The 55110-nt window shown below is 74.1% G+C and carries 60 protein-coding genes (2 of these 60 only partly in view); 18 read left to right on the top strand and 42 right to left on the bottom strand.

Annotation, left to right across the window (positions count from 1 at the left end):
- The 6 genes from ftsR to clsA form a co-directional block, all read right to left on the bottom strand.
- Positions 1-117, bottom strand: the 5' portion of a protein-coding gene (gene ftsR, locus HLI28_RS02020; protein ID WP_343035566.1) for a transcriptional regulator FtsR. 621 nt of this gene lie to the left of the window's left edge; 117 of the gene's 738 nt are visible here — the first part of the coding sequence; its start codon is at positions 115-117; the stop codon falls past the left edge of the window.
- A complete protein-coding gene (locus tag HLI28_RS02025; protein WP_171245814.1) occupies positions 114-590 on the bottom strand; it encodes an FHA domain-containing protein in 477 nt (158 codons plus the stop codon). The genes ftsR and HLI28_RS02025 overlap by 4 nt, the downstream gene beginning before the upstream one ends.
- 105 nt (positions 591-695) lie before the next feature.
- The gene (locus HLI28_RS15375) at positions 696-1976 is read right to left on the bottom strand and encodes a DUF881 domain-containing protein (RefSeq protein ID WP_246246261.1); all 1281 of its coding nucleotides are present in this window, start codon (positions 1974-1976) and stop codon (positions 696-698) included.
- A complete protein-coding gene (locus tag HLI28_RS02035) occupies positions 1973-2305 on the bottom strand; it encodes a small basic family protein (protein ID WP_171245815.1) in 333 nt (110 codons plus the stop codon). Before HLI28_RS02035 ends, HLI28_RS15375 begins: the two co-directional genes overlap by 4 nt.
- Positions 2302-3168 (bottom strand): DUF881 domain-containing protein, encoded by an 867-nt coding sequence (locus tag HLI28_RS02040; protein WP_171245816.1) that lies wholly within the window; start codon positions 3166-3168, stop codon positions 2302-2304. Before HLI28_RS02040 ends, HLI28_RS02035 begins: the two co-directional genes overlap by 4 nt.
- A complete protein-coding gene (clsA, locus tag HLI28_RS02045) occupies positions 3165-3767 on the bottom strand; it encodes a cardiolipin synthase ClsA (RefSeq protein ID WP_343035586.1) in 603 nt (200 codons plus the stop codon). Before clsA ends, HLI28_RS02040 begins: the two co-directional genes overlap by 4 nt.
- A gap of 272 nt (positions 3768-4039) precedes the next feature.
- Between clsA and HLI28_RS02050 the strand changes: the two genes are divergently transcribed.
- The gene (locus tag HLI28_RS02050; protein ID WP_171245818.1) at positions 4040-5851 is read left to right on the top strand and encodes a DEAD/DEAH box helicase; all 1812 of its coding nucleotides are present in this window, start codon (positions 4040-4042) and stop codon (positions 5849-5851) included.
- Between the two features lie 17 nt (positions 5852-5868).
- Here HLI28_RS02050 and HLI28_RS02055 read toward each other — a convergent pair whose 3' ends face one another.
- The 4 genes from HLI28_RS02055 to rpe form a co-directional block, all read right to left on the bottom strand.
- Entirely contained in the window at positions 5869-6327 is a 459-nt protein-coding gene (locus HLI28_RS02055; protein WP_171245819.1) for a PH domain-containing protein, read from the bottom strand.
- Positions 6328-6330: 3 nt separating this feature from the next.
- Positions 6331-7179, bottom strand: a complete 849-nt coding sequence (gene hisG / locus HLI28_RS02060) for an ATP phosphoribosyltransferase (RefSeq protein WP_171245820.1) — start codon at positions 7177-7179, stop codon at positions 6331-6333.
- A gap of 69 nt (positions 7180-7248) precedes the next feature.
- On the bottom strand, positions 7249-7512 hold the full coding sequence (locus HLI28_RS02065; protein WP_171245821.1) for a phosphoribosyl-ATP diphosphatase: 264 nt from the start codon (positions 7510-7512) through the stop codon (positions 7249-7251).
- Positions 7513-7664: 152 nt separating this feature from the next.
- On the bottom strand, positions 7665-8327 hold the full coding sequence (gene rpe, locus HLI28_RS02070) for a ribulose-phosphate 3-epimerase (RefSeq protein WP_171245822.1): 663 nt from the start codon (positions 8325-8327) through the stop codon (positions 7665-7667).
- Positions 8328-8365: 38 nt separating this feature from the next.
- Between rpe and HLI28_RS02075 the strand changes: the two genes are divergently transcribed.
- On the top strand, positions 8366-8914 hold the full coding sequence (locus HLI28_RS02075) for a GNAT family N-acetyltransferase (RefSeq protein ID WP_171245823.1): 549 nt from the start codon (positions 8366-8368) through the stop codon (positions 8912-8914).
- Between the two features lie 4 nt (positions 8915-8918).
- Here the strand turns inward: HLI28_RS02075 and HLI28_RS02080 are convergent, their stop codons facing one another.
- The 4 genes from HLI28_RS02080 to fmt form a co-directional block, all read right to left on the bottom strand.
- Positions 8919-10199 (bottom strand): HipA domain-containing protein, encoded by a 1281-nt coding sequence (locus HLI28_RS02080; RefSeq protein ID WP_171245824.1) that lies wholly within the window; start codon positions 10197-10199, stop codon positions 8919-8921.
- On the bottom strand, positions 10186-10434 hold the full coding sequence (locus HLI28_RS02085) for a helix-turn-helix domain-containing protein (RefSeq protein ID WP_171245825.1): 249 nt from the start codon (positions 10432-10434) through the stop codon (positions 10186-10188). Before HLI28_RS02085 ends, HLI28_RS02080 begins: the two co-directional genes overlap by 14 nt.
- Positions 10435-10542: 108 nt before the next feature.
- Positions 10543-12069: an RsmB/NOP family class I SAM-dependent RNA methyltransferase gene (locus HLI28_RS02090; RefSeq protein ID WP_171245826.1), complete on the bottom strand. Its 1527-nt coding sequence runs from the start codon at positions 12067-12069 to the stop codon at positions 10543-10545.
- The gene (fmt, locus tag HLI28_RS02095) at positions 12066-13028 is read right to left on the bottom strand and encodes a methionyl-tRNA formyltransferase (RefSeq protein WP_171245827.1); all 963 of its coding nucleotides are present in this window, start codon (positions 13026-13028) and stop codon (positions 12066-12068) included. The genes HLI28_RS02090 and fmt overlap by 4 nt, the downstream gene beginning before the upstream one ends.
- A 176-nt stretch (positions 13029-13204) precedes the next feature.
- Here fmt and HLI28_RS02100 point away from each other — a divergent pair, with 176 nt between their 5' ends.
- The gene (locus HLI28_RS02100) at positions 13205-14047 is read left to right on the top strand and encodes an RIO1 family regulatory kinase/ATPase domain-containing protein (protein WP_171245828.1); all 843 of its coding nucleotides are present in this window, start codon (positions 13205-13207) and stop codon (positions 14045-14047) included.
- A gap of 106 nt (positions 14048-14153) precedes the next feature.
- Here HLI28_RS02100 and thpD read toward each other — a convergent pair whose 3' ends face one another.
- Together thpD and HLI28_RS02110 are read right to left on the bottom strand one after the other, a co-directional pair.
- The gene (thpD, locus tag HLI28_RS02105; RefSeq protein ID WP_171245829.1) at positions 14154-15053 is read right to left on the bottom strand and encodes an ectoine hydroxylase; all 900 of its coding nucleotides are present in this window, start codon (positions 15051-15053) and stop codon (positions 14154-14156) included.
- A gap of 158 nt (positions 15054-15211) precedes the next feature.
- Positions 15212-15916, bottom strand: a complete 705-nt coding sequence (locus tag HLI28_RS02110; RefSeq protein ID WP_171245830.1) for a hypothetical protein — start codon at positions 15914-15916, stop codon at positions 15212-15214.
- Positions 15917-15980: 64 nt separating this feature from the next.
- Here HLI28_RS02110 and HLI28_RS02115 point away from each other — a divergent pair, with 64 nt between their 5' ends.
- The gene (locus HLI28_RS02115; RefSeq protein ID WP_171245831.1) at positions 15981-16379 is read left to right on the top strand and encodes a hypothetical protein; all 399 of its coding nucleotides are present in this window, start codon (positions 15981-15983) and stop codon (positions 16377-16379) included.
- 29 nt (positions 16380-16408) lie between these two features.
- On the opposite strand, the gene HLI28_RS02120 is transcribed toward HLI28_RS02115, so the two are convergent.
- The 3 genes from HLI28_RS02120 to HLI28_RS02130 are packed head-to-tail and all read right to left on the bottom strand — an operon-like array spanning position 16409 to position 22414.
- Entirely contained in the window at positions 16409-19963 is a 3555-nt protein-coding gene (locus HLI28_RS02120) for an error-prone DNA polymerase (protein ID WP_171245832.1), read from the bottom strand.
- Positions 19956-21608, bottom strand: a complete 1653-nt coding sequence (locus tag HLI28_RS02125; protein WP_171245833.1) for a Y-family DNA polymerase — start codon at positions 21606-21608, stop codon at positions 19956-19958. Before HLI28_RS02125 ends, HLI28_RS02120 begins: the two co-directional genes overlap by 8 nt.
- On the bottom strand, positions 21605-22414 hold the full coding sequence (locus HLI28_RS02130) for a hypothetical protein (RefSeq protein WP_216077236.1): 810 nt from the start codon (positions 22412-22414) through the stop codon (positions 21605-21607). Before HLI28_RS02130 ends, HLI28_RS02125 begins: the two co-directional genes overlap by 4 nt.
- A gap of 189 nt (positions 22415-22603) precedes the next feature.
- Between HLI28_RS02130 and fabG (HLI28_RS02135) the strand changes: the two genes are divergently transcribed.
- Entirely contained in the window at positions 22604-23365 is a 762-nt protein-coding gene (gene fabG / locus HLI28_RS02135; protein WP_171245834.1) for a 3-oxoacyl-ACP reductase FabG, read from the top strand.
- Between the two features lie 7 nt (positions 23366-23372).
- Here the strand turns inward: fabG (HLI28_RS02135) and HLI28_RS02140 are convergent, their stop codons facing one another.
- Positions 23373-24344 (bottom strand): squalene cyclase, encoded by a 972-nt coding sequence (locus HLI28_RS02140; protein WP_171245835.1) that lies wholly within the window; start codon positions 24342-24344, stop codon positions 23373-23375.
- Positions 24345-24422: 78 nt separating this feature from the next.
- Here HLI28_RS02140 and HLI28_RS02145 point away from each other — a divergent pair, with 78 nt between their 5' ends.
- Together HLI28_RS02145 and HLI28_RS02150 are read left to right on the top strand one after the other, a co-directional pair.
- Positions 24423-24953, top strand: coding sequence for a YbhB/YbcL family Raf kinase inhibitor-like protein (locus HLI28_RS02145; protein WP_171245836.1), 531 nt, complete (start codon positions 24423-24425; stop codon positions 24951-24953).
- Positions 24950-25537: a YbaK/EbsC family protein gene (locus HLI28_RS02150; RefSeq protein WP_171245837.1), complete on the top strand. Its 588-nt coding sequence runs from the start codon at positions 24950-24952 to the stop codon at positions 25535-25537. Before HLI28_RS02145 ends, HLI28_RS02150 begins: the two co-directional genes overlap by 4 nt.
- On the opposite strand, the gene HLI28_RS02155 is transcribed toward HLI28_RS02150, so the two are convergent.
- Positions 25538-26458, bottom strand: coding sequence for a siderophore-interacting protein (locus HLI28_RS02155; RefSeq protein WP_171245963.1), 921 nt, complete (start codon positions 26456-26458; stop codon positions 25538-25540).
- 216 nt (positions 26459-26674) lie between these two features.
- Here HLI28_RS02155 and HLI28_RS02160 point away from each other — a divergent pair, with 216 nt between their 5' ends.
- Complete coding sequence (locus HLI28_RS02160) at positions 26675-27325, top strand: DsbA family oxidoreductase (protein ID WP_171245838.1); 651 nt, start codon at positions 26675-26677, stop codon at positions 27323-27325.
- Complete coding sequence (locus tag HLI28_RS02165) at positions 27322-27480, top strand: hypothetical protein (RefSeq protein ID WP_171245839.1); 159 nt, start codon at positions 27322-27324, stop codon at positions 27478-27480. Before HLI28_RS02160 ends, HLI28_RS02165 begins: the two co-directional genes overlap by 4 nt.
- On the opposite strand, the gene HLI28_RS02170 is transcribed toward HLI28_RS02165, so the two are convergent.
- Positions 27465-28139, bottom strand: a complete 675-nt coding sequence (locus tag HLI28_RS02170) for a MerR family transcriptional regulator (RefSeq protein ID WP_343035570.1) — start codon at positions 28137-28139, stop codon at positions 27465-27467. The two genes, HLI28_RS02165 and HLI28_RS02170, sit on opposite strands and share 16 nt — an antisense overlap.
- 43 nt (positions 28140-28182) lie before the next feature.
- Here HLI28_RS02170 and HLI28_RS02175 point away from each other — a divergent pair, with 43 nt between their 5' ends.
- Positions 28183-28707: a DUF4188 domain-containing protein gene (locus tag HLI28_RS02175; protein ID WP_171245840.1), complete on the top strand. Its 525-nt coding sequence runs from the start codon at positions 28183-28185 to the stop codon at positions 28705-28707.
- Here the strand turns inward: HLI28_RS02175 and HLI28_RS02180 are convergent.
- The 7 genes from HLI28_RS02180 to HLI28_RS02210 all read right to left on the bottom strand — a co-directional run bounded on the left by HLI28_RS02180 (position 28704) and on the right by HLI28_RS02210 (position 37340).
- A complete protein-coding gene (locus tag HLI28_RS02180; protein ID WP_171245841.1) occupies positions 28704-29528 on the bottom strand; it encodes a TrmH family RNA methyltransferase in 825 nt (274 codons plus the stop codon). The genes HLI28_RS02175 and HLI28_RS02180 overlap by 4 nt on opposite strands.
- Before the next feature lie 74 nt (positions 29529-29602).
- Positions 29603-30835: an alpha/beta hydrolase fold domain-containing protein gene (locus HLI28_RS15860; RefSeq protein WP_171245842.1), complete on the bottom strand. Its 1233-nt coding sequence runs from the start codon at positions 30833-30835 to the stop codon at positions 29603-29605.
- A gap of 30 nt (positions 30836-30865) precedes the next feature.
- Positions 30866-32881: an ABC transporter ATP-binding protein gene (locus HLI28_RS02190; protein WP_171245843.1), complete on the bottom strand. Its 2016-nt coding sequence runs from the start codon at positions 32879-32881 to the stop codon at positions 30866-30868.
- Positions 32878-34629 carry an ABC transporter ATP-binding protein gene (locus tag HLI28_RS02195; protein WP_171245844.1) on the bottom strand — a complete coding sequence of 584 codons (1752 nt, stop codon included), beginning with the start codon at positions 34627-34629 and terminating at the stop codon, positions 32878-32880. The genes HLI28_RS02190 and HLI28_RS02195 overlap by 4 nt, the downstream gene beginning before the upstream one ends.
- A gap of 117 nt (positions 34630-34746) precedes the next feature.
- On the bottom strand, positions 34747-35922 hold the full coding sequence (locus HLI28_RS02200) for an SPFH domain-containing protein (RefSeq protein ID WP_343035572.1): 1176 nt from the start codon (positions 35920-35922) through the stop codon (positions 34747-34749).
- A gap of 36 nt (positions 35923-35958) precedes the next feature.
- A complete protein-coding gene (locus HLI28_RS02205; protein WP_171245845.1) occupies positions 35959-36450 on the bottom strand; it encodes an NfeD family protein in 492 nt (163 codons plus the stop codon).
- Between the two features lie 92 nt (positions 36451-36542).
- Entirely contained in the window at positions 36543-37340 is a 798-nt protein-coding gene (locus HLI28_RS02210) for an ABC transporter ATP-binding protein (RefSeq protein WP_171245846.1), read from the bottom strand.
- Positions 37341-37437: 97 nt separating this feature from the next.
- On the opposite strand from HLI28_RS02210, the gene HLI28_RS02215 reads away from it, so the two are divergent.
- The gene (locus HLI28_RS02215; RefSeq protein ID WP_171245847.1) at positions 37438-38205 is read left to right on the top strand and encodes a hypothetical protein; all 768 of its coding nucleotides are present in this window, start codon (positions 37438-37440) and stop codon (positions 38203-38205) included.
- Between the two features lie 15 nt (positions 38206-38220).
- On the opposite strand, the gene HLI28_RS02220 is transcribed toward HLI28_RS02215, so the two are convergent.
- Together HLI28_RS02220 and glgA are read right to left on the bottom strand one after the other, a co-directional pair.
- Positions 38221-38799 (bottom strand): hypothetical protein, encoded by a 579-nt coding sequence (locus HLI28_RS02220; RefSeq protein ID WP_171245848.1) that lies wholly within the window; start codon positions 38797-38799, stop codon positions 38221-38223.
- A gap of 44 nt (positions 38800-38843) precedes the next feature.
- Entirely contained in the window at positions 38844-40070 is a 1227-nt protein-coding gene (gene glgA / locus HLI28_RS02225) for a glycogen synthase (protein ID WP_343035573.1), read from the bottom strand.
- A 67-nt stretch (positions 40071-40137) separates the two neighbouring features.
- Here glgA and glgC point away from each other — a divergent pair, with 67 nt between their 5' ends.
- Together glgC and serB are read left to right on the top strand one after the other, a co-directional pair.
- Positions 40138-41382 (top strand): glucose-1-phosphate adenylyltransferase, encoded by a 1245-nt coding sequence (gene glgC, locus HLI28_RS02230; protein WP_171245849.1) that lies wholly within the window; start codon positions 40138-40140, stop codon positions 41380-41382.
- A complete protein-coding gene (gene serB / locus HLI28_RS02235; RefSeq protein ID WP_246246262.1) occupies positions 41375-42097 on the top strand; it encodes a phosphoserine phosphatase SerB in 723 nt (240 codons plus the stop codon). Before glgC ends, serB begins: the two co-directional genes overlap by 8 nt.
- Before the next feature lie 19 nt (positions 42098-42116).
- Here the strand turns inward: serB and HLI28_RS02240 are convergent, their stop codons facing one another.
- Genes HLI28_RS02240 through fabG (HLI28_RS02250) form a run of 3 tightly spaced genes read right to left on the bottom strand, consistent with a single transcriptional unit; the run spans position 42117 to position 44238 of the window.
- Positions 42117-42674 (bottom strand): SixA phosphatase family protein, encoded by a 558-nt coding sequence (locus HLI28_RS02240; RefSeq protein WP_171245850.1) that lies wholly within the window; start codon positions 42672-42674, stop codon positions 42117-42119.
- A 10-nt stretch (positions 42675-42684) separates the two neighbouring features.
- A complete protein-coding gene (gene fabI, locus HLI28_RS02245; protein WP_171245851.1) occupies positions 42685-43452 on the bottom strand; it encodes an enoyl-ACP reductase FabI in 768 nt (255 codons plus the stop codon).
- Between the two features lie 60 nt (positions 43453-43512).
- Positions 43513-44238, bottom strand: coding sequence for a 3-oxoacyl-ACP reductase FabG (gene fabG, locus HLI28_RS02250; RefSeq protein WP_343035574.1), 726 nt, complete (start codon positions 44236-44238; stop codon positions 43513-43515).
- Positions 44239-44408: 170 nt separating this feature from the next.
- Here fabG (HLI28_RS02250) and HLI28_RS02255 point away from each other — a divergent pair, with 170 nt between their 5' ends.
- Genes HLI28_RS02255 through HLI28_RS02265 form a run of 3 tightly spaced genes read left to right on the top strand, consistent with a single transcriptional unit; the run spans position 44409 to position 45894 of the window.
- Entirely contained in the window at positions 44409-44765 is a 357-nt protein-coding gene (locus HLI28_RS02255; protein WP_171245853.1) for a DUF3099 domain-containing protein, read from the top strand.
- A complete protein-coding gene (locus HLI28_RS02260; RefSeq protein ID WP_171245854.1) occupies positions 44765-45004 on the top strand; it encodes a hypothetical protein in 240 nt (79 codons plus the stop codon). The genes HLI28_RS02255 and HLI28_RS02260 overlap by 1 nt, the downstream gene beginning before the upstream one ends.
- Positions 45001-45894, top strand: a complete 894-nt coding sequence (locus HLI28_RS02265) for an SURF1 family cytochrome oxidase biogenesis protein (protein WP_171245855.1) — start codon at positions 45001-45003, stop codon at positions 45892-45894. The genes HLI28_RS02260 and HLI28_RS02265 overlap by 4 nt, the downstream gene beginning before the upstream one ends.
- Here HLI28_RS02265 and HLI28_RS02270 read toward each other — a convergent pair.
- A complete protein-coding gene (locus HLI28_RS02270) occupies positions 45867-47465 on the bottom strand; it encodes an ABC-F family ATP-binding cassette domain-containing protein (RefSeq protein ID WP_171245856.1) in 1599 nt (532 codons plus the stop codon). The two genes, HLI28_RS02265 and HLI28_RS02270, sit on opposite strands and share 28 nt — an antisense overlap.
- A 138-nt stretch (positions 47466-47603) precedes the next feature.
- Between HLI28_RS02270 and HLI28_RS02275 the strand changes: the two genes are divergently transcribed.
- Together HLI28_RS02275 and HLI28_RS02280 are read left to right on the top strand one after the other, a co-directional pair.
- Positions 47604-48464, top strand: coding sequence for a formate/nitrite transporter family protein (locus tag HLI28_RS02275; RefSeq protein ID WP_171245857.1), 861 nt, complete (start codon positions 47604-47606; stop codon positions 48462-48464).
- A gap of 44 nt (positions 48465-48508) precedes the next feature.
- Positions 48509-50020, top strand: a complete 1512-nt coding sequence (locus HLI28_RS02280) for a DUF2809 domain-containing protein (RefSeq protein WP_171245858.1) — start codon at positions 48509-48511, stop codon at positions 50018-50020.
- 75 nt (positions 50021-50095) lie between these two features.
- Here HLI28_RS02280 and HLI28_RS02285 read toward each other — a convergent pair whose 3' ends face one another.
- The 7 genes in view from HLI28_RS02285 to sufB are tightly spaced (at most 37 nt apart) and all read right to left on the bottom strand, a layout consistent with a single transcriptional unit that may run on beyond the window.
- Positions 50096-50458, bottom strand: a complete 363-nt coding sequence (locus tag HLI28_RS02285) for a metal-sulfur cluster assembly factor (RefSeq protein ID WP_171245859.1) — start codon at positions 50456-50458, stop codon at positions 50096-50098.
- Complete coding sequence (gene sufU / locus HLI28_RS02290; RefSeq protein ID WP_171245860.1) at positions 50451-50960, bottom strand: Fe-S cluster assembly sulfur transfer protein SufU; 510 nt, start codon at positions 50958-50960, stop codon at positions 50451-50453. The genes HLI28_RS02285 and sufU overlap by 8 nt, the downstream gene beginning before the upstream one ends.
- A gap of 10 nt (positions 50961-50970) precedes the next feature.
- Positions 50971-52275, bottom strand: coding sequence for a cysteine desulfurase (locus HLI28_RS02295; RefSeq protein WP_171245861.1), 1305 nt, complete (start codon positions 52273-52275; stop codon positions 50971-50973).
- Between the two features lie 11 nt (positions 52276-52286).
- Entirely contained in the window at positions 52287-53057 is a 771-nt protein-coding gene (gene sufC, locus HLI28_RS02300; RefSeq protein WP_171245862.1) for a Fe-S cluster assembly ATPase SufC, read from the bottom strand.
- Between the two features lie 37 nt (positions 53058-53094).
- Positions 53095-53442, bottom strand: a complete 348-nt coding sequence (locus HLI28_RS02305; protein ID WP_171245863.1) for a non-heme iron oxygenase ferredoxin subunit — start codon at positions 53440-53442, stop codon at positions 53095-53097.
- A gap of 7 nt (positions 53443-53449) precedes the next feature.
- On the bottom strand, positions 53450-54649 hold the full coding sequence (sufD, locus tag HLI28_RS02310; protein WP_171245864.1) for a Fe-S cluster assembly protein SufD: 1200 nt from the start codon (positions 54647-54649) through the stop codon (positions 53450-53452).
- Position 54650: 1 nt separating this feature from the next.
- Positions 54651-55110, bottom strand: partial view of a Fe-S cluster assembly protein SufB gene (sufB, locus tag HLI28_RS02315; RefSeq protein WP_171245865.1) — the final stretch only. 992 nt of this gene lie beyond the right edge of the window; only the last 460 of its 1452 coding nucleotides appear in the window; its start codon lies beyond the right edge, outside the window — the gene reads right to left on this strand; it ends in the stop codon at positions 54651-54653.

Consider the following 55110-nt stretch of genomic DNA (forward strand, 5'->3'; position numbering starts at 1 on the left):
CCGCAGGTGGTTGAGCACGTCGGAGATCCGCATGCCGGCGTGGCGGGAGATCCCCCGCGGCCAGGGTTCCGGCGCGTCGGGCTCCGAAGCCGAGGCCGCCCCGGAACCAGCCGTCACGATGCCGGCGCCTGCAGGTCCCGCGGCGCCTGCGGGCTGGCGTGGAAGGACATCCGGAACTTGCCGATCTGGACCTCGTCGCCCGTGGTCAGGACCGCCGCGTCGATGCGCTCGCGGTTGAGGTAGGTGCCGTTGAGCGAACCGATGTCGCGCACCACGAAGCGGTCGCCCTCGCGGACGAACTCCGCGTGCTTGCGCGACACGGTGACGTCGTCGAGGAAGATGTCGGCGTGCTCGCTGCGTCCGGCCACGGCGCGGTCGGTGTCCAGCAGGAACCGTTCGCCGACGGCGCCGGACCCGTACTGGACCACGAGCAGGGCGGAGTGTCGCGGCAGCGCGGACACGGCGGCCGACTCCTCCGCGGTCAGCGGGACGCGCGGGGTCTGCTCCTCGGTGGAACCACCGATCCGACCGAGATGCGCGGTGGTGTCCGCGCCGGCCTCGTGGCGCGGCGTGGAGCGCGGGTCCGTCATTCGTCCTCCTGCTGAATCACGCGGGCGACGTGCGCCGTCGTCCGCTCAACCTACCTTCTCACCACCTGCGTCGGGAAGCAGCCTTCGTGAGGTTCCGACCGCGGTCTACTCCGCGGGGCGCCTCGGGGTGGCGTACTCGGGTTCGCTGGGCACGCGGACGGCGTCGATCAGGACCTCGTCCCGTTCCTCCGTGCGGGCGTCGGCCCCGTCGTTGCGCACCGCGGCGAGGGCGCCGCCGGGGATCTCCAGCGCGGGTGTCAGGGTGGCGGGGTCACCGATGACCTGCCAGCGGTACGGCGGCTCGATGAGCTGGTCGTCGACGATGATGCCGCTCGCGCCGTCCAGGAACCAGGTCGAGGTCACCAGGCGGACGTCGTTGACCGCGATGACCTCCGCCCCGGCGTTGCGCAGCTCCTCGAGCATGTTGAACATCTTCGAGGCCGCCAGCACCCGGTCGGGGTCGCTGATGACGATCTCCAGACCGGGCCCCACCGCGGGGAGCCGGCCGGACAGGATGCCCTCGGACGTCGCCCGCTCCTCCGCCAGCTCGAGCGCCGCCTGCGCCTGCCCGGAACCGGAGGCGAGCTCGTCCCGGGTCGCCGTCAGCTCGCGCACCTCGTCACCGAGCTGCTCGGAGCGCTGGGTCACCTCGTCCAGCAGACGCACCAGGTCGTCCTGGCGCGCCGAGGACAGCGGGTCCTGGGCGGACTGCTGCACCTGGACCACGAGCGCGAACCCGAGCGCGGCGAGCAGCAGCGCGACCAGCAGCTGCGAGCGGGTGCCCCGCGGGCGCAGCATCTGACCTAGTGCCCGCCAGCCGGTCGCCGGGGGCGGCTCGTGCGCACCGGTGCCCCTCGGGGCGGAGCCGGCCGGCTCGTCGTCGGCACGGCCGGGGAGGGCCTGGGCACCCGTCGGGGGGAACGGGCCGGCGGTCGCCGGCTCCGGCGTCCGGTGCGCGCCGTCGTCGGTCTCGCCCGTCCCCGGGGCGGGGTCCTCCTCGGCCGCGGCCGCCCCGTGGCCCGGCACCGGCTCGTCGCCGGTGTCGAGCTGCTCGACGGGGACCGACAGGTCCAGGGGGTCCGCCGCGACGCGCGGCCCGTGGCCGCTCGCGGACTCCCCGGAGGCGTCCGTGGGCAGGTCCGGGTGTGCCGGTTCCTCGAGCGGCGTGGGCTCGTCGAGGCCCTCGCCGAGCGGGGTCGCCTCCTCGAGCGGTGCCGTCTCCCCGACCGGCTCGTCGGGGTGCTCGGCGACCGGCGTCGGCTCGACGTCCCCGCCCCCCGGCGCGGGCGGCTCCGCGGCCGCGTCCGGCGGCGTCAGCGGTGCGGTGTCGTCCTCGCCCGGCGTCCGGTCCGGGGAGTCCGTGCGCTCGTCGTCGTTCATCCTCATGCCTTGAACAGGTGCCGGCGGATCGAGGCCGCGTTGGAGAAGATGCGGATGCCCAGCACGACCACCACGGCCGTCGACAGCTGCGAACCGACACCGAGCTGGTCGCCCAGGAACACGATGAACGCCGCGACCAGCACGTTGGACAGGAACGACACCACGAAGACCTTGTCGTCGAACAGCCCGTCCAGCTTCGCGCGCAGGCCACCGAACAACGCGTCCAGCGCCGCCACCACCGCGATGGGCAGGTACGGCTGCAGCGCCACGGGCACGGTCGGCTCCAGCAGCAGACCGGCGGCCACGCCGATCACGAGCCCGACGACGGCGATCATGGGTTCCCCTCCTGGTCTTCGTCCGGACTCACGTCCGCCTCCACCGGCTCCGCGTACCGCAACAGCTGGCTGCCCACCCCGGCGAGCTCCAACGAGTCGGCGGTCTCCAGCGAGGACCCGATGCCGTACTGCGACGACAGGAGCTGCGTGTACGCCGGCGCGTCGGTCCGAGCGTACGCGGTCTGCATCTCCTCCGGGTCACCGATCGCCTCGACCGCGTAGCTCGGCCCGGGCAGCGGCACGAGATCCACCATGATCGCCTGGCCGGCGTGCCGGATCGCCGACACCGACGTCAGCCGCTCCCCGCCGACGCTGATCGCCTCCGCGCCGGACGCCCACAGCGCGTTGACGACCCGCTGCAGGTCGATCGCCTGCACCGGCGCCGACGTCGCCGAACCGTCCTGGGCGGTCCCCACCGCGCCGTCGCTCAGGGTCACCACCAGTCCCGGCCCCGAGACCGCCACCGACCCGGTGGTCACCCCGTCCAGGCGCAGCCGGTCCACGAGCTCCGCGTCCTGAGCGGCCAACGTCTCCTCGTTCAGTGCGGTGATCTCCGCCGACAGCGCCGCCGAGCGCTCCCGCAGGTCCTCGGCGGTCGCCTGCCGCGCGAGGATCTCCTCCTGGAGCACCTCGCGCGCCGAGACACCCTCCACCGGCGCTCGTAGCTGCTGAGCGGCAGCGACCGTCATCAGCCCGAGCAGCACCGCCAGCAGCCCGAGCAGCGCCAGCGTGGACCGGTGCCTCCGCTCCCCCGCCGCACGGCGACGCGCCGCCTGGGCGTACCCCGCGTCCAGCGGGCTCTCCATCACCTCGACCAGGAGCGTCATCGACTCGTCCGGGCGCCGACCCGTCGCCACGTTCATGCCGCACCTTCCGTCTGCGCCTCACCACGGTCGTCGGTCACCAGCCGTCGCACGTGCCGCACGTACTGGAAGCCGGCCAGCCAGTACAGCCCGATGCCCCACCAGGCGAACGCCCAGCCGATCACGTGCGCCACCGCACCGACGCCGCCCGGCATCGCCGCCAGGAGCAGCAGCGGGAAGGCGTACAGCAGCGCGAACGTGCCGGCCTTGCCGACGAACGTGACCGGCACCGGACCGTACCCACGCCGGGCCAGCGGGCGCACCAGGAACGCGAGCATCACGTCGCGCGCCACGATGACCGCCAGCACCCACCACGGGATGACGCCGCGCCAGGTCAGGCCGATCAACGTCACGAGGATGAACAACCGGTCCGCCGCGGGGTCCAGCATCTGGCCCAGCTTGGTGACCTGGTTCAGCCGGCGCGCCAGGACGCCGTCCAGCCAGTCCGTCGCACCCGACGCGGCGAGAACCACCAGCGCCCACACGTCCTCGCCCACGACGATCAGGACGGCGAACACGGGCACCAGCGCCAGACGAAGCATGCTGACGACGTTCGGGACCGTCCAGACCGCCGAGTCGGCCTGCCCACCTGCCTGCACGTTCACCGCCTGCGTCCACCGGGCTGCTACCTCGCACATCCTACGCACCCGCGGCCCGTCCACGACGTAGTGGGCAAACTCACCGGGCCCCGCCCTCCCCCGGTGACCGCACGCCCCGTAGCATGGAGGCATTCCCTCGGAGTTCGTCGTCCTCCCGCGTGTTCAAGGGCCCCGCCACCAGCGGCGGGGCAGGTGTGTGTACGGGACAGAGCGACCGCCTCGCCGCCACGGCGACGCAGGACTCCCCCGCACCCGACGAATGGTCAAACCCCATGAGCACCCCTGACTCCACCCTGCCCACCGACGTGCAGCCCGCGTTCAGCGAGCTCGGCCTGCCCGACCCGCTCCAGCGCGCCGTCGACGACCTCGGCTTCACCACGCCCTCCCCCATCCAGGCCGAGGCCATCCCCGCCCTGCTGGCCGGACGGGACATCACCGGTGTCGCCCAGACCGGTACCGGCAAGACCGCCGCCTTCGGCCTGCCGCTGCTCGCCGCGCTCGACCCCGCGGCCGACGTCGCCCGGGGCCGCGTCCAGGCGCTCGTGCTCGCCCCCACCCGCGAGCTCGCCATGCAGGTCGCCGAGGCCGTCGAGTCCTTCGCCGCCCACCTGCCCGGCGTCCACGTCCTGCCCGTCTACGGCGGCGCCCCCTACCAGCCGCAGCAGCGCGCCCTGCGCGACGGCGTGCACGTCGTCGTCGGCACCCCCGGGCGCGTCATGGACCACATGGAGCGTTCCGCCCTCACCCTCGAGGACGTGAAGTTCCTCGTCCTCGACGAGGCCGACGAGATGCTGCGCATGGGCTTCGCGGAGGACGTCGAGAAGATCTTCGGCCAGGCGCCCGCCGAGCGGCAGGTGGCCCTGTTCTCCGCCACCATGCCGGCCGCGATCCGCCACGTCGCCGACACCCACATGACCGACCCGGTGCAGATCGCCGTCAGCCGGCAGTCCAGCACCGTCACCACCGTCGAGCAGACCTACGCCGTTGTGCCCTTCCGGCACAAGGTCGGCTCGCTGGTCCGCGTCCTGGCCACCTCCGACGCCGACGCCACCATCGTCTTCACACGCACCCGCGCCGCCGCCGAGGAGGTCGGCGTCGCCCTCGTCGAGCGCGGCGTGTCCGCCGCCACCATCTCCGGCGACGTCGCCCAGAAGGAGCGCGAGAAGATCGTCGAGCGCCTGCGCAACGGCTCCCTCGACGTGCTCGTCGCCACCGACGTCGCCGCCCGCGGCCTGGACGTCGACCGCATCGGACTCGTCGTCAACTTCGACCTGCCCCGCGAGGCCGAGGCCTACGTGCACCGCATCGGCCGCACCGGTCGCGCCGGCCGCACCGGCAAGGCCCTGTCCTTCGTCACCCCCCACGAGCGCGGCAAGCTCAAGCACATCGAGCGCACCATCCGCACCAGGCTCACCGAGGCCGAGATCCCCTCGCCCCGCGACGTCTCCGCCCACCGGGCCGGCACCATCCTGTCCACCGTGCCCACCCGGCTCGAGGCCGGCCGCCTCGACCTGTACACCGAGCTGCTCACCCAGCACCTCACCCCCGGCGAGGACGGCACCACTCCCGACCCCACCCAGGTCGCCGCAGCCCTGCTGGCGCTCGCGGTGGGAGACGACGGGCCGCAGCACCTGGCCGCTCAGGCCGAGCACGAGAAGGAGCGCGCCGAGGTCCGCGGCGGACGCACGCGGGAGACGAAGCGTGCCGAGCGGTCGGACCGTGACGGCGACCGCACGCACCGCCACCCCCGGGCCGACCGTCGTGAGGACCGGCCCCGCGGCATCCGGCGCCCCGCCGAGGGCACCCGGTACCGGGTCGCGGTCGGCCACGCGCACGGCGCCCAGCCCCGCGGCATCGTCGGGGCGCTGACCAACGAGGGCGGTCTGCGCGGCGCGGACATCGGCAAGATCGACATCTTCGGCAGCTTCTCGCTCGTCGACATCACCAAGCCGCTCGACGACGCGGCGATGAACAAGATCGGCCGGGCCAACGTCGCCGGCCGCCAGCTGCGCATCGCCCCGGACAAGGGCGCACCGCAGGGTCGTGCCCCGCGCAGCGAGCGGCGCCCCGCCCACACCGCCTGAGCACGGGGCGCCCGGCGTCAGTCGACGTCGGGCGCCTCGCCCAGGCGCTGCACGAGAGACTGCAGCCGACGCGCCTCGGCCATTCCCCGCTCGCCGTCGGCGCGCTGGATCGCCATGACGGCGAGGGTGCCGCCGTCGGCCAGGTCGAGCACCACCCAGGAGTCGTTCGTCGTCATCCGCACCGCGACGATCTCGGGCCAGGTGACCCGTCGGGTCCGCACGACGTTGCGCACCGTGAGGCCGTCGTCGTCCGGACGGGCGTGCACGCCTCCCAGGCGCCACAGCAGCCACACGACGAACGCGGCGAAGACGACGAAGGACAGCCTGGTCCCGTCGCCCAGCAGCACGCCCGTGGGGGCGAAGAGCCCGACGAGCAGGCTCCCGCCCGCCGCGACGGCACCGGTCACCACGACCGCCACCCTCGCCCAGAGCGGGCGGAACGTGCGGAACTCCCGACCGGTGCTGTCGTCGACCATCGTCTAGAGGCGGCAGGCGTGGATGGACGTGACGAGGATGCCGCGTGCCCCCACCTCGTAGAGCACGTCCATGACGCGGTTGGTGTCCGCCCGGCGCACCATCGACCGCACGGCGGCCGACTGGCCGTTGTGCAGCGGGGACACCGTGGGCGACTCGAAGCCCGGGGTCACCGCCACCGCGGCGTCGAGGAGCTCCATCGGCACGTCGTAGTCCAGCAGGACGTACTCCCGGGCGGTGATCACGCCCTGGAGGCGTCGTGTGAGGACGTCGAGCCCGGCGGGCTCCGGTGCGTCGGCGTGGCGGATCATCACGGCCTCGGACCGCAGGATCGGCTCGCCGAACACCTCCATGCCGGCGGCGCGCAGCGTCGTCCCGGTCTCGACGACGTCGGCGATGACGTCCGCGACGCCAAGCCGGACCGAGCTCTCCACCGCACCGTCGAGGTGCACGATCGCCGAGGGCTCGACACCCTTGCGTGCCAGGTGGTCGGCGACCAACCGGGTGTAGGACGAGGCGACGCGCTTGCCGGCGATGTCATCCACCTGCGTGATGGTCCCGGCCGGTGCGGCGTAGCGGAACGTCGACCCCGCGAAGCCGAGCGGAAGGTGCTCGACCGCCGCGGCGCCCGAGTCGAGCAGCAGGTCGCGGCCGGTGATACCGACGTCGACGGTGCCGGCGCCGACGTAGACGGCCACGTCCCGCGGGCGCAGGAAGAAGAACTCGACGTCGTTGTCGGCGTCGGTGAGCACGAGCTCACGGCCGTCGCGACGCTGGCGGTACCCGGCCTCGCGCAGCATGTCGGTGGCGGGTGTGGACAGTGACCCCTTGTTGGGGACGGCGATGCGGAGCAACGGGTTACCTCGTTCTGGTCTGGATCGGTGGAGACGTCGGAGCGCGCCGGGCCGGGAACGACCGAGCGCTCAGAGATGGTCGTAGACGTCCTCCAGCGTGAGCCCCTTGGCCAGCATCAGGACCTGCAGGTGGTAGAGCAGCTGGGAGATCTCCTCGGCGGCCGCCTCGTCCGACTCGTGCTCGGCGGCCATCCACACCTCGGCGGCCTCCTCCACGATCTTCTTGCCGATCGCATGGACGCCGGCGTCCAGCTGCGCGACGGTCCCCGACCCGGCGGGACGGGACTCGGCCTTGGCGGACAGCTCGGCGAACAGGGAGTCGAAGGTCTTCACGACCCCCAGCGTAGACGGAGACCCTCGCGTCCCTGCTGCTGGGGTCCGTGGTGCGGACGTCTGTCTCGTCACCCTTTGGTGCTTGGCACACTATTTTTGTCGGGAGCCGAAGGGCGGCACGTTCGTCGTGCGCGGCCCCGGCTCCGTGCCGCTCAGTGCACGTGGCGCTCGGCCATCGCCCGCAGGGTCTCGATCTCCCCCGGGACGTCCTCGGCGCCGTACACCGCGGAGCCCGCCACGAAGACGTTCGCCCCCGCCTCGGCCGCCCGCTCGATCGTGTCGCGGGACACTCCCCCGTCGACCTGGATGTGGACGTCGAGGTCCTGCTCGCTGATCGCGCGCCGCGCGCGGCGGATCTTGGGCAGCGTGCCCTCGATGAAGGACTGGCCGCCGAAGCCCGGTTCGACCGTCATGACGAGGATCATGTCCACCTCGGCGAGCAGGTCGAGGTACGGCTCCACCGGCGTCGCGGGGCGCAGCGCCACCCCGGCGCGGGCACCCAGGCGTCGCAGCTCGCGCGCCAGCCGCACCGGGGCCTGCGCCGCCTCCGCGTGGAAGGTGACCGACGCCGCGCCGGCCTCGGCGTAGGCGGGCGCCCACCGGTCCGGGTCCGCGATCATCAGGTGGCCGTCGACAGGTACCGGCGAGACCTGCACCAGCCGCTCGAACACCGGCAGGCCCAGCGTCAGGTTCGGCACGAAGTGGTAGTCCATGACGTCGACGTGGGCGGCGTCCGCCGTCGCGATGGCGTGCAGGTCACGCTCGAGGTTGGCGAAGTCGGCGGACAGGATGCTCGGGTTGATCAGTGCAGGCATGGCCTCAGCCTAGGACGCGGTCGGTCTAGGCTCGCCCCGTGGCACCACTCCCCTCCCCCGGCGACGGACCGCCCGGTGCGGCGGAGCGTCCCCGGATCCGGCGCGCCGTCCCGGCGGACCTCCCGGCGGTCGCCGCGATCTTCGCGCCGTACGTGACCGGTACGGCGGTCACCTTCGCGGAGGATCCGCCGAGCGCCGCCGACTGGTCCGACCAGCTGGAGGACGCGGACGCGGGCGGGCTCCCCTTCCTCGTCGCCGAGCTCGACGGCGAGGTCGTCGGGTACGCCTGCGTGACACCCTGGCGTCCGCGGGCGGCCTACCGCCACACCGTCGAGGACACGATCTACCTGGCGCCGACCGCGCAGGGCCGCGGCGTGGGGACCCGCCTGCTGTCGGCGCTGCTGGACGCCTGCACGGTGGCCGGCATCCGCCAGGTGGTCGCGGTCGTCGCCGACGACCCGGCGGGTGCCGGGTCGGTGCCCCTGCACCGTCGCCTCGGGTTCGAGGTCGTCGGGGTGCTGCGCGACGTCGGACGCAAGCACGGACGCGACGTCAGCACGATGCTCATGCAGCGCACGCTGCACTGACCGGTCAGCGCAGGTCGGCGCGCAGACGGTCGGTGCAGGCCTCGACCGTCCGCCAGGCGTCCGCCCCGACCCCCGGGTGGACGTCACGGTCGATCTCTCCCAGGGCGGTGCGCAGCGCGTCGAGCGTCGTGCCGACGACCCGGGCGGCACGACGCCGCGGCAGCCCCCACGCGACACCCTCGTCCACGAGGTCGGTCCCGGTGATCGCATCCATGTCCCGCGTGCCCGCCACGTCCATGGCGAAGACGCGGGAGGCGTGCCCGTGGTGCAGGTGCATGGAGATGTCGTACGCCGGAGCCAGCGACACCGTCCCGTCCGCCCGGCGCAGCATCGAGATGTTCTTGGCGTGGGCGTCGGTGTTGCCGAGGGCCAGGTTGAGCGTCGTCAGCGCCAGGAGGCGGTCCGGGCGGGAGCCGTCGTCGCGCAGCACCTGGGCGATCGCCCGCAGCGACGGGATGGTCCGTCCGTGCTGGAACTTGCGCTCCGGGTCGCGGGTGTTGATGCCCAGCGCCTGGGCGGCGTCCTCCTGGTGGATCCGTCGCAGCCCGCCCGGCGCCTCGGCGTCGGGGACGCGGTCGTACCGGGACACGACGAGGCAGCGCACGTCCTCGAAGGTCTCCACGTGCGCCTGGATCGTGGTGAGGCCGATGCGTCGTGCGAGCTCGATCGCCGCCGCCTCGGTGTCGACGAGGTCCGCGGTCGGCGAGTCCGCGGCGCGCGCAACCTTGAGGATGTGGGTGGTCGGCTGGTCGCGGGGTGCCCGGATCCAGGTCCCACCCTCGCGCACGAGCCCGAGCTTCGGTTCCATGCCGGGGAGCGAGCTGGTCAGGTGTTCGCTCCTTCCCCGACCGCCGGCCCTCGCGAGGGCCTCGCGCAGGAGCTCCGCCACGCCGGCCGCGTCGAGCGGGAACGGATCACCACCTTCGCCACCCGGGGTCCGGCCCGACGCCACGAACTGGAGCGCACCGACCGTGTCCCCGCCGTACGCGGCGAAGAAGGCCACCGGGTCCTCCGGGTCGACACCGGCCTCCATCGCCATGTTGTCGCGGACGCGCCCCTCGGGCATGAGCCCGTCGAGCCAAGCCGTCACGCGGGCAGGGTGCGGGCGCGCTCCCTCGTCGATGGGCAGCAGGTGGGAGAGGATGCGTGATCCCCACCCCCATCGAGCGGACGCCGACGCATCCCATTCCAGCTCGGCACGGGGACCGCCGCGCAGCGTCGGGCTGCTGCTGAAGCGCGCCAGCCTGCTGCCGTAGAGCCAGACGTCGATCTCAGTCGCGACCACGGGTGCTCCGCGCGACGAGCCGGACGTCGATGCCGAGCTCGTCGAACATCTCGAAGAGCCGCGTGATGTAGAGGTTGCCCACGCCCGACTCCACCTCCGACACGTACTGCCGCGTCAGCCCCAGCTCGTCCGCGAGCGCCGCCTGGCTGAGGTGTCGTTCGCGGCGGGTCGCCTGCACGAAGCGACCGATGTCTCGTGCGCTGCGGGCTTGCGTCCATCGGGGCTCGTCGACCATGGCGCCTGCTCCTGTCAGGATATTCGAACAGCACGGGTAGGCGTCAGGTTATCCTGACCAGCCTCGGGGGTGCAAGGTTTTCCCGACGCCGGAGCGCGGCGAGCCGGCTCAGCCCCGCCGCAGCAGCGTCAGGTGCATCGCGTCCGTGCCGTGCACGTGCGGCCACAGCTGGACGTCGAGGCCGCCCGCGCCGCCGTCGTCGGGCCCGAGGTCGATCTGCGCCCCCGGGACGAGCACGTCACGCACGGCGGCGCGGGCGTCCAGACGGGTGACGTCGTCGCGGCGGCGCAGCACGTCGTCGACCACGAGCCGCGTCTCGGCCAGGTGGGGCGAGCAGGTCACGTAGGCGACCACTCCCCCGGGCCGGACGGCGTCGAGGGCGGAGTGAAGCAGCTCGCCCTGCAGCCGGGTGAGCACCCCGAGGTCAGCGGGCGTGCGGCGCCAGCGGGACTCGGGGCGGCGACGCAGCGCCCCCAGGCCAGTACAGGGGGCGTCGACCAGCACGCGGTCGTAGGCGCCCGGCTCCTCGGTGCCGAGCTCGCGCCCGTCCCCGGTCCGCACCTGCTCCACGACTCCGTCGGGCACGGCCCGCAGCCCCTGGCGCACGAGCCGGGCCCGGTGCGGCTGCAGCTCGTTGGCGACCAGGCGGGCGTCGCGCCGCGCGGCCAGTGCCGCCAGCAGCGCAGCCTTGCCCCCGGGGCCGGCGCACAGGTCGAGCCAGCGCGCGTCGCGCCCGTCCAGCGGTGCGGCGGCCAGGGCGAGGGTGACGAGCTGGCTGCCCTCGTCCTGGACGCCGGCCCGTCCGTCGGCCACGGCCGGCAGGTCGGCGGGGTCGGTGCCGGCGACGAGCACCCGGGCGGTCGGCGCCCAGCGGCCGGCCTCCACGTGCACGTCGTCCCCGGCGCCGTCGGTCAGGGCGTCCGCGTCCACGAGCCCGGGCCGGGCGACGAGGGTTACCCGCGGGGGCGTGTTGTCCGCGTCGAGCAGGTCGGCCGTCTCGCCGACGTCGCGCCCGGCCCCGTGCAGGGCCTCGCGCAGGGCGCGGGTGACCCACACCGGGTGCGAGCCGACCTGCGCCAGGGCGGTGACGGCGTCGGGGGCGTCGGCGCGCAGCTCGTCGAGCCACTCGTCCAGCGGGCGGCGCCCCACGGCACGCAGCACGGCGTTGACCATCTGGGCGGGTCCGGCGCCGACCCGGTCGCGGCACAGGGCGACCGTCTCGGAGACCGCGGCGTGGGCGGGCACCCGCATGCCGAGCAGCTGGTGGGCGCCCAGGCGCAGCACGTCGAGCACCTCGGGGTCGAGGCGGTCCAGCGGGCGGCTGACGCACCGGGCCAGGATCGCGTCGTAGCGCCCGCGCAGGCGCAGGGTGCCGTAGGCGAGCTCGGTGGCGAACCCGGCGTCGCGCCCGCTCAGGCCGCGCTCGCGCAGCAGCGGGGGCAGCACGAGGTTGGCGTACGCGTCGGAGGTGTCGACCTCGCGCAGCACGTCGTAGGCGGCGGTGCGCGCCGGGTCGGTGCGTCGGCGGCGCTCGGAGGGCGCCTGGGCGCTGCGGTGCCCCTGCCCGCGGGAGCGGGCGGCCCCCCGCTGCCGTCCCCGGGGGTTGCGGCGCTCGTCACGACGGTCCTCGCTCATCGGGCACCTCCCAGCGGGGCGCCGGACTCGGCGACGGCCCGTCCTGCACCACGCGCCCAGTCGGCCGCGGCCATGGGCTTCTTGCCCACGGGCCGCACCTCGCCCAGCTCGACGGCATGGGTGGCGGTGCCCACCAGCACCTCGGACTTGCCGGCCCGCACCTGGCCGGGGGCGAGGTCGACCACGTCGGGTCGCGGGCGCACCGGACCCAGGCCGAGCCGGGCACCGGGCGTGCCCTCCTCGGACGCGGGCAGCGTCGTCCACGCCCCCGGCGCGGGGGTGACCGCCCGCACGCGCCGGTCGACCGCGAGCGCCGGGTCGTCCCAGCGCACCAGGGCGTCCTCAGCGGTGATCTTGGGGGCGTAGGAGGCGCCGTCGGGGCTCTGCGGCTGCGGGGACAGGGTGCCGGCCTCCAGGGCGTCCAGGGTGGCCACGAGCAGCCCCGCGCCGGAGGTGGCCAGACGCCCGAGCAGGTCGCCGGAGGTGTCGCGGGGCCGGATCGTCTCGGTGGAGGTGCCCAGCACCGGGCCGGTGTCCATGCCGTCGTCGAGCAGGAACGTCGTGGCGCCGGTGACGTCGTCGCCGGCCAGCACCGCGTGCTGGACGGGGGCGGCGCCGCGCCAGGCGGGCAGCACGGAGAAGTGCAGGTTGACCCAGCCCAGCCGGGGCACGGCGAGCACGTCGGGGCGCAGCAGGTGGCCGTAGGCGACCACGGGGGCGGCGTCCACCTCGAGGGCGCGCAGCCGGGCCACGAACTCCTCCCCGCGCGGGACGTCGGTGATGACCTCGAGGCCGGCCTCCTCCGCGGCGACACGCACGGGGCTGGGCACCAGCCGGCGACCGCGGCCGGCGCGGGCGTCGGCGCGGGTCAGCACGGCGACGACCTCGTGGTCGGAGTCGATCAGCGCCCGCAGGGCGGGCACGGCGGGTTCGGGGGTTCCGGCAAACAGCAGACGCACCGTGCAAGTCTAGGCCGCGGAAAATCCCGTGCGTCCCCCGCGCCGGCGGGCCCAGACTGGCACCGCAGGCGCCACAGCACGCACCCGCGACCTGCGCGGGCCGACACGGAAGGAGGCCGAGCGATGACCCTGACCCACCGGACCGTTCGTGCCCTCACCACCCGAAGGATCCTTCCGTGCCCCCGAACCTCTCCCTCTCCCTGACCACCGCCGACCACGACGGCCCCGGCCCGGACCAGCGCTGGTCGACCTGGCCGAGTGTCGCCAAGGGTCAGCGCGGCCCGGCACCGCGACCCGACTGGGTCGTCACCGCGGCCGCCGCCCTGGACACCGAGCTCGGCGTCCTCAAGACCGGCAAGGAGGCCGACGTCTTCCTCGTCGAACGTGCCGTGCCCGACGACCCCGGCCAGGCCTCGCTCCTGGCCGCCAAGCGGTACCGCACCCCCGAGCACCGCCAGTTCCACCGCGACAGCACCTACACCGACGGACGCCGCGTGCGCCGCACGCGCGACCAGCGCGCCGTCGAGGACCGTCGCTCGGCGTGGGGGCGCGCCGTGCGCGCGACCCAGTGGGCCGACGCCGAGTTCACCACGCTGGGCACGCTGTGGGACGCGGGGGCGGCCGTGCCCTACCCGGTGCAGGTCGACGGCACCGAGGTGCTCATGGAGTTCGTCGGCACGGTCGACGACGACGGCACGGCGGTCGCGGCGCCACGGCTGGACCGCAGCCGGCCGGCCCCGGACGAGCTCGCCGACTGGTTCGAGCAGCTGCTGGCCACGATGAGCGTGCTGGCCCGGCTCGGCTGGGCGCACGGGGACCTGTCGCCGTACAACGTGCTGGTCGACGCCGGGCGCATCGTCGTCATCGACGTGCCCCAGGTCGTGGACCTCGTGGCCAACCCCGCGGGCCCCGAGCTGCTGCACCGCGACTGCCGCACGGTCTGCCGCTGGTTCGCCGCGCGCGGGCTCGCGGTGGACGCCGACGAGGTGTTCGCCGACCTGCTGGCGCAGGCCTGGTGACGGCACCGGGCGCCGGTGCGCTGCGAGCGCACCGGCGCCCGGGCCGGCAGACCGGCGGCCGACCTGGGCCGGGCACCGTGTTGCCCGGCCCAGCCCGGCTCCCGGACTACCGCAGCGGCGTGGTGTCGCGGCTGCCGATGTGCTCGGGCCGCGGCGCGGGCGCGCTGTACGGCTCGGTGAGCGCGTTCTCGACGCTGTTGAACACCAGGAAGATGTTCGACCGCGGGAACGGCGTGATGTTGTTGCCGGAGGCGTGCATGATGTTCGCGTCGAACCAGAGCGCCGAGCCGGCCGCACCGGTGAACTGGTCGATGCCGTACCTCCGGGCGAGCTCGGTGATGGCGTCCTCCGACGGCACGCCGATCCGCTGCTCCTTGAGGGAGTCCTGGTGGTAGTTCTCCGGGGTCTCGCCTACGCACGGCACGTAGGTGCGGTGCGAGCCCGGCATGACCATCAGGCCGCCGTTGTACGGGTAGTTGGGCGTCAGCGCGATCGAGCAGCTCACGGCGCGCGGGGCCGGCATGCCGTCCTCGGCGTGCCAGGTCTCGAAGTCCGAGTGCCAGTAGAAGCCGGCGCCCTTGTAGCCGGGCATGTAGTTGACGCGCGTCTGATGCAGGTACACGTCCGAGCCGAGCAGCTGGCGGGCACGGTCCAGCACGCGCGGGTCCCGGGCGAGCGCGTCGATCTGCCCGCTGAGCTTCGTGACCTCGAAGATCGACCGGACCTCACCGGAGCTCTTCTCGGTGACGACGCGCGGGTCGCCCCGCAGCGACTCGTCCGAGGACAGCCGGCTCAGCTCCGCGCTGTACCGGATCACCTCGTCGGGGGTGATGAAGTCCTCGAGGACGGTGAAGCCCCGCTGCTCGTGCGCCGCGAGGGTGTCGGCGTCGAACGGGCCGTCCTCGGCCGTGCCCCACACCGTGGGGTGCTGACGCTCGACGAACGCGCCGGGCTGGGCCAGACGGCTCGGGTAGAGGTCGGTCGTGGTCTCGACCATGGCGGTCATGGGTCTCCCTTCTCCCGGGTCGTGCCGGGATCGTGGCGTCTCATGCACGCGGCGTGCCCGCGCCGTCAGGGCCGACGGGCCGACGGGGCGAGCACGCGCACCCTCCAGTCGGTACGTGACCCGATCGGGGATGTCAAAGCCCGACACGGTCGGGGCGGTCAGCCACCGAGCCCCACGCTGTTGTCCGGAGCCCCGTCCCCTGGCGGCAGGTCGCCACGCTCGACGGGCCCGGTGCTCGGAGACGAGGACGGCGTCGCCGCCGGCGAGGGGGCGACCGGCGGCAGGATCATGTCGAGCTCGCCGACCGTGGGCACGCGCAACGAGGTCAGCGCGGCTCGCAGCGCCTCGTCGGCGACGTCCTGCCCGGACAGGCGCACCACGGCCCCGTCGTGCTGCACGGCGTACCCGTGCCAGGTCCCGGCCGTCCGGGCGAACATCTCGCCCTGCGCCGCGCACTCGACCGGACCGTCCGCCGCGGTGCCGGTCGTGGTCAGGACCGCGAGCGCGGGACACGTCGCCAGGTCGATCTCTCCCGGCACGACCGCCAGGAGCAGGACGTGGGTGGCCTCGTCCGGGAGCTCGCCCTCCGGCAGGTCCTCGACGAGCACGGTGGCGAAGCCGTGGGCCCCGTAGGCTCCCCCGCCGCCGGGAGCGGGCCGGTAGCCGTCCACCATCAGTACGTGCTCGGGCCGGACCCCGGAGGACCCCGCCCGGTCGGCCAGCAGGTCGGCCGGGGCCGGTGCGTCGTCCTGATGGTCCGGCGTACCCGTCCCGTCGGCTCCCGTCGCCCCGCCCGGCTCGGCGCACCCTGCCGTCACGGCGGCCGCCGCGAGCATCGCGCACCATCGCGTCACCCGTCGCATGGGACGCATCGTGCCAGACCCCGCCCGGCTCGTGTGGACCCGGCACCCGGCCTACCGTGGGCAGATGGCGACCGACACCGGCGACTACGACCACGAGGCGCTGCGCACCTACTTCGTCGAGCAGGGCCTGGCACTGGGTTCCGGCGACCTGGAGGCGGTCGCCGACCGGTTCGACGCGACCGCCGTGCTGGTGCTCGCCGAGGAGACGGTGGCGCTGTCGACCCCGGAGCGGGTGCACGACATGCTGCGCGAGCACGCCGGGGCGCCGGACCCGGGGGACGCCGTCGCGCTGGTGCCCCAGGTCACCGACTCCGCCGAGCTGGGCTGGGCGCTGCTGTGGGTCGAGGTGCGCTGGAGCCTGCGCGACGAGCTGGCCGCCGAACGCTCCAGCCGGCGGGTGCGCTACCTGCTGCGGCGGGCCCGGGGCACCTTCGAGGTCTGCGTCGTCGTGCCGCTCGCCTGAGGCGGCGGGCGGACCGGCGCCGAGCGCTGTCAGCGGAAGTCGCGCGACCGGGTCGTGACCGGCAGGCGCAGCGGCGCCAGGTGCTCGGCGAGCAGGTTGACCGCGCCGTCGGCCTGCTCCACCCGTCCGCGCACCACGAGCGCCGGGGCGCCGCGCGCCACGGTGCGGAACCGGCGCCACAGCCCCGGGGTGCAGATGACGTTGAGCAGCCCGGTCTCGTCCTCCAGGGACAGGAACGTCACCCCGCCGGCGGTGCCCGGCCGCTGCCGGTGGGTGACCACCCCGCCGACCGCGACGCGGCGTCCCGGCTCCGTCGCCGCGGCCGCGGCCACCGTGAGCACGCCCTGGCGGTCCAGCCCGGCGCGCACGTGCTCCAGCGGTGAGGTGGAGTCCGGGGTGATGCCGGTGGCCCAGGCGTCGGCGACGTCGATCTCCAGGGGGTCCATGCCGGGCAGCGCCGGGGCGGACACCCCCACGCTGACGCCCTCGAGCGTGGCGGGCCCCTCCTGTCCGAGCGCGCCCGCGGCCCACAGCCCCTCGCGGCGGGTCACCCCGAGCGAGGCCAGCGCCCCGGCGGTGGCCAGGGCCTCCAGGCGCGCGGTGGACAGCTCGACGCGGCGCACGAGGTCGCGCAGGTCGGTGAACGGCCCGCGCGCGGCCCGCTCGGCGACCATCTGCTCGGCGACGTCGGCGCCCACCCCCCGCACGGCGCCGAGGCCGAGCCGGACTGCCAGCGCCTCGTCGACGTCGAGCGACACCCCGCCGCTGCCGACGATGCCCTCCTCGAGCATGCCCGGGGGGCACGTCCTGCTCTCCGGACGGGCCCCCGGGGCGTGCTCGGCCGGGCCGGCGACAGGGTCGTGCGTCTGCGCCTCGACGCCCGCGAGCGCCGCCGAGGCGTTGACGTCCGGGCGCAGCACGCGCACCCCGTGCCGGCGGGCGTCGGCGACCAGGGACGCCGGGGAGTAGAACCCCATCGGCTGGGCGGCGAGCAGCCCGGCGTAGAACGCCTCGGGGTGGTGCACCTTGAGCCAGGAGCTGGCGTAGACCAGGAAGGCGAACGAGTAGGCGTGCGACTCGGGGAAGCCGAAGTCGGCGAAGGCCCGCAGCTTGTCGTAGATCTCCTCCTGGACGTCCGGCGGCACGCCACGCTCGGTCATGCCGGCGAACAGGCGCCCGCGCAGCGCCTCCATGCGTTCCACGGAGCGTTTGGAGCCCATGGCCCGGCGCAGCCGGTCGGACTCGGCGGGGGTGAACCCGGCGACGTCGATCGCCATCTGCATGAGCTGCTCCTGGAACAGCGGCACCCCCAGGGTGCGCCGCAGCGACGGCTCCAGCAGGGGGTGCAGGTAGGTGACCTCCTCGCGGCCCCGGGAGCGTTCGATGTAGGGGTGCACCGAGCGGCCCTGGATCGGGCCGGGCCGGATGAGGGCGACCTCGACGACGATGTCGTAGAAGGTCCGGGGCTGCAGCCGCGGCAGGGTGGCCATCTGGGCGCGGGACTCCACCTGGAACACCCCGACGGTGTCGGCGGCGCACAGCAGGTCGTACACGCGCGGGTCCTCGGCCGGCAGGGTGTGCAGCGCGAGGGTCCGGCCCGTGGTCTCGCGGACGGAGGTGAAGGCGTACCGGATCGCGGTGAGCATCCCGAGCCCCAGCAGGTCGAACTTGACCAGCCCGGCGTCGGCGCAGTCCTCCTTGTCCCACTGCAGCACGGTGCGTCCCTCCATCCGGGCCCACTCGACCGGGCAGACCTCGATGACGGGCCGGTCGCACATCACCATGCCCCCGGAGTGGATGCCCAGGTGCCGGGGCAGGCGCAGGAACCGTTCGGCGAGGTCCAGCACCGCCGCGGGGATGTGGCCCTCCTGCTCGGCCGACGGCGGCGGCTGGGCGGGCACGACGTCGTGCGGGTCATCGGCCCGGCGCAGCCCGCCGTCGACGGCGAGCGGGTCGACCACGGGGGCGTCCGGCCGCGGCGGGGTGCCGTGCCGCCACCGGGCGGCGACCTCGGCGCGGCGCTCGTCGCGCCGGGTGACCGGGGCGCCGTCGGACGCCCGCGCGGCACCTGCGGTCCGGTCGGCCGCGGGGCTCGCCGGGTCCGGGCCGCGCAGCGACCCCCAGCGTTCGATGGACTTGCTCCAGGCGTCCTGCTGGCCGACGTCGTACCCGAGCGCGCGGGCGGCGTCGCGCACCGCCGAGCGTGGCCGGTAGGAGATGACGTTGGCGACCTGGGCGGCGTGCGTGCGCCCGAACCGGGCGTAGACGTGCTGGATGACCTCCTCGCGCCGTCCGGACTCGATGTCGATGTCGATGTCGGGGGGTCCGTCGCGCTCGGGGGCCAGGAAGCGTTCGAACAGCAGGCCGTGGTGCACGGCGTCGACGGCGGTGATGCCCAGGGCGTAGCAGACCGCGGAGTTGGCGGCGCTGCCGCGGCCCTGGCACAGGATGCCCTCGCGGCGGCAGAACTCGACCAGGTCGTAGACCACGAGGAAGTACCCCGGGAAGCCGAGCTGGTCGATGACGCGCAGCTCGTGGTCGATCTGCGCCCACGCCCCGGGCTCCCGCTCGGCGACACCGGGCCCGGGGCGCGGGCCGTAGCGCTCGGCGGCGCCCCGGTGGGTGAGCTCGCGCAGCCAGCTCGCCTCGTCGTGGCCGTCCGGCACCGGGTACGGCGGCAGGTGCGGCGCCACCAGGTGCAGGTCGAACGCGCACTCGGCGGCCAGGTCGGCGGCCGTCGGCACGGCGGCCGGGTGCCGGTGGTGCAGCCGGGCCATCTCGGCCGCCGAGCGCAGGTGCGCCGTGGGGGCGCCGGGCAGCCAGCCGTCCTGGTCGTCCAGGGAGGAGCGGGCGCGCACGGCCGCCAGCGCCCCGGCCAGGTCGGCGTCGCGGGGGCGGGCGTAGTGGGCGGCGGTGGTGGCCACCAGCGGCAGCCCGGCGTCCTGCGACAGCGCGGCGAGCGCCTGGTGCCGGTCGGCGTCGCGGGGGTCGCCGGTGGCGGTGAGCTCCACGGCCACGTTGTCGCGGCCGAAGACGGCGGTGAGCCGGTCGAGCTCGCGGCGGGCGGCGCGCAGCGGGTCCGTGCCGGGCGGGGCCTGCTCGAGCGCCTGCCGCACGGCGCCCTTGCGGCAGCCGGTGAGCACCAGCCACTGCCCGTCGGCCTCGGCCCCGAGCCGGTCGAGGTCGTAGCGGGCCTTGCCCTTGACGCCGGCCTCCAGGTGGGCGGTGGCGATCGCGCGCGACAGGTTCCGGTAGCCGTCCGGGCCGCGGGCGAGCACGAGCAGGTGCGTGGCGCGCGGGTCGGGCACGCCGGTGGGCTCGTCGAGCACCGGCGCGCCGCCGGGCACGGGGGCGGGCAGGTGCAGCTCGGCGCCGAACACGGTGGGCAGCCCGACGGCGCGGGCGGCCTCGGCGAACCGGACCACCCCGTACAGGCCGTCGTGGTCGGTCAGGGCCAGGGCCTCCAGGCCGAGCCGGGCGGCCTCGGCGGCGAGCTCGGCGGGGTGGCTGGCGCCGTCGAGGAAGCTGAACGCCGAGTGGGCGTGCAGCTCGGCGTACCGGGGTGCCGGGCGGGGCTCAGTCATAGAGCGCCTCCACGGTCCAGGCGCCCGCGGTCTGGGCGAGCAGCAGCCCGCGCCCGTCGTCGAGCACCGCCTGCAGGTGCACCCGCCGGGTGCCGCCGTCGGGCGCCCACCAGCGTTCGGCCAGCGGCCACGGGCCGGCCCAGCCGACGACGCGGTGCTCCTGGTCGTCCCAGCGCACCCGGTGCGGGTCGCCGCTGCGCCCGAGGCGGGCGTCGACCACGACGTCGGCGCCGGCGGCGTCCAGCAGCCGGGCGGGGGCGGGTTCGGGCAGCAGCGTGGCCGGGGCCGGGCTGGGCAGCGCCCCGGGCCAGGGCCGGTCGGGCGGGCGGTCGACGACGGCCTCCTCGCCGTAGGGCACGAGCCGGACCCGGTGGCGCGGGTCGCGGCCGCCGGCGCGGCGCACGGTGAGCACGGCGTCCCCGCCGAGCAGCCCCTGCACCCGGTCCAGCGCCTGGCGGGCGCGCTCGTCCTGCCCGGCGTCGGCGCCCCACAGGGCGGGCTGGTGGGTGCCGGCGGGGGCGACGTCCTCGGCAGCGAGGGCGAGGTGGACCACGGGGGCGACCTCGGGCGAGCCCGCGGTGCCGGTGCGCCGCCGGGCGGCGTCGGTCAGCCAGCCCTCGAGCTGCCAGCGCACCCGGTCGGTGATCCGGGCGGCGGACAGCCCGCCGGCGGCGGTGTCGGTGCGCCAGCAGCGCTCCAGCTCGCCCTCGGTCGTGCGGGCGGTGATGCGCAGCCGCCCGCAGGCCACGCCGTGGGCCACGAGCAGCGCGTGCAGCTCCTCGGCGAGCCGGCGGGCGGCGAACGCGGCGACGTCGACCCGGTCGGCGGGCGGGTCCAGCGCGGTGTCCACGGCCAGGTCGGCCTCGAGCCGGCGGCGGGCGGGCGGGCGCTCGTCCTCGCCGCGGGCCAGGCGGTGCGCCCAGGCGCCGAGGTCGCCGAACCGGGCGGCCACGCTCGCCGCGGGCAGGGCGGCGAGGTCGCCCAGGGTGTGCAGCCCGAGGCGCCACCACAGCCCGACGGCGTCGCGCACGGCCGCCACCACGCCGGGGTCGCACACGGCGTGCACGAGCTCGCCCACGGGCCGGGCGGCCAGCGCCGCCGCCGACCCGCCGGGCGGCACGACGGCGTCGGCGCGGGCGGCGAGCACCGCGGCCAGCAGCCCGTCGGCGACCCCGACCTGGCACTCGTGGCCGGTCTCGGCCACCGCGTCGGCCAGCGCCTCGGCCAGCGCCGGCTCGGAGCCGTGGTAGCGCGCCGCGCCGTCGGCCGGCAGCAGCAGCAGGCCGGGACGGGCGATCTCCAGACCGGCCACGACGGTCTCGGCGGCCGCGGCCACGGGTTCGAAGGTGCGCGCGTCGCGTTCGTCGTCGGCCTCCAGCAGCACGAGCTCGGGGCACGCCTCCTGGGCCTGACGACGCCGCATGCCGCGCCGCACGCCGGCGCGGCGCGCGACGGCGGAGGTCGCCACGACGCTGCGCCCCGCCGTCGTGCCCCCGCCGGCGCGGGCGCCCAGGACGGCGGCCGGCACGTGCGCGTCCAGCCCGGCGGCGGCCAGGGCCGCCACCACCGGCCAGTCCGGGACCCACAGCGCCGCGGTGCGGGTGGTGGGGGCGTGCCGGGTCCCGCGGGGGCCGGGCGCGCTCATGCGACCCTCAGGTGCCGGTCGTCGGGCCGGCCGGGCCGGTCCTGCGCGACGGTGTCCGCCGGGGCGGTGAGGGGCGGCTCGCCGCCGAGCGGCACCTCGACGTCGATCTCCACCGGGCGGGCGGACGCCCCGCGCCCGGTGCGCAGCACGCGCAGGGTGCGCCGGTGCAGCCAGCCCGCCCCGGCGTCCACGCCGGTCCAGGTCCCGCCGCGGGCGTCGAGGGTGACGTGGGCGCCGGCCCAGCGGCCGGTCGCGACCAGGACGGCCTCGCGCTGGCGGGCCCGGGCGGCGAGGCGGCGCCGGTCGGCGTCGGCCAGGGGGGCCTGCGGACCGACCACGACGACGTCCATGCCGTCCAGCAGCGCGGCCAGCACCGCGGGGGCGTCCGGGCCGGGGGCGGGCACGACGACGGTGCGCGCCAGGTCGATCCCGGCGTCGGCGGCGGCCAGCAGCCCGACGGCCGGCGCCCCGACCAGGACGGTCCAGGCGCCGGCGCGCGAGGGCGCGGCCAGCAGCCCGAGCAGCAGGCTCGTCGACCCCTGCACCGCCAGGACGCCGCCGGTGGGCAGCACCCCGCCGGGCAGCAGCGGCGCGAGGTCCGGGTGCACGGCGCGGCCGCCGCGGGGCGGGGCGGTCCGGGGCGGCCCGGCGGCGGGCGGTGCGTCGTCGCCGGGACCGGGCACGCCGACCGGGGTCGGCCGCGGCCGCGCGGGGGCCGCACGCTCCGCGGACCGCAGGGCGGCGAGCGCCCGCGCGTGCCGTGCGGCGTGGTCGCTGCGGGCGGGAGCCTCGGGGACGACGGTCACACGCCCCCTCCCCCCGGTGATGCGGCGGCCGACGGACCGTCGACCATTGTTCGAACGTCTGTTCGAACATGTCTCTAGTACACGCGCCGCGGCGTCGGGTGTCAACCGGGTCGCCGAGGCCTGGCACACTGGACCGGGCGCGCGGGAGAACCCCGCCCCCGACCGTCACCGTCGACGAGAGGACCCTCGATGACCCCCACCACTGACCGCGTCGCGATCGTCACCGGCGCCGCCCGCGGCATCGGCGCCGCCACCGCCGCCCGGCTCGCCGCGGACGGCCACGCCGTGGCGCTGCTCGACCTGCGCGAGGAGGCCGCGGCCGAGACCGCCGCCACCCTCGTCGCGGACGGGCACCGCGCGCTCGGCGTCGGCGTGGACGTCGCCGACGAGCAGTCCGTGACCGACGCCGTCGAGCGCGTGGTCGCCGAGCTCGGCGCCCCGACGGTGCTGGTCAACAACGCCGGCATCCTGCGCGACAACCTGCTGTTCAAGATGTCCGCCGACGACTGGGACGCCGTGCTCGGGGTCCACCTGCGCGGCGCGTTCCTCATGACCCGTGCCGTGCAGCGGTACATGGTCGACGCCGGGTGGGGCCGCATCGTCAACCTGTCCAGCACCTCGGCCCAGGGGCACCGCGGCCAGGCGAACTACTCCGCGGCCAAGGCCGGCATGCAGGGGTTCACCAAGACCCTCGCCGTCGAGCTCGGCAAGTTCGGCGTCACGGCCAACGCCGTGGCCCCCGGGGTCATCGAGACCGACATGATCGCCGAGACCGCCCAGCGGGTCGGCGTGCCGCTGGAGGACTTCCTGGCCGGCATCGCGAAGGACGTCCCGGCCGGCCGCGTCGGGCGGCCCGAGGACATCGCCGCGGCCGTGTCGTTCTTCTGCTCGCCCGAGGCAGGGTACACCAACGGTCAGGTGCTGTACGTCGCGGGCGGCCCCAAGGACTGACGGCCGCTCACGCGCCGTCCCACCACCGCAGCAGGAGCGTCCCGGCCAGCGTGAGCCACCGCGAGGGCTCACCGGCCGGGACGTCCACCTCGAACCACTCCTCGCCCGGGTGGTGGCGGTCGCGCACCCAGGTGCCGTCCTCGCGGCGGGCCGCCCGCACGACCTCGACCGCGTCCGCCAGCCGCTCGTCCGGGGCGAGGCCGTCGTACGCCGCGGCGCGCCGGACGTGGTCGGCCGCGCGCAGCACGCTGTAGCGGCCGCGGTACGGGTACTCGGCCGGCAGCACCCACGGGCCGACGAGCTCGCCGGTGGACAGCCGGTACATCAGGCGGCGCCGCAGCAGGTACTCCTGGCCCGTGCGACGCGCCTCACGGGCGCGCTCGTCGCCGCCGACGCGCTGCTCGTAGTCCAGCAGCCCGGAGACCACGTTCAGCGTCGAGGTGACCGAGGAGACCGTGGCCCCGTCCACCCAGTCGCAGTTCCACCCACCGTCGGCCCGGCGCACCTCGAGCAGGTGCTCCAGGACCGGCTCGACGTCCACGCCGAGCCAGGCGCCGTTGGCGAGGGTGAAGGCGTTGATGCAGCAGTCGACCTCCCCGCCCCAGTAGGGCAGGTCGTCGTACTCCCACCGGCAGCCCCGGGCGAGGCGGCCGGGGGTGTCAAGGGCGCGCAGCACCGCGGCGTCCAGGCCCCACTCGCGCAGCGCGTTGAGCGACCAGGTGGTCGCCGTCCAGGGCTGGGGCGGGTCGACCTCGGCGCGCTGCACGGCGAAGTACGCCTGCCCGCCCGGGAAGAACGCGCCGCCGGCCCACCGGCCGTCGTCGTCCTGCAGCGCCAGCAGCCGGGCACCGAACCCCTCGGTCGCCACCCGGGCGCGCGTGGCGCGCCAGACGCTCTCGTCGAGCTCGAGCAGGTCGCGCTCCACCTGCCAGCGCAGCGCCGGGTCGGCGTCGAGCAGCCACGAGGTGGGCACGGTCATGCCGCGATCGTAGGGCGCGGGGCAGGCCCGCCCGCGTGTGCCGTTGCCGCCGCCGGGGGTGCGTACCAGGGTGGGGGCATGGACTTCACACGGCCGACCCCACCGGACCCCTACTCGCTGCTGCCCGTCCCGGCGACGTTCGAGCTCACGAGCGCCGACGTCACCGAGGGCGACCCGATGGCTGCCGACCACGCCGCCGACGGCGGCAACACCTCCCCGGCGCTGGCCTGGTCCGGGTTCCCGCCCGAGACGAAGTCGTTCGTCGTCAGCTGCTTCGACCCGGACGCGCCCACGCCGTCGGGCTACTGGCACTGGCACGTCCTGGACGTCCCGGCCTCGGTGACCTCGCTGCCGCGCGGTGCCGGGTCGCCCGACGGCGACGGGCTGCCCGCCGGCGCCTTCCAGCTCACCTCGGACGGCGGGCAGATCGGCTTCGAGGGCGCCGGGCCGCCGCCCGGCGACCACGCCCACCGCTACGTCTTCGCGGTGCACGCCCTCGACGTGGACACCCTCGGCCTGACCACCGAGAACACGAACGTGCACGCCGCGTTCAACGTGTACTTCCACGTCATCGCCCGCGCCACGCTGACCGGGACCTATCGCCGATGAGCGAGACCGCCGGGGCGGGGCTGCCCACGCTGGGCGACCTGGGGTGGGAGCCCGCCCTGCAGCGGCCCGACCTGCTGGCGGCGCCCGTCGCCGCGGCGCTGCGCGACTGGGCCGCCACGGACGCCCGGGTCGCGCGACAGGTGGCCGTCGCCGAGATCGACCCCGACCACGCCGACACGGCGACGCTCAACGAGGTCCACGGGCTCCCGCCCGAGGCGTCGGCGAACTGCGTCGTGGTGGCCGGCCGGCGCGGCGAGGTCGAGCGCGTCGCGGCCTGCGTCGTGCCCGCCACGACGTTCGCCGACGTCAACACCCGGGTGCGCAAGCTGCTCGACGCCCGCAAGGCGTCCTTCCTGCCGATGGACCGCGCCACGAGCGAGTCCGGCATGGCCTACGGCGGCATCACCCCGATCGGGGTGCCGGCCGCGTGGCGGGTCCTGGTGGACGGCCGCTTCGACGACGCCGCGGCCCCGGCCCTGATGGGCTCCGGGCTGCGGTCCTCGAAGCTGCTCATGCCCGGCGACCTGCTGTGCGCCGCGCCGGGCGTCGAGGTCGTCGACGACCTGGGTGTGGTGCGGGACTGATCAGCACTCGGAGCGGCCGCGCCGCCAGTAGCCCATGAAGGCCACGGACCGGCGGTCCACGCCCTTGGTGCGCACCAGGTAGCGGCGCAACGTCTTGATGACGCCGGCCTCGCCGGCCAGCCAGGCGTACAGCACCGTGTCCTGCGCCAGGGGGCGCCCGTCGGCGTCGACCGGGACCTCCCACAGCAGGTCGGTGTCGACGTCGACGTCGGCCAGCTCGGCGGACGGCGTCGCGGCCGCGCCGTCCGCCGTCGGGCGCACGCCCATCGCCAGCAGGCGGTCGGCGGCGTCCTGCACGGCCGGGACGAGGACGTCGCCGTGCTCCGCGCCGTCGCGTGGCAACCAGGTGACCCGCACGCCCGCCGGAGCGGCGAGCGTCCAGCGGTCCTCGGCGTGCGGCACCTCGAGGAAGACCTCCCCGACGGCGTCCGCGGGCAGCGACTCGCAGATCGACGCGATGGCCGGCACGGCGGTCTCGTCGCCGGCCAGCAGCAGGGCGTGGCTCGAGGACGGCGGGGCGAACTCGCGCCCGCCGTGCGGGCCGCCGTCGTAGGCCGCGTTCGGCCCCAGGATGACCAGGGGCGAGCCCGGCCGGGCCCCGTTCGCCCACCGCGAGGCGGGACCGGTGTCCCCGTGCAGGACGATGTCGACGTCCACCTCGCGCCGCGCGGGCCGCACGGCGCGCACGGTGTAGGTGCGCAGCGGGTTGCGACGCTCCTCGGGCAGGGCGCGCCAGGAGGTGAACCAGTCCGGGTTCTGCCGGTCCAGGTACTCCCAGCCGCCGCACGGCGCGGGCAGCAGGAACTTGATCCGCTGGTCGCGGCCGTTGTCGGCGAACTCGTGCAGGTCCTCACCGGTGAAGGTGATCCGCACGAAGGAGGGGCACAGCCGCGTGACGCGCAGGACCTCGACGTCGAACATGCGCCAGGGGCGGGGCGCGACGGAGGTCTCGGTCGGGGAGTCGGTCACGGCTTCGGTCACGTAGGTCAGCCTAACCTCACCTGACCAGGCTCCGGCAAGAGTGACCCGCACCACACACCGGGCGCCACCCCGGTCGGAACAACGGTGCCGGACGGTCGGTTGGCGACGGCGGGCCCCCCGCGGCCCGTACCGCATCCCGAGGAGAGCGACGCCCGCATGCCTGCCACCCCGATCCGTGTCGACGTCTGGTCCGACATCGCCTGCCCGTTCTGCTACATCGGCAAGCGCAACCTGGAGGCGGCCGTCGAGGTCGCCGACGTCCCGGCAGAGATCGTCTACCACTCGTTCGAGCTCTCCCCGGACCTCCCCGTGGACACCACGGGCAGCCACGCCGAGATGCTGGCCGCGAAGATGGGCGTGGACGTCGACCAGGCGCACCAGATGGAGCGGCGCACCACGGAGCTCGCCGCCCGCGCGGGCCTCGCCTTCGACTACGAGCAGGTCCACCCGGCCAACACCCGGGCCGCGCACCGTCTGCTGCACCACGCCCTGGCCCACGGACACCAGGCCCGGCTCAAGGAGCGCCTGCTCGCGGCCTACTTCACCGAGGGGCGGCACGTCGGTCGCCACGACGAGCTCGCCGACCTGGCCGCCGAGGTCGGGCTGGACCGCGAGGAGGCACTGGGGGTCCTCACCGACGGCTCGTTCGGCGCCGCGGTCGACCAGGACGTCGCCCAGGCCGCCTCCCTCGGCATCCGGGGCGTGCCGTTCTTCGTCCTGGACTCACGGTTCGCGGTCTCCGGCGCGCAGCCGGTGGAGGTCTTCGTCGACGCGCTCCGGCAGGCCGCCGCCGAGGACGCCGCGTGAGCACCCCGGACCGCCCCGCCGACCGGCCCTCCGACGACGGCACCCCCACCGGACCGTTCGTCGTCCTCGGTGACCCCGGGGCGGCGCTGTGCGAGGGAGACGCGTGCGCCGCCCCCGGTGCCGCGGCGCCGCAGGAGGCTCAGCCGACGGACTGACCGTCGGCGCCCTCGTCGCGTCCGCTCTCCTGCTGCTGGGCGAAGCGGCGCAGCGTGAGCAGCACGGCGTCGGTCAGCAGCGTGCCGACCACGACCTGTCGCATCGCCGCGGCCGGCGCCGCTGGCACGGTGGCCAGGTCGGCACGAGCCACCCGCTCGGCCGCGTCGCACAGGACCTCGAGGTGCTCGTCGCCGACGGGGACCCCGGCTCGCTCCGCGTCGCGCAGCTGGACGGCCAGCCGCGCGGTCAGCACCGGGTCGTCGTACCACCCGCGGGCCGCGACGACGGCGGCCGCCCGGCGCCGGACCCCTTCGCCGACGGCGTCGTCCGCGACGTCGGCGGACTCGTCCGCGAGCAGCGCCCCCTGCGCGGCGCCGAGCAGTGCGTGCCGCGACGCCGGCGGGTCGTCCAGGGCGGCCAGGACGTCCCGCACGCCCGCAAGACTGAGACCGCCGGACTCCGTCAGCGCCCGCACCAGGCGCACCCGGTCGACGTGCCGGTCGCCGTAGGACGCCTGTGTCCGCGACGTCGCCTCGCCCGCCGGCACCAGCCCCTCGCGCAGGTAGTACTTGATCGTCGCCACCGGCACCCCGGTGCGCTCGGCCAGCCCCGAGATCCGCATCGTCCCCTCCTCGCTCTTGACATTGGAGAGTAGCACTCCCCAATAATGGATAGCACTGCTATCCAATGAAGGAGCGACGATGGTCACCCTGACGACGCACGACCACGACGGCGAGCTGGCCGTCTTCCTCATCGGCGCACGCGTCGAACGCCTCTGGCGGCCCGACGCCTGGTGGCCGGCCCTGGCCGCGATGGGGCCGATGCTCGCCGAGCTCGCCGCCGACCCGGACTCCGGCTTCCTCGGGGCCACCACCCTCCTGGGCGCCCGAGGACCGACGGTGGTGCAGTACTGGCGCAGCGTGGAGGACATCTACGCGTACGCCAACGACGACGCGCGGCGGCACCGCCCCGCGTGGGTCGCGTTCTACCGCCGCGCCCGTCGGGTGCCCGGCGCGGTCACCGTCTGGCACGAGACGTTCCGGGTCCCGCCGGGCGGCCACGAGAGCCTCTACGCCGGGGCGCCCTCGGTCTTCGGGCTCGCGGCGGTCACCGGCGCGGTGCCGGCCACGCGGCGGGGCAGGACGGCGCGCGAGCGGCTGCGCAGCGCGAGGTCGGCGGGCGACGGGCCGGCCGGTCCGTCCGGCCCGTCCCGAGGGACGATCTAGCGGGCGCGCGTCGCCCAGAACGCGACCGCCGAGGCCGCGGCGACGTTGAGCGAGTCGACGGCGCCGGCCATCGGGATGCGCACGACACGGTCGGCGGCGGCCACCGCACCGCGCGACAGCCCGTCGCCCTCCGTACCGAGCACGAGGGCGAGCCGGTCGGGCGCCTCGGCGGCCAGATCGTCGAGCGTGACGGCGTCGTCGCTGAGCGCCAGGGCAGCGACCGTGAAACCCAGTTCCTGCAGCGTGCCGACGTCTGCCGGCCACGCGTCGAGCCGGGTCCACGGCACCTGGAAGACCGTGCCCATCGAGACCCGCACGCTGCGCCGGTAGAGCGGGTCGGCGCAGCGCGGGGTCACCAGCACGGCGTCCACGCCCAGGCCCGCCGCGGACCGGAAGATCGCCCCGACGTTGGTGTGGTCGACGATGTCCTCCAGCACCGCCACCCGGCGCGCTCCCCCAGCCGGGCCGCTGCGCGAGAGCAGCTCGGCGACGTTCGCCAGCCCTGGCCGGTGCATGGCCGCGAGCGCCCCGCGGTGCAGGTGGAAGCCGGTGATCTCGTGCAGCACGGTCTCGTCGGCGACGAAGACGGGCACGTCGGGGTGCGCGGCGAGCACGTCGGACATCGAGTCGAGCCACTTGTCGGCCATGAGGAACGACCGCGGCCGGTGCCCGGCGGCCAGCGCCCGGCGGATGACGTTGGACGACTCGGCCATGAACAGCCCCTCGGCGGGCTCGCGGGCCGTGCGCAGCTTGACGTCGGTGAGGTCGGTGTAGTCGCGCAGGCGCGCGTCGGCGGGGTCGGTGACGTGGACGAGCGGCATCCGCCGATTCTCCCGTACTCCTGAACCCGTCGACGCCGTCGGCTCGTCGAGCGCCGTCGGCGGAGCCCACCGCCTCAGGACCCCGAGAACCACCGCAGCGTCAGCTCGCGCCAGGTCTGGGTACCCACTCCCCCGGGGGCGACGTCGAAGGCGTGCCCGGCCCGCGGCAGCTCGACCAGCTCGTGCTCCACCCCGTGCCGGGCGAGCACGTCGGCGAGGTCCTGCGCGCCGGCCGGCGGGACGAGACGGTCCGCCGTCCCGAGCATCATCAGGGTCGCCGGCGCCCCGGCGGCGACGTGCTCGGCCGGCGTCACCGCGGCGTAGCGCTCGGGCACCTCGGTGGGGGTCCCGCCCGTGTACCGCTCGGCCAGCACCCGTGCCCTGCTCCCGACGACCGGGTCGGTATTGTCGTGGAAGGCCACCGGGTCGGCCACGGGAAAGAGCGTGCTGACGGCGGCGACGCGGGGCAGGTCGCCGGGGCAGGCGGGTTCGATCTCCCCGGTGGTGGCGCGGTAGGCCACGTCCAGCGCGACGTTGCCACCGGCGGAGTCCCCGGCGAGGTGGACCGCGGTGCCGTCGCCGCCGTGCTCGGCGGCGTGCCGGCCCACCCATACCAGCGCGCACGCCACCTGCGGCTCGACGACGTCCCAGCGGTGGTGCTCGTCGTCCGACAGCGGGTAGTCGACGCTGACGGCCAGGAAGCCCTGCTGCGCGAACCAGGCGGCGTGCGAGGCCGTGGTCGGCTGCAGGCGGTTCTCGGTGGCCCACCCGCCGCCGTGCACGAGCACGACCACGGGCGCCGGGGCGTCGTCCCCGCCGGTGCGGGGCAGCCAGACGGACAGCTCCTGCGCCTCGCCGTCCTGCTGCCCGTAGGTGGCGTGCAGGTCGGCGGACACGTCACCCCGGGACACGGCGAACAGCTCGCCGATCCGGACGGCGACGTCGTGGTGCTGGGCGACGAGCAGCTGCTGGGTCACGACGACGAACGCGCACACCGTGGTGACGACGCCGGCCGCGAGCACCAGGACCCGCGCCACCGACGCCCGGCGCAGCAGCGCGATCGTCCCCAGCACGACCACGACGATCCCCGCTGCCACGAACCACACCGCCCAGGGAGACACCGCCACCCCGACGTGCCCCCACCAGGGGGTGCCGGGAACCAGGGCGCCGGACGACAGGACCGCCAGCGGCAGGGCGACGGCCAGCAGCACGCCGACGGCGAGTCCGCCGCCACGCGAGGGGCGGCCCGGCCCGGCCGTGGCCGCGGACGTCGGCTCCTGGTCGGGACGGGTGTCGGGTGCGGTCACGCGCTCCACTGTGGCACGCGCGGCGGCGTCTCACGCACCGGAACCGCCGTCGGGCTCGTCCGTCATCGGCGCGGCGAACTGGCTCGCGTAGAGGCGGGCGTAGGCGCCGCCCGCCGCGAGCAGACCGTCGTGGTCGCCCTGCTCGACGATGCGGCCGTGCTCCATGACCACGATGAGGTCGGCCTCGCGGATGGTGGACAGCCGGTGGGCGATGACGAACGAGGTGCGCCCGGAACGCAGGGCGTTCATCGCCTCCTGCACGAGCACCTCGGTGCGGGTGTCGACCGAGCTCGTCGCCTCGTCGAGGATGAGGATGTCGGGGTCGGCGAGGAAGGCCCGCGCGATCGTCAGCAGCTGCTTCTCGCCGGTCGACAGCGCGGCGCCGCCCTCGTCGAGGACCGTGTCGTAGCCGTCGGGCAGGGTGCGCACGAACGGGTCGACCGACGTCGCCCGCGTGGCCGCCAGGAACTCCTCGTCGGACACGTCGCGGCCCTCGCGCACCCCGTACCGGATGTTCTCCGCGATCGTGCCGTGGAAGAGCCACGTGTCCTGCAGCACCATCCCGATCCGGGACCGCAGCCCGTCGCGGGTCATCTCGCGCGTGTCGACGCCGTCGAGCAGGATCCGGCCGCCGTCGACCTCGTAGAACCGCATGACGAGGTTGACCAGCGTCGTCTTGCCGGCCCCCGTCGGCCCCACGATCGCGATCGTGCGGCCGGGCTCGGCCACGAGGTCGAGGTGCTCGATGAGGGGTTCGTCGGGCACGTAGGAGAAGGACACGTCGTCGAACTCGACCCGCCCGCGCACCGTCGCCGGGTCGCGCGCCGGGTCCGGGTCGGGCTGCTGCTCCGGGGCGTCCAGCAGCTCGAAGACCCGCTCGGCCGAGGCCACCCCGGACTGGAGCAGGTTCATCATCGAGGCGATCTGGCTCAACGGCTGCGTGAACTGGCGCGAGTACTGGATGAACGCCTGCACGTCCCCGATCGAGAGCTGACCCCCCGCGACGCGCAGCCCGCCGATGACCGCGACCAGCACATAGTTGAGGTTGGCCAGGAAGCCCATGGAGGGCTGGATGGTCCCGGAGATGAACTGCGAGCGCCGCGTCGCGTCGTGGACGGCCTCGTTCTCCCGGGCGAACGTCTCGGCGGCGTCGGCCTGGCGCCCGTAGACCTTGACCAGCGCGTGACCGGTGAACATCTCCTCCACGTGCGCGTTGAGCCGGCCGGTGGCGGCCCACTGCTCGACGAACTGCGGCTGGGAGCGCCGTGCGATCGCCATGGTCAGCAGGATCGAGACCGGCACGGTCACCAGGGCGACCAGGGCCAGCACCCAGGAGATCCAGAACATCATGGTCAGCACGCCGACCACGGTCAGCACGGCGGTGACGAGCTGGGCCAGGGTCTGCGTGGTCGTCTGGGCGACGTTGTCGATGTCGTTGGTGACGCGGGACAGGATGTCGCCGCGCGCCTGGCGGTCGACGTAGCTGAGCGGGATCCGGTGCAGCTTGGCCTCGACCTCGTCACGCAGCCGCCGCACGGTGTTCTGCACGGCGACGGTCATCAGCCGTGCCTGCCACCACCCGAACAGGAAGGCCCCCGCGTAGACCGCCGCGACCGTCGTGAGGATCTGGGTGAGCTGGGTGACGTCGATGCCCACCCCGGGCACGACGCCGTTCATGGCGGCGACCATGTCGGCCTGGTTGACGTCGCCGGCGACCCTCAGCTGCTCGACGGCCTCGGCGGTGGTGGTGCCCGGCGGCATGGCGCGCCCCAGCATCCGGCCGACCACGCCGGCGAAGATGACGTCGGTCGCGTCCCCGAGGAGCTTGGGGCCCAGCACCGTGAGCACGACCGAGACGGTGCCGCACAGCAGCAGCACGGTGACGCGGACGCGCTCGGGCCGCATGACGGCGGCGAACCGGCGCAGCGAGCCGGTGAAGTCCAGCGGCTTGGCCGTGGGCATGCCGGCGACGGCCCGGGGCCCGTGCGCCCCGGCGGGCGGCCCGGGCGGTCGGGGCGGCGGGCGGTGCGCCGCCGGCCCGCTCATCGTGCCTCCTCCAGGGACATCTGCGAGGTGACGATCTCGGCGTAGGTCTCGTTCGAGTCGAGCAGCTCGGTGTGCGTGCCACGGCCGACGATGCGGCCGTGGTCGAGCACGAGGATCTGGTCGGCATCGCGGATGGTGGCGACGCGCTGGGCGACGACGAGCACCGTGGCCTCGGCGGTCCGGGGTCGCAGCGCCGCGCGCAGGCGGGCGTCGGTGGCGTAGTCCAGGGCGGAGAACGAGTCGTCGAACAGGTAGACCAGCGGTCGCCGGATCACCGCGCGGGCGATGGCGAGCCGCTGGCGCTGCCCGCCGGAGAAGGTGGTCCCACCCTGGGACACCGGGGCCTGCAGACCCTCGGGCAGCGCCTCGACGACGTCGCGGGCCTGGGCCACGTCCAGGGCCTCCCACATCTCGGCCTCGGTGGCCTCGGGCCGGCCGTAGCGCAGGTTGTCGGCGATCGTGCCGGAGAACAGGTAGGCCTGCTGGGGCACCAGGCCCAGCACGGAGCCGAGGTCCGCGAGGGACAGGTCGCGCACGTCGACGCCGTCGAGACGGACCCGACCCCCGGTGGCGTCGTAGAGGCGCGGCACAAGGTTCAGCAGCGTCGTCTTGCCGGACCCGGTGGACCCGATGATCGCGGTCGTGCGGCCGGGCTCGGCGGTGAAGGTGAGGTCCTGCAGCACCGGGGCGTCCGCCCCGGGGTAGCCGAACCGCACGCCGTCGAAGGTCACCCGGCCCCGCGGCCCGGCGCCGTCGGACAGGCGCGCGAGGGCGACCGGTGCGGCAGGCTCGACCACGGAGGACTCCGTGGCGAGGACCTCGCTGATGCGGCCCGCGGCGACGGACGCCCGCGGCACCATCATGAACATCATCGTGGACATCATCACCGCCATGAGGATGAACATGATGTAGCTGAGGAACGCGATGAGGGAGCCCACCTGCAGCGACCCGTCGGCGACCTCCCCGGCCCCGAACCAGAGCACCGCCACCTGGGACAGGTTCATGATGAGCATGACCGTCGGGAAGGCCAGCGCCATCAGCTTGCCGGCCCCGAGCGAGACGTCGTAGAGCCGGGTGTTGGCCGCGGCGAAACGTTCCGCCTCGGCCCACTCGCGCACGAACGCGCGCACCACACGGAGACCGGTGATCTGCTCACGCAGCACGCCGTTGATCGCGTCGATGCGGGCCTGCATGGCCCGGAAGTAGGGCACCATGCGCCACAGCAGCAGCCCGAGGGTGGCGCCGAGGACGGGCACCACGACCAGCAGCAGCAGCGACAGGCTGCCGTCCTCGCGCAGGGCCATGACGACGCCGCCGACCATCATGATCGGCGCCACGACCATGATGGTGAACGTCATCAGGACCATCATCATGACCTGCTGGACGTCGTTGGTGGTCCGGGTGATCAGCGACGGTGCCCCGAACTGCCCGAGCTCGCGGGCGGAGAACCCCTGGACGGCGTCGAACAGGTCGCGGCGCAGGTCACGGCCGAACGCGGTGGCCGCCCGGGCGCCCAGGAAGATCGCCCCGACCGCGCAGACGACCTGGCCCAGGGAGACGACCAGCATCCAGCCGCCGACCCGCAGGATGTAGCCGGTGTCCCCCTGGACGACACCCTGGTCGACGATGTCGGCGTTGAGCGACGGCAGGTACAGCGTCGCGAGCGTCTGGACGAGCTGCAGCACCAGGAGCACGACGACGGCGCCGAGGTAGGGGCGCAGGTAGCGCCGGATCAGCGCGACGAGCATCGCGGCTCCTGGGTCCGTGTCGGGCGGTGCACCCTCAGCCTGGACGCGGCGGGCCCCGCCGTCCACTGCTGGACGGCGGGGCCCGCCGGGCGTGCCGCGAGGACGCCACGGGTCACGTCACTGCTGCGGGGGCTCGTCGTCGCCCAGCGGACGCGGCCGGGGCGACGGCGGCGTGGCGGGCGGCTGCTCCCCCGCCGGCCGCTGGCCCCGCTCGACCGACGGGTCGAAGGGTGCGCCCGAGCGGGTGCCCGAGCTCGTGGCGTCGGCCGTGGCCGCCTCGGCCTGGCGGCGGGCCTCGGCGAGCGCCTCGCCCGGGTCCTGCAGCCCGGCCTGGCCCAGGGCCGAGGCCAGGGCTCCCGCACCGCCGCCGTCCTCGTCGTCGCTCGGCTCGGTGGGGATCCCGGGCGTGCCCGGCGTCCCGCCGAAGCCCTTGGCGACCGAGCTGAGCGCCGCGGTGAACTCGGTCGGCACGACCCACATCTTGGACGCGGTGCCGTTGGCGATCTGCGGCAGCATCTGCAGGTACTGGTACGCGAGCAGCTTGGGGTCCGGGTTGCCCTGGTGGATGGCCTCGAAGACCTGGAGGATGGCGCGGGCCTCACCCTCGGCCTGCAGGATCGCGGACTGCGCGTTGCCCTCGGCCCGCAGGATCTGGGACTGCTTCTCGCCCTCGGCGGTGAGGATCTGGGACTGCTTGACACCCTCGGCGGTGAGGATGGCGGCGCGGCGGTCGCGCTCGGCACGCATCTGCTGCTCCATCGCACCCTGCACCGAGGCCGGCGGGTCGATGGACTTCAGCTCGACCCGGTTGACGCGCACGCCCCAGCGGCCCGTCGCCTCGTCCAGGACGCCGCGCAGCTGGCCGTTGATCTGGTCACGGCTGGTGAGCGTCTGCTCGAGGTCCATCGACCCGACGACGTTGCGCAGGGTGGTGACGGTGAGCTGCTCGATGCCCTTGATGTAGTTCGAGATCTCGTAGACCGCCGCCTTGGGCTCGGTGACCTGGAAGTAGATGACGGTGTCGATCTCCACCACGAGGTTGTCGGAGGTGATCACGGGCTGCGGGGGGAACGACACGACCTGCTCGCGCAGGTCGACGCCGGCGCGCACCTTGTCGATGAAGGGCACGAGCCAGTGCAGGCCGGGGTCGAAGGTCTTCTGGTAGCGGCCCAGACGCTCGATGATCAGCGCGGTGGCCTGGGGGACGACACGGACCATCTTGAACAGCGCCGTGACCACGAAGATCACGAACGCGAGCAGGACGACCCAGCCGATGATGGTGGCGAGTTCCACGAAGCACTCTCTTCCGTTGTGGGTGGAGCGAGACGATCAGGCGAGCCGTCCGCCGTCGTCGGTCGTCGGCGCGCTCGGCGAGGACGCGGGCGTCACGACGGCGGTCGCGCCGTCGATGGCGACGACCCGGACCTCCACGCCCGCGGGGATCCGGTCGGTGCTGTTGGGGACGCCGTCGTCCGGCAGCCGGGCCGACCAGACCTCACCGGAGAGCTTGACGCGGCCGCCGGTCTCGGTGACCTCCGCGAGCACGACCGCCGTCCGGCCCACCTGGGCGGCGGCGTTGGTCTCGACGAGGTCCGTGCGCTGACGCAGGTTCTGCAGGAGCCAGGGGCGCAGCACCGCCAGCAGCAGCACCGCCACCACGCAGGCCACGATGATCTGGAGCCACACGGGTCCACCTCCCGCCGCCGTGAGGCCACCGGCGACCGCGCCACCGGCCAGCATGATGAAGACCAGGTCGAGGGAGATCATCTCGACGACCGCCAGGACGAGCGCCCCCGCGATCCACCACAACCAGCCGTCCATCACGCCTCCGACCTCACCGTCTGCTTTGCTCCGAATTTACCAAACGGGAGCGTTCCCGGACAGAGGCCGGCGGGAGTGTCGCGCCGGGCGTCTCAGCGACCGGCCGGGCGCGCGGCACGCGCGAGCCACCGGCCCCCGCCGTGCGCGACCAGCAGCTCCATCCCGAAGGCCTTGGAGAGGTTCTCGGCCGTGAGGACCTCCTCGATCGGTCCCGCGGCCTCCACGGTCCCGTCGCCCATCAGCAGCAGGTGGGTGAACCCGGGTGGGATCTCCTCGACGTGGTGGGTCACCAGCACCAGCACCGGCGAGGCGGGGTCGCTCGCGAGCTCGGCGAGCGCGCCGACGAGCTCCTCGCGGCCGGCCAGGTCGAGCCCGGCGGCCGGCTCGTCGAGCAGCAGCACCTCGGGGTCGGTCATCAGGGACCGCGCGATCTGCACCCGCTTGCGCTCACCCTCGGAGAGGGTGCCGTAACGGCGGTCGACCAGGTCGTCCACGTCGAAGGCGGCGAGCAGGGCCCGGGCCTGCTGCTCGTCGAGCTCCTCGTACTCCTCGTGCCAGCGGCCGGTGACGCCGTACGCCGCCGTCAGCACGACGTCGCGCACCGTCTCGTCGGCCGGGATCTTGTCCGCCAGCGCCGCCGAGGAGAACCCGATCCGCGGGCGCAGCTCGAAGATGTCCGTCGCGCCCAGCCGCTCGCCGAGCAGGGTGGCCGTGCCCGACGTCGGGTGCGACCGCGCGGCGAGGATCTGCAGCAGGGTCGTCTTGCCGGCCCCGTTGGGCCCGAGGACGATCCAGCGCTCCCCCTCGGACACGGTCCAGTCGATCGAGTCGACGATGGTCGAGGTGCCGCGTCGGACGGTGACGCCCTGCAGGTCGAGTACCGCGCTCATGGTGCCCGACCCTACCGGAGCCAGCCCCGCCCGCGGACCGCCGACCAGCACGCGCCGCTGCGAGCGCACCGGCGTCGCGGGCGTCTATCGTGCTGGGGTGGAAGCGACGAACCTCCTGCCGCGCAGCGTGGTCCTGGCGCTGTGGCTCCAGGCCGTCGGCGCCTCGCACGGTGTCGCCGTGCGGTCGGTCACCGACGACGACGAGCCCCACACGGTCGTCGGGCTGCCGGGCGCCGGCGCGGACCCGGGCACGCTGACCGAGCTGGTCGCCGCCTTCACGGCCGGCCCCCGGGAGGTCTGCGCCCTGCTGCCCGCGCCCGGCGACCCGTCCGGAGTGCCGGCCCCTGCCGCCCACGACGCCGTGGAGTCCGGCGAGTGCGTGCTCGTCGCCACCCCGGCGGGCTCGTGGGCCCTGGTGCCACGCGTGACCGCGTTCGGCAGCGCGCTCGAGCCCGGGCACCTGGTGTCGTGGGAGGTCATCACGGTGCCGCTGTGGTCGACACTGGTGGCCGGGACGGTCGGCTCCCTCGCGGACGCCGAGCGGGAGCTGCGCAGCAGCCTCGTCGTGGCCACCGAAGCCCTGGACTCCCTGGACGTCGCGCGCTGGCGTGACGACGCCGCCGATGCCATCGAGCGGCTGCGGCACTCGACGACGGCCGGCTGGCCCGTCCCCGAGCTGGAGGGACGCCGGGCGCGGGTGCTGCAGCTCGCCTGGCGCCTGCTGCAGATCGTCGAGCTCGCGACGGCCGACGACGGCGGCGCCGTGAACCTCTGGCAGGCCGACCAGCGCTCGACGGCGCTGCGAGAGGTCGACCGCACGGCCCGGCGCGCCCTGGGGGCGGCGACCTACGCAGCGGTGGGATGACCCCACGCGCCCTGCTCAACCCTGCAGGGTGCCCACCGCGTCCGGCACGCCCTGGAACAGCACCCAGAGCAGGACGGCGACCGACACGGGCAGCGCGATGCGCCCCAACGTCTCGGCCAGCGCGAGCTGGCGTCCCAGGAGCCCGCAGCGGGCCACGGCCTCGCGCTGGACCGCGTACGACCAGCGCACCGACCGGTACCCCGCGGACAGGTGGGTCAGGTCCATCAGCCGCCGCCAGCGGGAGGTCGCCTCCGTCCCGGCGACCCAGGCGCCCCGCGCCAGCGGCGCCGAGACGACCAGAGCGGTGAGGTTGACGACGAGACGCAGCGCCAGCCCGGCGGCGAGCACGACCAGGGGGGACAGGACGAGCGCCCACAGCCGGGAGGGGTCGGTCAGCTCGACCGGGTTCGTCAGCTGGTCCAGCTCCTCGGCCGTCAGGTCCCCGCTCGACAGGGCCACCGCGAGACCGAGCACCATCAGCGGCCAGACCGCACGGCGCATCGCACGCAGCACGAGCAATGTCGCCGCGTCCCCCGTGCCCGCCCGCAGGAAGGCCGCCGGACGGACCTTCTCCTCCGGGCTCAGGGCGCGCACGCGGACATCCTCCCAGAGCCCCTGGCGACGACGACGCGCCGGGCTCACGTCGCCAGCACGCGCCGGTACACGTCCATGGTGCGCTCGGCGATCGCGGACCAGGCGAAGTGCTCCTGAGCACGACGCCGGCCGGCGGCCCCCATCTCGGCGGCCCGGGCGGGGTCGCCGGCCAGGTCCGTCAGCGCCGCCGCCAGGTCCCGTTCGAACCGCTCGGGATCGAGCGGCGTGCCCGTGCCGTCGTCGGACTGCTCGATCGGGACCAGGGTGCCGGTGACGCCGTCGTCCACGACCTCGGGGATGCCGCCGGTGGCCGTCCCGACCACGGGGAGCCCGACGGCCATGGCCTCCAGGTTGACGATGCCCAGCGGCTCGTACACCGAGGGGCAGACGAAGACGGTCGACGCCGCCAGGACGGCGCACAGCTCGTCGCGCGGCAGCATCTCCTCGATCCAGACGACCCCCGCCTCGGGTCCGCCGCCGCGGGCGTCGCGCAGCTCGTCGACCAGCCCGCGCACGTCGGCCATGATCTCCTCGGTGTCCGGGGCGCCCGCGCACAGGATCACCTGCACCTCGGGCGGCAGCTGGGCCGCGGCGCGCAGGAAGTGCGGCAGCCCCTTCTGCCGGGTGATCCGCCCGACGAACACGACGGCGGGCCGCTCGGGGTCGATCCCGCGGGCCGCGGCGACCCGCGCCACGGCGTCCCGGTGCGGGCGGACCCAGCCGTCCAGGTCGATGCCGTTGTGCACCACGTGCACCCGGTCGGGGTCGAGCTCGGGGTAGCAGCGCAGGATGTCGGCCCGCATCCCGGCGGAGACGGCGATGACACCGGCCGCGCCGAGGTAGGCCGTCCGCTCGGCCCAGCTCGACACGGCGTACCCGCCGCCGAGCTGCTCGGCCTTCCAGGGCCGCAACGGCTCCAGCGAGTGGGCGGTCACCACGTGCGGGACGTCGTGCAGCAGCCCGCCGAGATGGCCGGCCATGTTGGCGTACCACGTGTGGGAGTGCACCACGTCGGCCCCGCCGACGTCCTCGGCCATCGCGAGGTCGACGCCGAGCGTGCGCAGGGAGGCGTTGGCCGCGGTCAGCGTGCCGGGCACGTCGTAGCCGGTCACGTCGTCGGCGTCCGGTCGCGGGCCGTCGAAGCAGCGCACGCGCACCTCGGCGTGGTCGCGCAGCACGGCCGAGAGCTCGGCCACGTGCACGCCGGCGCCACCGTAGACGTGCGGGGGGTACTCGCGGGTCAACAGGTCGATGGTGGGTCGGGTGCTCACCCGTTCAACATAGCGTCGCCCGCCGCGTCGTGCGGCATGCACGCCGCCGAGGTTCTAGGGTCGACCCATGGCGTCGTCACATCCCCGGGTCCTGGCCATCGTTCTCGCAGGCGGCGAGGGCAAACGACTCATGCCGTTGACGGCACAGCGTGCGAAACCCGCGGTGCCGTTCGGCGGGATCTACCGGCTCGTCGACTTCGCCCTGTCGAACATCATCAACTCGCAGTACCTGCACGTGGTGGTGCTGACGCAGTACAAGTCGCACTCGCTGGACCGGCACATCTCCAAGACCTGGCGCATGTCGCCCCTGCTGGGCAACTTCGTCTCCTCGGTCCCGGCCCAGCAGCGCGTCGGCAAGCACTGGTACCTCGGTTCGGCCGACGCGATCCACCAGTCGCTCAACATCATCGAGGACGAGCGTCCCGACATCGTCGTCGTGGTCGGGGCCGACCACGTCTACCGCATGGACTTCTCCCAGATGGTCGAGGCGCACGTCGAGTCCGGCGCCCGGGCGACCGTCTCGGCGATCCGCCAGCCCATCGCCCTGGCCGACCAGTTCGGCGTCATCGACGTCGACCCGCAGGACCCGACGCGCATCCGGGAGTTCCTCGAGAAGCCCGTCAACCCGGTGGGCCTGCCGGACTCCCCCACCGAGGTGCTGGCCTCGATGGGCAACTACGTCTTCGACGCCGACGCCCTGGTCGAGGCCGTCACCAAGGACGCGGCGAACCCGGACTCTCGGCACGACATGGGCGGCGACATCATCCCGGCCTTCGTCGGCGAGGGCACGGCCGGCGTCTACGACATGATCCGCAACGACGTGCCCGGGGCCACCGACCGCGACCGGTACTACTGGCGCGACGTCGGCACGATCGACGCCTACTTCGAGGCGAACAAGGACCTCATCGCCGTCCAGCCGGTGTTCAACCTCTACAACGAGGACTGGCCGCTGTACACGGGGTACACGGGACTGCCACCGGCGAAGTTCGTCCACGCCGGGCCCGGCCGGCTGGGGCACGCCGCCGACTCGATCGTCTCACCTGGTGTCCTCGTCTCCGGCGCGACCGTCGCGGGGTCCATCCTGTCCCCGGGCGTGCACCTGCACTCCTGGGCGACGCTCACCGACTCGGTCGTGATGGACGGCGTCCAGGTGCACCGGCACGCCCAGGTCCACCGCGCCATCCTCGACAAGAACGTGGTGGTGGACGAGCGGGCCCGGATCGGCGTCGACCACGAGGAGGACCGGGCCCGCGGGTTCACCGTCACCGACTCGGGGATCACCGTCGTCCCGAAGGGTACTCACGTTGCCTGACAGCGCCCCGACGCGCCTGCCCGAGCACTCCACCGCACGGCCCCGCCCGGGGCGGCTGGTCGTGACCGACGTCGACTCGACGTTCCTGACCCAGGAGGTCATCGAGCTCATCGCCGAGCACGCAGGCACCCGCGAGCAGGTCGCCGCGGTGACCGAGCGGGCGATGCGCGGCGAGCTCGACTTCGCCGACTCCCTGCGCGAGCGGGTCGCCACCCTCGCGGGTGTCCCCGTCAGCGCCCTGGACGCCGTCCGCGAGGCCGTGGTGCTCACGCCGGGCGCGGAGGAGCTCGTGGCCGAGGTGCGACGTCGCGGGTGGGAGTTCGGCCTCGTCTCGGGCGGTTTCGCCGAGGTCCTCGAGCCGCTGGCGACGTCGCTGGGGATCACGCGCTGGCGGGCCAACCGTCTCGAGGCGGTCGACGGCGTGCTGACCGGTCGCACGACCGGGCCGGTCGTGGACCGCGCGCTCAAGGAGGCCACGCTGCGGCAGTGGGCCGCCGAGCTCGGGCTGTCGATGGCGGACACCGTGGCGGTCGGGGACGGCGCGAACGACCTGGACATGATCGACGCGGCCGGGATCGGGATCGCCTTCGCGGCGAAGCCCGCCGTGCGGGAGCGGGCGCCCTACAGCCTCGACGGCCCGCGCCTGGACGCGGTGCTGCGGATCGTCGACACGGTCGACGCACGGCGGCCCGCCGCGGACACGCACCCGTCCTGAGACGACGGGTCGGCTCGTCTCAGGAGGGCCGACCCACCCGCACCAGGGTCGCGCTGTTCTTCCCCCACCGCGACCAGGGCAGGTCCTCGGCGTGCAGGACGGAGTAGGTCGCCGTCGGCACCCCGACCCGCACCTGGGCGAGCGCGGCGTCGTCCGAACCGGGGGCCGCCAGGTAGGCCGCCGTGGCGGCCATGGTCGGCTCGTGCCCGACGACGAGAACCGTCGTCACGTCGTCGGCGGCGCCGCGGACGAGCTCGAGCACGTCCTTGACGCTGGCGGCGTACAGCTCGTCGCGCACGTCCACCGTGATCGACTCGTGCGACGGCAGGTGCGCGGCGGCCAGCTCCCAGGTCTGGCGGGTGCGCAGCGCCGAGGAGACGAGCGCCAGGTCGGGGACGAGGTGGGCCGCGGTGAGGGCCGACCCGACCCGACCGGCCTGCTTGCGTCCCCGCAACGCGAGCGGTCGGTCGGCGTCCGGGACGGGGTCGCTGCCCGGTTCGGCCTTGGCGTGCCTCAGCAGCACGAGACGGCGCCCCTCGCGCGGGACGTCCGGCGTGTGCGTCGACGACACGTTCATCGGGCCGAGATCACTGTCCCATCGCGTGCAGGCCGCCGTCGACGTGCACGATCTCGCCGGTCGTGGCGGGGAACCAGTCGGACAGCAGCGCCACGACCGCTCGTGCGGCCGGCTCGGCGGTCGTCTGGTCCCACCCCAGCGGGGCGCGCTTCGGCCAGGCGTCCTCCATGGTCTCGAAGCCCGGGATGGACTTCGCGGCGGTGGTGCGGATCGGGCCGGCCGAGACGAGGTTGGCCCGGATGCCCTCCGGGCCCAGGTCGCGGGCGACGTACCGGTTGGCGGACTCCAGACCGGCCTTGGCCACACCCATCCAGTCGTAGACGGGCCAGGCGAACTGGGCGTCGAAGGTCAGGCCGACGTACGAGCCCCCGTCGGTCATCAGCGGCCGGGCCGCGGTGATGAGCGACTTGTAGGAGAACGTCGAGATCTGGACGGCGGTGGCGACGTCGTCCCACTCGGCCGACAGGAAGTTGCCGCCCATGACGCTCTGGGGCGCGAACCCGATGGAGTGCACGACCCCGTCGATCCGGTCGGTGTGCTCCCCGACGCGCTCCGCGAGCGCCGCCAGGTCCTCGCCGCTGGTGACGTCGAGCTCGACGACGGGCGCGGTGACCGGCAGGCGCTTGGCGAAGGCCTGGGTGAGCTTCATCTGACGCCCGAAGGACGTCAGGACGACCTCGGCGCCCTCCTGCTGGGCGAGGCGTGCGGCGTGGAAGGCGATGGAGCTGTCCGTGAGGACGCCCGTGACGAGCAGCTTCTTGCCGTCGAGCAGAGCCATGGTGACCTTTCGGTGAAGTTCTTTCCGGAGCGTACTGGGTGGGGATGCCCGAGGGACAGTTCAGTGCCCCATGCCGAGGCCGCCGTCGACGGGCACGACGGCGCCGGAGACGTAGGCGGCGGCGTCGGAGGCGAGGAACTCGACGACCCCGGCGATCTCGGCGGGGTCGGCGAACCGTCCGGCCGGGATGGAGGACTTGTACTTCTTCTGGGTGTCCTCCGGCAGGGCCGCGGTCATGTCGGTCTCCACGAACCCCGGGGCGACGACGTTGGCGGTGATCCCGCGTCCGCCGAGCTCGCGGGTGATCGACCGGGCCATGCCCACCAGGGCGGCCTTGGTCGAGGAGTAGTTGACCTGCCCGGGGCCGCCGTAGAGGCCGACGACGGAGCCGATGAGGACGATCCGTCCGGCACGCGCACGGATCATGCCCTTGGAGGCGCGCCGCACGCACCGGAAGGTCCCGGTGAGGTTGACGTCGACGACCTGCTCGAACTCCTCGTCGCTCATGCGCATCAGGAGCTGGTCGCGCGTCACGCCGGCGTTGGCCACGAGGACGGTCGGCGCGCCGAGCTGTTGCTCGATCTCGGTGAACGCGGCGTCGACGGCGGCGCTGTCGGTGACGTCGGCGACGAACCCGTGCACCCCCTCGGGCAGGTCTCCCCCGCGGTAGATCGTCGCGACGGTGTCGCCGGCGGCGACGAAGCGCTCCGCGATCGCCCGCCCGATGCCGCGCGCGGCCCCGGTCACGACCACGGTGCGACCACCGGTTGCTGCCTGCTCTGCCACGGGATGCTCCTCTCGACGACGGGCCGTGCCCGGACGCACGACGTACGCCGCAGCGACCGTACCCGGTCGGCGCCCCCCGGCCGCGCTGACGGCGCGCCACATGTCACGCCCCGGCGTTGTGGGAACCCTCCAAAATCCGGACCATCGCCAAGCCGCCGTAGACTGACCGGGTGAGTACGTCCAGCCCGTCCGAGGTGCACTCGATCACGGCCGTCCCGACGAACCTGACGGACGACCAGCACCGGCGCATGCGCACGTACCTCATCCAGATGGGTCTGCGCGTCGTGCTCATCATCACCGCGGCGCTGTTCGTCGACGGCTGGCTGCTGTGGGTGTTCGTCGCCGGGGCCGTGATCCTGCCGTACACGGCCGTGCTCTTCGCGAACGCGGGTCGCGACCGGTCGGCCCGGGACGTCGAGGCCGTCCCGCCGACGATGCCGCCCGAGCTGCCCGCGAGCGCCTCGGCCCCGCAGGAGGAGATCCGCATCGTCGAGCAGACCGACGACCCCGACCGGAAGGACGACTGATGGACGTGCTCGGCCTGGGGGCCGACCCCGTCGCCGACGACGCCCTGGTCTGCTCCGCCAAGGGCTGCCACGCGGACGCGCGCTGGGGTCTGCTGTGGAACAACCCGCGGCTGCACACGCCCGAACGGCGCAAGGTGTGGCTCGCCTGCGACGACCACCGCGACCACCTCGAGCAGTTCCTCGGTGCCCGGAGCTTCTGGAAGCAGACCGTCGGGGTCGACGAGCTGGAGCGTGCGTGAAGCGGACCCGCCGTCAGTGGGTCACGCTCGGTCTGGCCGCCGTGCTGCTGGCGTCCCTGTGCGTCCTGGCCGCCTTCTGGCAGTGGCACCGGTACACCGACCGCCAGGCGCAGATCGACCTCGTCGAGACCAACTACACCGCCGCGCCGGAGCCGCTGTCGGCGTTCGTGACCGGCCCCGGGGACACCCTCGCTCCTGAGGACGTGTGGCGGCCGGCCGAGGTCACGGGCGAGTACGTCCCGGAGAGCACCGTGCTGCTGCGCAACCGGCCGGTCGGCGGCACGCCCGGGTTCCACCTGCTGGTCCCGCTGCGCACGGAGCTGGACGGGCAGGAGACGGTACTGGTGGTCGACCGCGGTTTCGTCCCCCTGGGTGCGGACGCCACCGAGCCGGCCCTCGTCCCGGAGCCGCCGTCCGGCGAGGTCACCGTGACCGTGACGCTGCGCGCCGACGAGCCGGCCTCCGACCGGGGCGCGCCGTCGGGCACCGTGGTGCGGATCAACACCGACCAGGTGCTCGCCCGGGGCCCGGAGGGCGGCTCGTGGGCGCAGGGCGCCACGGTCGGCGCCTACGGGCAGCTGCGTGCCGAGGACCCGGCCGCTGCCGAGACCCCGGTGGCGCTCCCCCGCCCGGACACCGACCCCGGCTCCCACCTGAGCTACACGTTCCAGTGGGCGATCTTCGCCCTGGGCGCCGTGGGTGGCTACGTGCTGCTCTGGCGCCGCGAGACGCGTGCCGCGACCGTCACCGCCGGGGAGCTGCTCGCGGCGGAGGACCCGGCGGGGACGTCACGGCCTCGGCGTCAGCGTCGCCGCCGCGTCGACGAGGACTACGAGGACGCCCTGGTGGACGCCGCCCAGCATCAGGCCAGGGACACCAGCTCGGCGTAGTCGTCCGACCACAGGTCCTCGTCGCCGTCGGGCAGCAGCAGCACCCGCTCCGGGTTCAGCGCGTCGACCGCACCGTCGTCGTGGGTGACCATGATGACGGCACCCTCGTAGGTGTTCAGCGCCCCGAGGATCTCCCGGCGCGAGGCCGGGTCCAGGTTGTTCGTCGGCTCGTCGAGCAGCAGCACGTTCGCGCTCGAGACGACCAGCGTGGCCAGCGCCAGGCGGGTCTTCTCCCCGCCGGAGAGCACGTGCGCGGGCTTGTCGGCGTCGTCGCCGCTGAACAGGAACGACCCCAGCGTGGTGCGCACCTGGGTGTCGGTCAGGTCGGGGGCGGCGTGCCGCAGGTTCTCCACGACGGTGGCGTCCATGTCGAGCATGTCGTGCTCCTGGGCGTAGTAGCCCATCTTCAGCCCGTGGCCCGGCAGGATCTCGCCCGTGTCCGGCGTCTCCACACCGGCGAGCAGCCGCAGCATCGTCGTCTTGCCCGCACCGTTGAGTCCGAGGATGACGACCCGTGACCCCCGGTCGATCGCCAGGTCGACGCCCGTGAAGACCTCCAGCGAGCCGTAGCTCTTGGACAGCTCCCGTGCCATCAGGGGCGTCTTGCCGCAGGGCGACGGCTTGGGGAACCGCAGCGCGGCCACCTTGTCCGTCTGCCGCTCGCCCTCGGTGCCGGCGAGCATCCGCTCGGCCCGCTTGAGCATGTTCTGCGCGGCGGTCGCCTTGGTGGCCTTGGCGCGCATCTTGTTCGCCTGGGCGATGAGCGTCTCGGCCTTCTTCTCGGCGTTGGCGCGTTCGCGCCGACGACGGCGCTCGTCCTGCTCGCGCTGCTCCAGGTACTTGTCCCAGCCGAGGTTGTACTGGTCGAGCTCGCCGCGGTTCGCGTCGAGGTGGAAGACCTTGTTCACGCAGGCGCGCAGCAGCTCGACGTCGTGGGAGATCACGATGAACCCCCCGGAGTAGGACCGCAGGTACTCGCGCAGCCACACGATGGAGTCGGCGTCGAGGTGGTTCGTGGGCTCGTCGAGCAGCAACGTGTCCACCCCGGAGAACAGGATCCGCGCCAGCTCGACCCGGCGGCGCTGGCCGCCGGAGAGCGTGTGCAGCGGCTGGGCGAGGATCCGGTCGTCGAGCGCCAGGTTGCTCGTGATGCGGTGCGCCTCGGACTCGGCCGAGTACCCGCCCGCCGCGAGGAAACGCGTCTCCAGCTTCGGGTACCGCTCCAGCGCCGCGGCCTGGACCTGCGGGTCCTCGCTGGCCATTTCCTTCTCGGCCTGGCGCATCCTCGTCATGATGACATCGAGGCCGCGAGCGCTGAGCACCCGGTCCATCGCCACGACGTCGAGGTCTCCGGTGCGCGGGTCCTGCGGCAGATAGCCGATCTCGTTCCCGCGCGTGATCGTCCCGCCCGCCGGCAGCGTCTCGCCCGCCAGGGTCTTGGTGAGCGTGGTCTTGCCGGCACCGTTGCGACCGACCAGGCCGACGCGGTCGCCCGGGGCCACGCGGAACGTGGCCTCGTGCAGCAGGGTGCGCGCGCCGAAGCGCAGCTCGACGCCGTGGGCCGTGATCAAGGCAGGGGTGTCCTTCGAAAGAGTGCGGGGTCGTGCGCCAGTCTACGGCCCGTCGTCCGCGCCGACAGCGACGCAGGTCACCCCTCCGGACCGGTCGCGCTGCGGACCTGCGGCACCCGACCTGAGTACCGTGTGACCATGACCGATCAGGGCAAGCTGTTCCCTGGCAAGCAGTTCGTCTCGACCGTCCTGGACGCCCTCCAGACGAAGACCACGATGAGCGGCGGCCTGGCCCACGTCTATCTCATGCGAGCCGCCATGGCCGGCGTGCTCATCGGGATCATGTACATCACCTACTACTCGGTGATCGCGACGTTCGCGGGGATCGGGGACGGCGACCTGACGGGGCTCGGGAGCATGGTCGGCGCGCTCGTGTTCGGCTTCGCGCTCGTGTTCATCTACTTCACCAAGTCCGAGCTGCTCACGTCGAACATGATGATCGTGTCGGTCGGGCGGTACTACCGGAAGATCACCGCGTGGCGGGGCCTGCGCGTCCTGCTGCTCTGCTACGCGGGCAACATCCTCGGCGGCCTGGCCGTGGCGCTGGCCGTGGTCTCCTCGTCGCTCGGCGACGGCGCCGTGGGCGAGCAGATGCAGCACTCGGTGGACCACAAGCTGGCCTATCTCGGCGAGGGTCTCGTCGGCTGGTCGGACCTGTTCGTCCGGGCGATCCTGTGCAACTTCATGATCAACGTCGGGATGCTGCTCGTCTACAACGGCTTCGTGACGAACGACATCACCAAGGCGCTCGTGATGGTCGTCAGCGTGTTCGTCTTCGCGTTCGTCGGCTTCGAGCACTCGGTCGCGAACACGGCGCTTTTCCTCATGGTCGGGCTGAACCACGGCATCGACGTCGGGCTCGCCCTCGGCAACGTGGCGATCGTGCTCGCCGGGAACTTCCTCGGCGGCGGGCTGCTCATCGGCTACTACTACGCCTTCGCCAACGACGACCGGCGTTACCTGCGCCGGCAGGGAGCCGGTGCGGCGACCGACGCCTAGGAGGCTGTCTCACGCCACGTCCTCAGGGCGGTAGAGTCGCGCCCGTGACCTGGACCGACGCCCTTCCCCGGACGACGGTGGACGCTCCGGCACCGCGGGTCCCCCGTGCCGCGTCCGCACTGCTCGCCGCCGCCGCGATCACCGTCGGGCCGGCCGGACGGGCGCTGCTCCCCCCGCCGGTCGGGGACCCGCTCGCCGACGCCCTCGCCGCCGTGACCGTGGTCGGTCTCCTCGCGCTGGCGTTCCCCCGCACTCCCCTGGCCGTCGCCGCCTCGGTCGCGTTCGCGGCGTGCGCGGCGGTCGAGACCCTGCACCTCACCCCCGTCGCCGACGCGCTGCTCGACCGGTTCCTGCTCGCCCGTCTCGTGCTCGGCACGCCCTTCGGCGTCGTGGACCTCGCCTGGAACGCGATCGGGGCCTGCCTCGGTGCGGCCGTCCTGGCCGCCGTCACTCATCGCTCCGCCCAGCCGTCGGGCAGCGCCTCGGCGCGGCGCGGCCGCCGTGTCGCGTCCGTCGTCGCGCCGCTCACCGTCCTCGCTCTCCTCACCGCCGGCGGCGTCCTCCTCGTCGGGGTCGTGGACGACGAGGCCGACGAGCTGAGCGCTCAGGTCGCCACGGCGCAGCGCGAGCTGGACACGTCCGCGGACAAGGTGACCGACGACGCCGTCCGGGAGCGGCTCGGCAAGGCGCTCGGCCAGGGCGAGTCCGTGCTCGAGGCCACCCCGGTGCTGCAGCGGCTGCCGGGAGACGCCCCGGCAGCGGTCACCGACCTCGAGCAGGCCGTCGCCGTCGTGCGGGAGTCCCGACGCGAGTACGCGACCGACCAGGCGACCGCCGCCCGCGAGGAGCTGGCGCCGGCCCGGCGCCGCGCCGAGACCGTGCTGGACGCGGCCGACGAGCTCGCCGCGTCGGGCCAGGACGCCGGGGAGGCCAGCCGGGCGGCGGTCCGCGACGCCCTCGGCGCCGCCGACGACACGGTCACCCTGGCCGACCCGGACCGCCTCGCGGCGATGCCGCTCTCCGACCTCGAGCAGGTCGCCCCCGCGCTCATGGCCCGTCACGACGCCGTCGGGGAGGCGACCGCCGACCTCATGTCGGCCCAGGACGCCGTCGTGTGCCCGTTCCCCGACCAGGTCTGGTTCCCCGAGGGCGGACGGATCGCCGCCGACCGGCTCGCCCCGATCCCGTGGGCGCCGGAGCACTCGATCCGGGCGGACCTCCTGGACGGGCTGGTGGCGCTCGACGAGGCCTACCTCGCGGCGTTCGGCGAGCACCTCACCGTGAACTCCGCCTACCGCAGCATGGAGGACCAGACCGCGGTCTACACACCTGCGAACCCGAACCCGTTGGCCGCACCGCCCGGCTGCTCGAACCACGGCCTGGGGACCGCCGTCGACCTCAGCGTCGGGCCGGAGGGGTTCGACGGGGCACGGTTCGCCTGGTTGACGGAGCACGCCGAGGAGTACGGCTGGACCCACCCGGACTGGGCCGGGCCGACCGGGCGCCTGCCGGAACCGTGGCACTGGGAGTCGGTGGAGACCCCGGACGCCTACTGACCACGGTCGCGCGACGACGACGCGGGCCGCGGACACCGGTAGGAGGTGCCCGCGGCCCGCGTGGTCGGGAACGGCTCAGACGTTGAAGCCGAGCATCCGCAGCTGCTCGCGGCCGTCGTCGGTGATCTTCTCCGGACCCCACGGCGGCATCCAGACCCAGTTGATCCGGTGCCCGGTCACGATGCCCTCGAGCGCCTGGGCGGACTGGTCCTCGATGACGTCCGTCAGCGGGCAGGCCGCCGAGGTGAGCGTCATGTCGATGGTGGCGTGGTTGTTCTGGTCCACCTCGACGCCGTAGACGAGACCGAGGTCGACGACGTTGATGCCGAGCTCGGGGTCGATGACGTCGCGCATCGCCTCCTCGACGTCGGCCGCCGTGGTGGCGCCCGGCGCCGCCGGCGTCTGCTCGGGAGCGGTCTCGGTCGGGTTGTCAGTCATCCGATCCTCCGGGTCGGTCGGCCAGCGCGCCGCTGCGCGCCAGCGAGTCCTTCAACGCTGCCCAGCCGAGCAGCGCGCACTTGATGCGGGCGGGGTACTGGGAGACCCCGGTGAAGGCGGTGCCGTCACCGAGCGCGTCCAGCACGTCCTCGTCGTCCAGGCCCTTGCCCCGCGAGCCCATGAGGTCGCGGAAGGCGGCGTCGAGGCGTTCCACCGTCGCCAGGTCCTGGCCGGTGACCAGCTCGGTCATCACCGACGTCGACGCCTGCGAGATCGAGCAGCCCTGACCCTCCCAGGAGACGCGCTCGACCGTCGGTCGGGCGTCGGGGGTGTCGGCGGTCCGCACGTCGACGCGCAGCGTGACCTCGTCCCCGCAGGTCGTGTTGACCTGGTGGGACTCCCCGCCCAGGTGGCCGTCGGCCACCTCGACCAGGCCGTGGCCGTGCGGGTGCTTGGCGTGGTCCAGGATGACCTGCTGGTACAGGTCCTGCAGCGAGCTCATGCGGGTCTCCTCACTCCACCCCGAAGAACGTCCGGACCCCTGCCAGGGCTTCCCGCAGGGCGGCGGCGTCCTCGACTCCTGTGTACACCGAGGCCGAGGCACGCGCCGTGGCGGCCAGCCCGAACCGGCGGTGCAGCGGCTGGGCGCAGTGGTGCCCGACCCGGATCGCGATGCCCTGGTCGTCCAGGACCTGGTTGACGTCGTGGGAGTGCACGCCGTCGACGACGAACGACACCACCGCGACCCGGTCCGTGGTGTCGGTCGGACCGATCACGCGGACGCCGGGGATCTCGGTGATCCGCAGCAGCTCCGCGGCGAGGCGCCGTTCGTGCGCGGCCACGCGGTCCATGCCGAGGTCGCCGAGCCACTGCGCGGCCACCCCCATGCCGACGGCCTGGGCGACCATCTGCGTGCCCGCCTCGAACCGCTGCGGCGGCGGCATGTACGTCGTCTCGGTCATGGTCACGACCTCGACCATCGACCCGCCCGTCGTCACCGGCGGCATCGCCTCGAGCAGCTCCCGCCGCCCGTACAGCGCACCGACACCCGTGGGGCCGAGCATCTTGTGGGCGCTGAACGCCGCGAAGTCGACGCCCAGGGCGTGCAGGTCGACCGGCAGGTGCGGCACGGACTGGCACGCGTCCAGGACGGTCAGCGCACCGACCCGGCGGGCGGCCTCGACGATCTCGGCCACCGGGGCCACGGCGCCGGTCACGTTGGAGACGTGCCCGAAGGCCACGACCTTGGTGCGGTCGGTGATGACGGCGTCGACGTCCGACAGGTCGAGCCGGCCGTCGTCGGTCACGCCGAACCAGCGCAGGGTCGCCCCGGTGCGCGCGCACAGCTCCTGCCACGGCACGAGGTTGGCGTGGTGCTCGGCCTCGGTGACCACGATCTCGTCGCCCGGGCCGAGACGGAACCGCGCGGCCGCCTCTCCCCCGCGTCCGGCCGTCGCGTTGGACAGCGCATAGGTCACGAGGTTGATGGCCGCCGTCGCGCCCGAGGTCCACACGATCTCGTCGTCGTCGGCGCCCACGAAGGACGCGACGGCGGACCGGGCGCCCTCGAAGGCCTCGGTGGCCTCCTCGGCCAGCTGGTGCGCGCCGCGGTGCACGGCCGCGTTGCGCTGCTCGTAGAAGTCGACCTCGGCCTCGAGCACGACGTTCGGCTTCTGCGACGTCGCCGCCGAGTCCAGGTAGACCAGCGGCTGCCCGCCCCGCACCGTGCGTCCGAGCAACGGGAAGTCGGCCCGCACGGCGGCGAGCTCGCGCGAGCCCATCGCGTCGTCCGGACGCACGGCGTCGGTGGCGGTCATGCGATCCTCCGTCAGGCCGAGGCCGTCGTGCCCGCGGGCAGGAAGCGGTCGTAACCCTCTTCCTCGAGGCGCTCGGCCAGCTCGGGGCCGCCCTCCTCCGCGATGCGGCCGTCGACGAACACGTGCACGAAGTCCGGCTTGATGTAGCGCAGGATGCGCGTGTAGTGCGTGATGAGCAGCACGCCGACGTCGGTGGACTCCTTGGCGCGGTTGACGCCCTCGGAGACGACGCGCAGGGCGTCGACGTCGAGACCGGAGTCGGTCTCGTCCAGGATCGCGAAGTGCGGCTTGAAGAGCTCCATCTGCAGGATCTCGTGCCGCTTCTTCTCACCGCCGGAGAAGCCCTCGTTCACCGAGCGCTCCGCGAAGGAGGAGTCGATGCGCAGGTTCTCCATGGCGCCGCGGACCTCCTTGGCCCAGTGGCGCAGGGACGGGGCGTCGCCGTCGATGGCGGTCTTGGCCGTCCGCAGGAAGTTCGCGACCGACACACCCGGCACCTCGACCGGGTACTGCATCGCGAGGAACAGGCCGGCGCGGGCGCGCTCGTCGACGCTCATGGCCAGGACGTCCTCGCCGTCGAGCGTGACGGTGCCGGAGGTCACCTCGTACTTGGGGTGCCCGGCCAGCGCCGAGGCGAGGGTGGACTTGCCGGAGCCGTTGGGGCCCATGATGGCGTGCGTCTCGCCGGACTTGATGGTCAGGTCGACACCGCGCAGGATCGGCTTGGCGCCTTCCTTGGTGTCGACGCTGACGTGCAGGTCGCGGATCTCCAGGGTGGACATCAGATGGTTCTCCAGGTCTTGTTCTCGAAAAGGCTGGTCAGGACGCGGCGGCGAGCGGTGCGTCGATGTCGACGAGCACCTTGTCGCCGTCCACCGTCACCGGGTAGACGGGTACGGGCCGGGTCGCGGGCAGCTGGAGCGGCTTGCCGGTGCGCAGGTCGAACTGCGAACCGTGCAACCAGCACTCCACGCGGCAGCCCTCGACCTCGCCGTCGGACAACGACACCGCACCGTGCGAGCAGATGTCGCTGATGGCGTGGAAGTCACCGTCCTCGTCGCGGACGACCGCGACCGGCACGGAGGCGCCGTCGGCGGCGGTGAGCTCGACGAGCAGGCTCTCCTCCGGGCCGAGATCGGCGGTGGCGCAGGCGATCTGTGCGGTCACGACGTGCTCACCGCGCCGGAGCGCCGGTGATGACGCTCATCGACTTCTCCAGCTCGGCCTCGATGGAGGCGAGCAGCCGCTCCTCGACCGACTCGACGCCGATCTCGTCGATCAGCTCGGCGAAGAAGCCGCGCACGACGAGACGGCGGGCGTCGATCTCGGGGATGCCGCGCGCCATGAGGTAGAAGAGCTGCTCGTCGTCGAACCGGCCGGTCGCCGAGGCGTGGCCCGCCCCGTCGATCTCACCGGTCTCGATCTCGAGGTTCGGCACCGAGTCCGCCCGCGCGCCGTCGGTCAGCACGAGGTTGCGGTTCAGCTCGTAGGTGTCCGTCGCCTCGGCCTCGGCGCGGATGAGCACGTCGCCCACCCACACGGTGTGCGCGGAGGCACCCTGGAGCGCGCCCTTGTAGGTGACGCGCGAGCGGCACCGCGGCACGGCGTGGTCGACGAAGAGGCGGTGCTCCTGGTGCTGGTCGGCGTCGGCGAAGTACAGCCCGACCATCTCGACCTCGCCGCCCTCGGCGGTGAAGGTCGCGTCCGGCGTGACGCGCACGACGTCGCCGCCGAAGGTCACCACGACGTGCTTGAGCTTGGCGTCGCGGCCGATGCTCGCGCGGTGCGAGGAGGCGTGCACGGCACCGTCTTCCCAGTCCTGGACGGACACGACGGTCAGCTGGGCGCCGTCCTCGACGAGGACCTCGACGGTCTGGTTCAGCAGCGCGTCCCCGCGGTGGTCGATGACCACGACGGCCTCGGAGTGCCGCTCGGCGTGCACCAGCAGGTGCGACGCGGTGGCGTCCTTCGAGGTGCCGTCGATCCGCACGGAGGTCGGGCCGGAGGCCACGGTGTCGGCCGGGACGGTCACCACGGTGGCCTCGCGCACGGCGTTCCACGCGGTGACGGCGGCACGGTCGCCGGGCTTGCCGGTGCGGCCGAGGCGCTCGTCGTCGCGTCCGACCGTCTCGACGGTGACCTCGGGGGCCGCCTCGACGGTCACGGCGACGCCGTCACCGGTCAGCTCGTCGGAGAACAGCGGCTGGAGCCGCGCCACCGGCGAGAAGCGCCACTCCTCCTCGCGGCCGGTGGGCACCGGGATGTCCGCGAGGTCGAAGGACGTCTTGCGCTCGGCGCGCGAACCGGCGGGCACCACACCGTGGGAGTGGGCGCCGTCGGCGGTCGCGCGGGAGTGATCGGTAGTGAGAGTCATTTCAGCCGACGGACCCTTCCATCTGCAGCTCGATGAGGCGGTTGAGCTCGAGGGCATACTCCATGGGCAGCTCCCGCGCGATGGGCTCGACGAACCCGCGCACGATCATGGCCATGGCCTCGGTCTCCTCCATGCCTCGGGACATGAGGTAGAACAGCTGGTCCTCGCTCACCTTGGACACCGTCGCCTCGTGCCCCATGGACACGTCGTCCTCGCGGACGTCGACGTACGGGTAGGTGTCGGACCGGGAGATCTGGTCGACGAGCAGCGCGTCGCACAGGACGTTCGACGCCGACGCCTCGGCACCCTCGAGCACCTGCACCAGACCGCGGTAGGAGGTGCGGCCGCCGCCACGGGCCACGGACTTCGAGACGATCGAGCTCGAGGTGTGCGGGGCGGCGTGCACCATCTTGGCACCGGCGTCCTGGTGCTGGCCCTCGCCGGCGAAGGCGATGGACAGC

Source organism: Isoptericola sediminis, from assembly GCF_013085345.1.
GTDB lineage: Bacteria > Actinomycetota > Actinomycetes > Actinomycetales > Cellulomonadaceae > Isoptericola > Isoptericola sediminis.

Excerpts from the sequence above, each read along its gene's own strand:
- HLI28_RS02120 (WP_171245832.1), bottom strand. The coding sequence starts at position 19,963 with ATGACTGAGCCCCGCCCGGCACCCCGGTACGCCGAGCTGCACGCCCAC.
- HLI28_RS02275 (WP_171245857.1), top strand. The coding sequence starts at position 47,604 with ATGACCGATCAGGGCAAGCTGTTCCCTGGCAAGCAGTTCGTCTCGACC.
- HLI28_RS02190 (WP_171245843.1), bottom strand. The coding sequence starts at position 32,881 with ATGAGCGGGCCGGCGGCGCACCGCCCGCCGCCCCGACCGCCCGGGCCG.
- HLI28_RS15375 (WP_246246261.1), bottom strand. The coding sequence starts at position 1,976 with ATGAGGATGAACGACGACGAGCGCACGGACTCCCCGGACCGGACGCCG.
- HLI28_RS02025 (WP_171245814.1), bottom strand. The coding sequence starts at position 590 with ATGACGGACCCGCGCTCCACGCCGCGCCACGAGGCCGGCGCGGACACC.
- fabI (WP_171245851.1), bottom strand. The coding sequence starts at position 43,452 with ATGGCTCTGCTCGACGGCAAGAAGCTGCTCGTCACGGGCGTCCTCACG.
- fabG (WP_171245834.1), top strand. The coding sequence starts at position 22,604 with ATGACCCCCACCACTGACCGCGTCGCGATCGTCACCGGCGCCGCCCGC.
- HLI28_RS02295 (WP_171245861.1), bottom strand. The coding sequence starts at position 52,275 with ATGACCGCCACCGACGCCGTGCGTCCGGACGACGCGATGGGCTCGCGC.
- HLI28_RS02145 (WP_171245836.1), top strand. The coding sequence starts at position 24,423 with ATGGACTTCACACGGCCGACCCCACCGGACCCCTACTCGCTGCTGCCC.
- sufD (WP_171245864.1), bottom strand. The coding sequence starts at position 54,649 with ATGACTCTCACTACCGATCACTCCCGCGCGACCGCCGACGGCGCCCAC.
- HLI28_RS02160 (WP_171245838.1), top strand. The coding sequence starts at position 26,675 with ATGCCTGCCACCCCGATCCGTGTCGACGTCTGGTCCGACATCGCCTGC.
- HLI28_RS02260 (WP_171245854.1), top strand. The coding sequence starts at position 44,765 with ATGGACGTGCTCGGCCTGGGGGCCGACCCCGTCGCCGACGACGCCCTG.
- HLI28_RS02140 (WP_171245835.1), bottom strand. The coding sequence starts at position 24,344 with ATGACCGTGCCCACCTCGTGGCTGCTCGACGCCGACCCGGCGCTGCGC.
- HLI28_RS02085 (WP_171245825.1), bottom strand. The coding sequence starts at position 10,434 with ATGGTCGACGAGCCCCGATGGACGCAAGCCCGCAGCGCACGAGACATC.
- thpD (WP_171245829.1), bottom strand. The coding sequence starts at position 15,053 with ATGACCGCCATGGTCGAGACCACGACCGACCTCTACCCGAGCCGTCTG.
- HLI28_RS02150 (WP_171245837.1), top strand. The coding sequence starts at position 24,950 with ATGAGCGAGACCGCCGGGGCGGGGCTGCCCACGCTGGGCGACCTGGGG.
- HLI28_RS02195 (WP_171245844.1), bottom strand. The coding sequence starts at position 34,629 with ATGCTCGTCGCGCTGATCCGGCGCTACCTGCGCCCCTACCTCGGCGCC.
- glgC (WP_171245849.1), top strand. The coding sequence starts at position 40,138 with ATGGCGTCGTCACATCCCCGGGTCCTGGCCATCGTTCTCGCAGGCGGC.
- HLI28_RS02040 (WP_171245816.1), bottom strand. The coding sequence starts at position 3,168 with ATGAACGTGGCGACGGGTCGGCGCCCGGACGAGTCGATGACGCTCCTG.
- HLI28_RS02110 (WP_171245830.1), bottom strand. The coding sequence starts at position 15,916 with ATGCGACGGGTGACGCGATGGTGCGCGATGCTCGCGGCGGCCGCCGTG.
- HLI28_RS02210 (WP_171245846.1), bottom strand. The coding sequence starts at position 37,340 with ATGAGCGCGGTACTCGACCTGCAGGGCGTCACCGTCCGACGCGGCACC.
- rpe (WP_171245822.1), bottom strand. The coding sequence starts at position 8,327 with ATGCCTGCACTGATCAACCCGAGCATCCTGTCCGCCGACTTCGCCAAC.
- sufU (WP_171245860.1), bottom strand. The coding sequence starts at position 50,960 with ATGAGCTCGCTGCAGGACCTGTACCAGCAGGTCATCCTGGACCACGCC.
- HLI28_RS02285 (WP_171245859.1), bottom strand. The coding sequence starts at position 50,458 with ATGACTGACAACCCGACCGAGACCGCTCCCGAGCAGACGCCGGCGGCG.
- HLI28_RS02240 (WP_171245850.1), bottom strand. The coding sequence starts at position 42,674 with ATGAACGTGTCGTCGACGCACACGCCGGACGTCCCGCGCGAGGGGCGC.
- sufC (WP_171245862.1), bottom strand. The coding sequence starts at position 53,057 with ATGTCCACCCTGGAGATCCGCGACCTGCACGTCAGCGTCGACACCAAG.
- HLI28_RS02180 (WP_171245841.1), bottom strand. The coding sequence starts at position 29,528 with ATGCCGCTCGTCCACGTCACCGACCCCGCCGACGCGCGCCTGCGCGAC.
- HLI28_RS02115 (WP_171245831.1), top strand. The coding sequence starts at position 15,981 with ATGGCGACCGACACCGGCGACTACGACCACGAGGCGCTGCGCACCTAC.
- HLI28_RS02155 (WP_171245963.1), bottom strand. The coding sequence starts at position 26,458 with ATGTTCGACGTCGAGGTCCTGCGCGTCACGCGGCTGTGCCCCTCCTTC.
- HLI28_RS02125 (WP_171245833.1), bottom strand. The coding sequence starts at position 21,608 with ATGAGCGCGCCCGGCCCCCGCGGGACCCGGCACGCCCCCACCACCCGC.
- HLI28_RS02205 (WP_171245845.1), bottom strand. The coding sequence starts at position 36,450 with ATGGACGGCTGGTTGTGGTGGATCGCGGGGGCGCTCGTCCTGGCGGTC.
- HLI28_RS02035 (WP_171245815.1), bottom strand. The coding sequence starts at position 2,305 with ATGATCGCCGTCGTCGGGCTCGTGATCGGCGTGGCCGCCGGTCTGCTG.
- HLI28_RS02175 (WP_171245840.1), top strand. The coding sequence starts at position 28,183 with ATGGTCACCCTGACGACGCACGACCACGACGGCGAGCTGGCCGTCTTC.
- HLI28_RS02090 (WP_171245826.1), bottom strand. The coding sequence starts at position 12,069 with ATGAGCGAGGACCGTCGTGACGAGCGCCGCAACCCCCGGGGACGGCAG.
- HLI28_RS02050 (WP_171245818.1), top strand. The coding sequence starts at position 4,040 with ATGAGCACCCCTGACTCCACCCTGCCCACCGACGTGCAGCCCGCGTTC.
- HLI28_RS02055 (WP_171245819.1), bottom strand. The coding sequence starts at position 6,327 with ATGGTCGACGACAGCACCGGTCGGGAGTTCCGCACGTTCCGCCCGCTC.